Origin of the sequence: Acidovorax sp. sif0632, from assembly GCF_019218805.1 — a bacterium.
Taxonomy (GTDB): Bacteria; Pseudomonadota; Gammaproteobacteria; order Burkholderiales; family Burkholderiaceae_C; genus Acidovorax; species Acidovorax facilis.
This window is the reverse complement of sequence record NZ_JAHUWW010000008.1, coordinates 1-55968: the sequence shown is the minus strand read 5'-3', so window position 1 is coordinate 55968 and position 55968 is coordinate 1. Positions and strand designations below refer to the sequence as shown.

At 63.2% G+C, this 55968-nt stretch carries 58 protein-coding genes (1 of these 58 only partly in view); 34 read left to right on the top strand and 24 right to left on the bottom strand.

Translation table 11 applies throughout. The features are described from left to right. The 9 genes from flgJ to flgB form a co-directional block, all read right to left on the bottom strand. Positions 1 to 289, bottom strand: the beginning of a protein-coding gene (gene flgJ / locus KW832_RS21695) for a flagellar assembly peptidoglycan hydrolase FlgJ (protein WP_176887176.1). It extends 632 nt beyond the left edge of the window; the window shows 289 of its 921 coding nt (coding positions 1–289); the start codon lies at positions 287 to 289; its stop codon lies beyond the left edge, outside the window. Between the two features lie 15 nt (positions 290 to 304). Next, entirely contained in the window at positions 305 to 1456 is a 1152-nt protein-coding gene (locus KW832_RS21690) for a flagellar basal body P-ring protein FlgI (RefSeq protein WP_121421304.1), read from the bottom strand. A 382-nt stretch (positions 1457 to 1838) separates the two neighbouring features. After that, positions 1839 to 2531, bottom strand: coding sequence for a flagellar basal body L-ring protein FlgH (locus KW832_RS21685; protein WP_218301570.1), 693 nt, complete (start codon positions 2529 to 2531; stop codon positions 1839 to 1841). A 29-nt stretch (positions 2532 to 2560) separates the two neighbouring features. After that, entirely contained in the window at positions 2561 to 3343 is a 783-nt protein-coding gene (gene flgG, locus KW832_RS21680) for a flagellar basal-body rod protein FlgG (protein ID WP_121421302.1), read from the bottom strand. A gap of 37 nt (positions 3344 to 3380) precedes the next feature. Continuing rightward, a complete protein-coding gene (flgF, locus tag KW832_RS21675; protein WP_121421301.1) occupies positions 3381 to 4121 on the bottom strand; it encodes a flagellar basal-body rod protein FlgF in 741 nt (246 codons plus the stop codon). 58 nt (positions 4122 to 4179) lie between these two features. Next, positions 4180 to 5460 carry a flagellar hook protein FlgE gene (gene flgE / locus KW832_RS21670; RefSeq protein ID WP_121421300.1) on the bottom strand — a complete coding sequence of 427 codons (1281 nt, stop codon included), beginning with the start codon at positions 5458 to 5460 and terminating at the stop codon, positions 4180 to 4182. Positions 5461 to 5499: 39 nt separating this feature from the next. Beyond that, the gene (locus KW832_RS21665) at positions 5500 to 6156 is read right to left on the bottom strand and encodes a flagellar hook assembly protein FlgD (protein WP_121421299.1); all 657 of its coding nucleotides are present in this window, start codon (positions 6154 to 6156) and stop codon (positions 5500 to 5502) included. Positions 6157 to 6171: 15 nt separating this feature from the next. Then, complete coding sequence (gene flgC, locus KW832_RS21660; protein WP_121421298.1) at positions 6172 to 6576, bottom strand: flagellar basal body rod protein FlgC; 405 nt, start codon at positions 6574 to 6576, stop codon at positions 6172 to 6174. Between the two features lie 36 nt (positions 6577 to 6612). After that, positions 6613 to 7071: a flagellar basal body rod protein FlgB gene (gene flgB / locus KW832_RS21655; protein ID WP_121508441.1), complete on the bottom strand. Its 459-nt coding sequence runs from the start codon at positions 7069 to 7071 to the stop codon at positions 6613 to 6615. Between the two features lie 221 nt (positions 7072 to 7292). Here flgB and flgA point away from each other — a divergent pair, with 221 nt between their 5' ends. From flgA to KW832_RS21640, 3 genes are all read left to right on the top strand, one after another. After that, entirely contained in the window at positions 7293 to 8093 is an 801-nt protein-coding gene (gene flgA / locus KW832_RS21650; protein ID WP_255577897.1) for a flagellar basal body P-ring formation chaperone FlgA, read from the top strand. Positions 8094 to 8186: 93 nt separating this feature from the next. After that, the gene (gene flgM / locus KW832_RS21645) at positions 8187 to 8507 is read left to right on the top strand and encodes a flagellar biosynthesis anti-sigma factor FlgM (protein ID WP_121508442.1); all 321 of its coding nucleotides are present in this window, start codon (positions 8187 to 8189) and stop codon (positions 8505 to 8507) included. 71 nt (positions 8508 to 8578) lie between these two features. Continuing rightward, positions 8579 to 8953 carry a hypothetical protein gene (locus KW832_RS21640; RefSeq protein ID WP_121508443.1) on the top strand — a complete coding sequence of 125 codons (375 nt, stop codon included), beginning with the start codon at positions 8579 to 8581 and terminating at the stop codon, positions 8951 to 8953. 262 nt (positions 8954 to 9215) lie between these two features. On the opposite strand, the gene KW832_RS21635 is transcribed toward KW832_RS21640, so the two are convergent. From KW832_RS21635 to motA, 9 genes are all read right to left on the bottom strand, one after another. Next, positions 9216 to 9932: an RNA polymerase sigma factor FliA gene (locus tag KW832_RS21635; RefSeq protein ID WP_218301571.1), complete on the bottom strand. Its 717-nt coding sequence runs from the start codon at positions 9930 to 9932 to the stop codon at positions 9216 to 9218. A gap of 27 nt (positions 9933 to 9959) precedes the next feature. Then, positions 9960 to 10757 carry a hypothetical protein gene (locus KW832_RS21630; RefSeq protein ID WP_218301572.1) on the bottom strand — a complete coding sequence of 266 codons (798 nt, stop codon included), beginning with the start codon at positions 10755 to 10757 and terminating at the stop codon, positions 9960 to 9962. After that, positions 10750 to 12246, bottom strand: a complete 1497-nt coding sequence (gene flhF, locus KW832_RS21625) for a flagellar biosynthesis protein FlhF (protein WP_218301573.1) — start codon at positions 12244 to 12246, stop codon at positions 10750 to 10752. The genes KW832_RS21630 and flhF overlap by 8 nt, the downstream gene beginning before the upstream one ends. Then, complete coding sequence (gene flhA / locus KW832_RS21620; RefSeq protein WP_121421290.1) at positions 12243 to 14324, bottom strand: flagellar biosynthesis protein FlhA; 2082 nt, start codon at positions 14322 to 14324, stop codon at positions 12243 to 12245. The genes flhF and flhA overlap by 4 nt, the downstream gene beginning before the upstream one ends. Then, positions 14321 to 15475: a flagellar biosynthesis protein FlhB gene (locus tag KW832_RS21615; RefSeq protein WP_218301574.1), complete on the bottom strand. Its 1155-nt coding sequence runs from the start codon at positions 15473 to 15475 to the stop codon at positions 14321 to 14323. Before KW832_RS21615 ends, flhA begins: the two co-directional genes overlap by 4 nt. Before the next feature lie 231 nt (positions 15476 to 15706). Beyond that, on the bottom strand, positions 15707 to 16327 hold the full coding sequence (locus KW832_RS21610; protein ID WP_055398299.1) for a protein phosphatase CheZ: 621 nt from the start codon (positions 16325 to 16327) through the stop codon (positions 15707 to 15709). A 4-nt stretch (positions 16328 to 16331) separates the two neighbouring features. Beyond that, complete coding sequence (cheY, locus tag KW832_RS21605; protein WP_010466076.1) at positions 16332 to 16718, bottom strand: chemotaxis response regulator CheY; 387 nt, start codon at positions 16716 to 16718, stop codon at positions 16332 to 16334. Positions 16719 to 16790: 72 nt separating this feature from the next. Continuing rightward, entirely contained in the window at positions 16791 to 17723 is a 933-nt protein-coding gene (gene motB, locus KW832_RS21600) for a flagellar motor protein MotB (protein ID WP_055398298.1), read from the bottom strand. A gap of 30 nt (positions 17724 to 17753) precedes the next feature. After that, on the bottom strand, positions 17754 to 18614 hold the full coding sequence (motA, locus tag KW832_RS21595) for a flagellar motor stator protein MotA (RefSeq protein WP_055398297.1): 861 nt from the start codon (positions 18612 to 18614) through the stop codon (positions 17754 to 17756). Positions 18615 to 19008: 394 nt separating this feature from the next. On the opposite strand from motA, the gene rfbF reads away from it, so the two are divergent. Genes rfbF through KW832_RS21560 form a run of 7 tightly spaced genes read left to right on the top strand, consistent with a single transcriptional unit; the run spans position 19009 to position 24760 of the window. After that, positions 19009 to 19779 carry a glucose-1-phosphate cytidylyltransferase gene (gene rfbF / locus KW832_RS21590; RefSeq protein ID WP_218301575.1) on the top strand — a complete coding sequence of 257 codons (771 nt, stop codon included), beginning with the start codon at positions 19009 to 19011 and terminating at the stop codon, positions 19777 to 19779. A 5-nt stretch (positions 19780 to 19784) separates the two neighbouring features. Further along, complete coding sequence (rfbG, locus tag KW832_RS21585; protein ID WP_218301576.1) at positions 19785 to 20852, top strand: CDP-glucose 4,6-dehydratase; 1068 nt, start codon at positions 19785 to 19787, stop codon at positions 20850 to 20852. Then, on the top strand, positions 20849 to 21409 hold the full coding sequence (locus tag KW832_RS21580; protein ID WP_218301577.1) for a dTDP-4-dehydrorhamnose 3,5-epimerase family protein: 561 nt from the start codon (positions 20849 to 20851) through the stop codon (positions 21407 to 21409). Before rfbG ends, KW832_RS21580 begins: the two co-directional genes overlap by 4 nt. Continuing rightward, on the top strand, positions 21406 to 22647 hold the full coding sequence (locus KW832_RS21575) for a class I SAM-dependent methyltransferase (RefSeq protein ID WP_218301578.1): 1242 nt from the start codon (positions 21406 to 21408) through the stop codon (positions 22645 to 22647). Before KW832_RS21580 ends, KW832_RS21575 begins: the two co-directional genes overlap by 4 nt. Further along, positions 22648 to 23136 carry a DapH/DapD/GlmU-related protein gene (locus KW832_RS21570; protein WP_176887155.1) on the top strand — a complete coding sequence of 163 codons (489 nt, stop codon included), beginning with the start codon at positions 22648 to 22650 and terminating at the stop codon, positions 23134 to 23136. It abuts the gene before it with no gap. Beyond that, positions 23133 to 23984, top strand: a complete 852-nt coding sequence (locus tag KW832_RS21565) for an NAD(P)-dependent oxidoreductase (protein ID WP_218301579.1) — start codon at positions 23133 to 23135, stop codon at positions 23982 to 23984. Before KW832_RS21570 ends, KW832_RS21565 begins: the two co-directional genes overlap by 4 nt. Beyond that, on the top strand, positions 23981 to 24760 hold the full coding sequence (locus KW832_RS21560) for a cephalosporin hydroxylase family protein (RefSeq protein WP_218301580.1): 780 nt from the start codon (positions 23981 to 23983) through the stop codon (positions 24758 to 24760). Before KW832_RS21565 ends, KW832_RS21560 begins: the two co-directional genes overlap by 4 nt. A gap of 128 nt (positions 24761 to 24888) precedes the next feature. On the opposite strand, the gene KW832_RS21555 is transcribed toward KW832_RS21560, so the two are convergent. Both KW832_RS21555 and KW832_RS21550 read right to left on the bottom strand, forming a co-directional pair. After that, a complete protein-coding gene (locus KW832_RS21555) occupies positions 24889 to 27108 on the bottom strand; it encodes an acetylglucosamine transferase (protein ID WP_218301581.1) in 2220 nt (739 codons plus the stop codon). A gap of 118 nt (positions 27109 to 27226) precedes the next feature. Then, entirely contained in the window at positions 27227 to 28711 is a 1485-nt protein-coding gene (locus tag KW832_RS21550) for a flagellin (RefSeq protein WP_218301582.1), read from the bottom strand. A 321-nt stretch (positions 28712 to 29032) separates the two neighbouring features. Here KW832_RS21550 and KW832_RS21545 point away from each other — a divergent pair, with 321 nt between their 5' ends. From KW832_RS21545 to KW832_RS21530, 4 genes are all read left to right on the top strand, one after another. Further along, complete coding sequence (locus KW832_RS21545) at positions 29033 to 30520, top strand: flagellin (protein ID WP_218301583.1); 1488 nt, start codon at positions 29033 to 29035, stop codon at positions 30518 to 30520. 197 nt (positions 30521 to 30717) lie between these two features. Continuing rightward, positions 30718 to 32151 carry a flagellar filament capping protein FliD gene (fliD, locus tag KW832_RS21540; protein WP_218301584.1) on the top strand — a complete coding sequence of 478 codons (1434 nt, stop codon included), beginning with the start codon at positions 30718 to 30720 and terminating at the stop codon, positions 32149 to 32151. Between the two features lie 65 nt (positions 32152 to 32216). Continuing rightward, entirely contained in the window at positions 32217 to 32672 is a 456-nt protein-coding gene (gene fliS, locus KW832_RS21535; RefSeq protein ID WP_055398289.1) for a flagellar export chaperone FliS, read from the top strand. Positions 32673 to 32674: 2 nt separating this feature from the next. Beyond that, on the top strand, positions 32675 to 32974 hold the full coding sequence (locus KW832_RS21530; RefSeq protein ID WP_010466046.1) for a flagellar protein FliT: 300 nt from the start codon (positions 32675 to 32677) through the stop codon (positions 32972 to 32974). Between the two features lie 411 nt (positions 32975 to 33385). On the opposite strand, the gene fliE is transcribed toward KW832_RS21530, so the two are convergent. Further along, on the bottom strand, positions 33386 to 33697 hold the full coding sequence (gene fliE / locus KW832_RS21525; protein ID WP_055398288.1) for a flagellar hook-basal body complex protein FliE: 312 nt from the start codon (positions 33695 to 33697) through the stop codon (positions 33386 to 33388). 172 nt (positions 33698 to 33869) lie between these two features. On the opposite strand from fliE, the gene fliF reads away from it, so the two are divergent. The 13 genes from fliF to fliR all read left to right on the top strand — a co-directional run bounded on the left by fliF (position 33870) and on the right by fliR (position 45167). Further along, a complete protein-coding gene (gene fliF / locus KW832_RS21520; protein WP_055398287.1) occupies positions 33870 to 35564 on the top strand; it encodes a flagellar basal-body MS-ring/collar protein FliF in 1695 nt (564 codons plus the stop codon). A gap of 24 nt (positions 35565 to 35588) precedes the next feature. Continuing rightward, positions 35589 to 36584 (top strand): flagellar motor switch protein FliG, encoded by a 996-nt coding sequence (gene fliG / locus KW832_RS21515; protein WP_055398286.1) that lies wholly within the window; start codon positions 35589 to 35591, stop codon positions 36582 to 36584. Next, a complete protein-coding gene (locus tag KW832_RS21510; protein ID WP_218301585.1) occupies positions 36568 to 37299 on the top strand; it encodes a flagellar assembly protein FliH in 732 nt (243 codons plus the stop codon). The genes fliG and KW832_RS21510 overlap by 17 nt, the downstream gene beginning before the upstream one ends. Next, on the top strand, positions 37289 to 38683 hold the full coding sequence (fliI, locus tag KW832_RS21505) for a flagellar protein export ATPase FliI (protein WP_121508460.1): 1395 nt from the start codon (positions 37289 to 37291) through the stop codon (positions 38681 to 38683). The genes KW832_RS21510 and fliI overlap by 11 nt, the downstream gene beginning before the upstream one ends. Positions 38684 to 38702: 19 nt before the next feature. Further along, positions 38703 to 39167, top strand: a complete 465-nt coding sequence (fliJ, locus tag KW832_RS21500; protein WP_055398283.1) for a flagellar export protein FliJ — start codon at positions 38703 to 38705, stop codon at positions 39165 to 39167. A 2-nt stretch (positions 39168 to 39169) separates the two neighbouring features. After that, positions 39170 to 40516 carry a flagellar hook-length control protein FliK gene (locus KW832_RS25765; protein ID WP_255577896.1) on the top strand — a complete coding sequence of 449 codons (1347 nt, stop codon included), beginning with the start codon at positions 39170 to 39172 and terminating at the stop codon, positions 40514 to 40516. 369 nt (positions 40517 to 40885) lie between these two features. Beyond that, positions 40886 to 41458, top strand: coding sequence for a flagellar basal body-associated protein FliL (gene fliL / locus KW832_RS21490; RefSeq protein WP_055398282.1), 573 nt, complete (start codon positions 40886 to 40888; stop codon positions 41456 to 41458). An 18-nt stretch (positions 41459 to 41476) separates the two neighbouring features. After that, entirely contained in the window at positions 41477 to 42481 is a 1005-nt protein-coding gene (gene fliM / locus KW832_RS21485) for a flagellar motor switch protein FliM (protein WP_010466026.1), read from the top strand. Continuing rightward, positions 42471 to 42908 (top strand): flagellar motor switch protein FliN, encoded by a 438-nt coding sequence (gene fliN / locus KW832_RS21480; protein ID WP_055398281.1) that lies wholly within the window; start codon positions 42471 to 42473, stop codon positions 42906 to 42908. The genes fliM and fliN overlap by 11 nt, the downstream gene beginning before the upstream one ends. 7 nt (positions 42909 to 42915) lie before the next feature. Continuing rightward, a complete protein-coding gene (locus tag KW832_RS21475) occupies positions 42916 to 43272 on the top strand; it encodes a flagellar biosynthetic protein FliO (RefSeq protein ID WP_218301586.1) in 357 nt (118 codons plus the stop codon). 55 nt (positions 43273 to 43327) lie between these two features. Beyond that, entirely contained in the window at positions 43328 to 44035 is a 708-nt protein-coding gene (gene fliP / locus KW832_RS21470) for a flagellar type III secretion system pore protein FliP (protein ID WP_121422887.1), read from the top strand. An 11-nt stretch (positions 44036 to 44046) separates the two neighbouring features. Continuing rightward, complete coding sequence (fliQ, locus tag KW832_RS21465) at positions 44047 to 44316, top strand: flagellar biosynthesis protein FliQ (protein ID WP_015015801.1); 270 nt, start codon at positions 44047 to 44049, stop codon at positions 44314 to 44316. A gap of 80 nt (positions 44317 to 44396) precedes the next feature. Further along, a complete protein-coding gene (fliR, locus tag KW832_RS21460) occupies positions 44397 to 45167 on the top strand; it encodes a flagellar biosynthetic protein FliR (protein WP_055398277.1) in 771 nt (256 codons plus the stop codon). Positions 45168 to 45191: 24 nt separating this feature from the next. On the opposite strand, the gene KW832_RS21455 is transcribed toward fliR, so the two are convergent. Both KW832_RS21455 and KW832_RS21450 read right to left on the bottom strand, forming a co-directional pair. Continuing rightward, positions 45192 to 45821, bottom strand: a complete 630-nt coding sequence (locus KW832_RS21455) for a response regulator transcription factor (RefSeq protein ID WP_121421275.1) — start codon at positions 45819 to 45821, stop codon at positions 45192 to 45194. Next, positions 45818 to 46930, bottom strand: a complete 1113-nt coding sequence (locus tag KW832_RS21450) for an ATP-binding protein (protein ID WP_218301587.1) — start codon at positions 46928 to 46930, stop codon at positions 45818 to 45820. The genes KW832_RS21455 and KW832_RS21450 overlap by 4 nt, the downstream gene beginning before the upstream one ends. Before the next feature lie 182 nt (positions 46931 to 47112). Between KW832_RS21450 and KW832_RS21445 the strand changes: the two genes are divergently transcribed. From KW832_RS21445 to KW832_RS21415, 7 genes are all read left to right on the top strand, one after another. Then, positions 47113 to 47559 carry a hypothetical protein gene (locus KW832_RS21445; protein ID WP_010466010.1) on the top strand — a complete coding sequence of 149 codons (447 nt, stop codon included), beginning with the start codon at positions 47113 to 47115 and terminating at the stop codon, positions 47557 to 47559. A 49-nt stretch (positions 47560 to 47608) separates the two neighbouring features. Then, positions 47609 to 47971: a response regulator gene (locus KW832_RS21440; RefSeq protein WP_010466008.1), complete on the top strand. Its 363-nt coding sequence runs from the start codon at positions 47609 to 47611 to the stop codon at positions 47969 to 47971. 40 nt (positions 47972 to 48011) lie between these two features. Continuing rightward, entirely contained in the window at positions 48012 to 50165 is a 2154-nt protein-coding gene (locus KW832_RS21435) for a chemotaxis protein CheW (protein ID WP_218301588.1), read from the top strand. 52 nt (positions 50166 to 50217) lie between these two features. Next, a complete protein-coding gene (locus tag KW832_RS21430) occupies positions 50218 to 50706 on the top strand; it encodes a chemotaxis protein CheW (RefSeq protein WP_010466005.1) in 489 nt (162 codons plus the stop codon). Positions 50707 to 50807: 101 nt separating this feature from the next. Then, positions 50808 to 51713 (top strand): CheR family methyltransferase, encoded by a 906-nt coding sequence (locus KW832_RS21425; RefSeq protein ID WP_121421273.1) that lies wholly within the window; start codon positions 50808 to 50810, stop codon positions 51711 to 51713. A gap of 27 nt (positions 51714 to 51740) precedes the next feature. Further along, positions 51741 to 52490: a chemoreceptor glutamine deamidase CheD gene (cheD, locus tag KW832_RS21420; RefSeq protein ID WP_055398273.1), complete on the top strand. Its 750-nt coding sequence runs from the start codon at positions 51741 to 51743 to the stop codon at positions 52488 to 52490. A gap of 15 nt (positions 52491 to 52505) precedes the next feature. Beyond that, complete coding sequence (locus tag KW832_RS21415) at positions 52506 to 53603, top strand: chemotaxis response regulator protein-glutamate methylesterase (RefSeq protein ID WP_055398272.1); 1098 nt, start codon at positions 52506 to 52508, stop codon at positions 53601 to 53603. A gap of 77 nt (positions 53604 to 53680) precedes the next feature. Here KW832_RS21415 and KW832_RS21410 read toward each other — a convergent pair whose 3' ends face one another. Then, the gene (locus tag KW832_RS21410; protein ID WP_218301589.1) at positions 53681 to 55579 is read right to left on the bottom strand and encodes an ATP-binding cassette domain-containing protein; all 1899 of its coding nucleotides are present in this window, start codon (positions 55577 to 55579) and stop codon (positions 53681 to 53683) included. Positions 55580 to 55968 lie beyond the last annotated feature (389 nt).

Below are 55968 nucleotides of genomic sequence, written 5' to 3'. Positions count from 1 at the left end.
GCCCGCCCTGCTGGCCCGACATGCTGACCGACAGCTGCTGGTCCAGCATGTCCTGGCCCAGGTTGGCCTGCTCGCCTTCCATGAGGCCGGATTTCATCGTGGCGTCGCGCATGCTCTTGATCAGCTCGCGCATGAACAGCGACTCGAACTGCTTGGCGACCTCGCGCGTGGTCTGGGCGTTGTTGGCCGTGCCCGCGTCGTACTTGAGCGAATTGAGCGAGCGGATGTCCACCGCCAGCGCATTGGAGGTGCTGCTGGTGGTGCTGGACGAGGGCAGGGTGAGGGCCATGTTTGCTCCCCGGGGTCAGATCACTTCCAGCTCGGCGTTGAGGGCGCCGGCGGCCTTGATGGCCTGCAGGATGGCCAGCAGGTCGCCCGGTGTGGCCCCCAGCGTGTTGAGCGCCTTGACCACGTCTGCCAGCTGGGGTGAAGCCGGCATCTGGATGATGTTGCCCGGTTCCTGGTTGATGCGGATGTCGCTTTGCTGCGCCACCACGGTCTGCCCTTGCGAGAGTGGAGCGGGCTGGCTGATGACGGGCGTGGAGCTGATGGTGATCGACAGGTTGCCGTGTGCAATGGCGCAGGGGCCCAGCGTCACGGCCTGGTTCAGCACCACCGAGCCGGTGCGTGCATTGATGACGACCTTGGCCGAGGGAGTGGACGCCTCCAGGGGCAGTTCTTCCAGGTCGGCGATGAAGCCCACGCGGGCGCCGGGGTCCAGCGGTGCGCGCACTTGCACGGTGCGCCCGTCGAGCGCCGTGGCCAGGCCGCTACCCAGTTTGGTGTTGATGGCCTGCGCCACGCGGCGTGCGGTCTGGAAGTCCGAGGCATTGAGCCCCAGGTTGATGGTGTCGCCCTCGTTGAGGGGTGTGGGCACGGCGCGTTCGACCTGTGCGCCTTGCGGAACCCGGCCTGCACTCAGATGGTTGATCTGCACCTTGCTGCCGCCCGCCGAGGCGCCCGCGCCTCCCACCACCACATTGCCCTGGGCCAGGGCGTAGATCTCGCCGTCGGCGCCGCGCAGGGGCGTGACGATGAGCGTTCCGCCCTTGAGCGACTTGGCGTTGCCCATGGAGGACACGTTGATGTCGATCATCTGCCCGGGCTGGGCAAAGGCCGGTAGCTGTGCCGTGACGATCACCGCCGCCACGTTCTTGAGCTGCAACTGGTTCGCCGTGCCAGGCGGCAGGCTGATGCCCATCTGCTGCAGGTAGTTGGACATGGCCTGCGTGGTGTAAGGCATCTGCGTGGTCTGGTCGCCCGTGCCGTCCAGCCCCACCACCAGGCCATAGCCCGTCAGCTGGTTGCTGCGCACGCCCTGCACCGCCGCCACTTCCTTGATGCGCAAGGCATGGGCAGGCACCGCCACACCAGCAGCCACGAGGGCCAGCAACAGCCACAGCGCGCGCACGGGGCGTGACAAGAGGGAATGGGACAAGGCTTTCATGACACCGATTGTGGGCGGCCCCGCCAGGAACTAAAACCCAAAAAGAAGCGGGTTCACCGGCCTATTGCATGGGTTCCCGAGCGGGTGGAAACGGCGGTGGCGTACCGTGCGCCCGGGCGGTTGGTCCGGGTCAAGCTGCAAGGTGAAATATGAATAAAAATAGCCGCTGTCGCTTAATAGATAAGCGTAAATAGCTATAAATAAGATAGCGATTTTGAGATCAACTACACAATCGCAGCCATCCCACAGCCCAGTGCTCGTCAAAACTGGCGCGGCCAAAGCGCGGGCCGCCGCGCAAGGGCCGCCCCGCCGCGCTGGCGGCGTCCGCCTCCCCTAGCGCGCAGCGCGTAGAGAGAGGGGGAAGGCGCGCAGCGCCTCAGGGGGTGAAACCCTAAAACGGCGTGATCGTGTTGAAGACCCGGTTCATCCAGCCCAAGGCCTGGGCTTCGTTCTGTGCGCCACGGCCACGGGATTCCACCCGCACATTGGCCACCTGGGTCGAGTTGACAATGCTGCCCGGCTGCAGCGCGCGCGGATCGATGGTGCCCGAGAAGCGCAGCACATCCACGTTCTGGTTCACGCCGATCTGCTTCTCGCCCGTCACGACCAGGTGGCCGTTGGGCAGCACGTCCACCACGGTGGCGGTGATCGAGCCGGTGAAGGTGTTGGCGCTTTCGGTGCCGCCCTTGCCCGAGAAGGTGCTTTCCGAACCGGCGCCGAGCGTGGTGCGGTCGGCCAGCGACTTTTTCACGAAAGGCAAGTTGGTGATGCCGGCCGAGGCCTCCGAGGTACGGTCCACGGTGGACGAGGATTTCTGGCTGGCCGTCACGTTCTCGACGATCATGATCGTGACGTTGTCGCCCACCAGACGTGCGCGGCGGTCTTCGAACGCGGGGCGGTAGCTGGCGTTGTGGAACAGGCCCCCGGTCACGGGCGGTGGTGCACGGTGCGCTGCGGCCAGTGGTGGTGGGGTGGTCGGTAGGATGTCCACCGGCGGCGGCGGCGACAAGGTGGCGGCGCAGCCCGTGAGCAGCAGCGCGCCCACGGCGGTGGGCAGGGCAAAAAGGCGTGTGAACGGCAGCATGGCGAACGCTCCTGGTGTCGGCATCGGGATCACAGCTGGCTGAGCTTGGCCAGCATCTGGTCCGAAGTCTGGATGGCCTTGGAATTCATCTCATAGGCACGCTGTGCCTGGATCATGGTGACCAGCTCTTCCACCACGTTGACGTTGGAGGCTTCCAGAAACCCCTGCTTGAGAATACCCAGCCCGTTGGTGCCGGGCGTGCCCTGCTGGGGCTGGCCCGAGGCGGCCGATTCCTTGAACAGGTTCTGGCCAATGGGCTCGAGGCCGGCCGGGTTGATGAAGGCCGACATCGCCAGGTTGCCCAAGGGCTGGGGCTGGGTGTTGCCCTGTACGGTGGCCGACACCACGCCATCGGCGCTGATGGTCACGCTCGTGGCGTTGGCGGGCACCGTGATGCCGTTGGCCACGGGCAGGCCGCTGGAGTTGACCAGGCGGCCTTGCGAATCGACCTGGAACGAGCCGTCGCGCGTGTAGCCGATGGTCCCGTCGGGCATGGTCACTTCCAGAAAACCATTGCCGTTGATGGCCACGTCCAGGTTGTTCTTGGACTCCTGCAGGCTGCCCTGAACGAAGTTGCGGCTGGTGGCCACCGTGCGCACGCCCAGGCCCAGGTGCAGGCCGGTGGGCAGCTGGTTCTGCTCGGTGGTGTTGGCGCCCACCTGGCGCAGGTTCTGGTAGATCAGATCCTCGAACACCGCGTTGTTGCGCTTGTAGCCGGTGGTGGAGACGTTGGCCAGGTTGTGCGAGATGACGTCGAGCTGGGTCTGCTGGGCAGACATGCCGGTCTTGGCGATCCAGAGGGAGTTGATCATGGTGCTTCCTTTTGGCGTGGCGGCGCGGGGCGCGACCTCAGCCGTTCATGCTCAGCAACTGGCTGGCGGTCTTGTCGTTGGTTTCGGCGGACTGAAGCAGGCGCATCTGCTGTTCGAACTGGCGCGATGCGGCAATCATCCCGACCATGCTTTCGACCGGATTCACGTTCGAGCCTTCCACTGCGCCTGCCAGCATGCGGGCGTTGGCGTCATTGGCAATCGGGTCGCCGGACGTGGTGCGAAACAGCCCGTCGTCGCCGCGCTTGAGCGGGTCTTCCGGGGTGGGAGTGGCCAGCTTGAGGCGGCCAATGGCCTGCGCGGGCTGGCCCGCTGCCTTGGCAGTGACCGTTCCATCCGAGCCCAGCGTGACTTCGGCCCCCGGCGGGACATCAATGGGCGCGCCGCCATCGGACAGCACGGGCAGTCCGGTGGGGGTGAGCAGCTGGCCCGTGGCCGACACCTCAAAGGTGCCGGCGCGGGTGTAGGCCTCGGTACCGTCAAGTCCCTGCACGGCAAACCAGGCATTGCCCACGGCCATGGCGTCGAGGTTGCGGCCGGTACGCTGCACGGGGCCGGGCGTGCTCACGTGGCCCGAGGTGGCCTCCAGCGCAAACACACGGGTTTTGGAGCCATCGCCCTGGATCGGGACCGAGCGGAAGGTGGACATCTCCGCACGAAACCCCTGGGTGGAGGCGTTGGCGAGGTTGTTGGACAACACGGCCTGCCGGTGGGCGGCCGCGTTGGCGCCCGTCATCGCGGTGTAAATGATGCGGTCCATGGGGGCTCTCCGTTGTCCAGGGCTGTTTCAGTGCAGAGTTCTTACGAACCGTTCCCGATCAACGCAAGTTCACCAGGGTGGACATCACCTGGTCTTGCGTCTTGATGGTCTGGGCGTTGGCCTGGTAGGCGCGCTGTGCGGTCATCATGTTCACCAGCTCGGCGGTCAGGTCCACGTTGGAGTCTTCCAGCGCGCCCGAGCGCAGCGACCCAAAGTTGCCGTCGGTGGCCGTGCCAGCCACCGGCTGGCCGGATTCAAAGGTGGCGACCCAGTTGTTGCCGCCTACCGAAGCCAGGCCCTGCGTATTGCGGAAGCTCGACAGCGCCAGCTGGCCTTCTGCACGGGTCACGCCGTTCGAGTAACGGGTCATGATCATCCCGTTGTTCTCGATGTTGATGCCCGTGAGCTCGCCCGTGGTGTAGCCGTCCTGGCTCAGGTTGGAGACCGAGAACTTGTTGCCGCTCTGTGAGACTTTGTCCAGGCTCACCGCCACATCGAACGCGGGCAGGTTGTTGGGGTTGGGCGGGGTCGGGTTCACGTTCAGCGTGAGCGCGAAGCCCGTGGCGGGGGGCGTGGCCACGGGGGCCGTGATGGCGCCATTGTTGTCAAACGTGATCTGGCCTATAGGAGTTGCCACCACGGGAGGCACTGCCGTGGGGTCGTCCAGCTGGTCGTACACGTCCCAGGTGTTGTCGGTAGCGGTCTTCTGGAAGTACAGGCTCACTGGCTTGGCCACGCCCTGGCTGTCGAACACGTTGATCGACGTGCCGTAGGTGGCGCGCGGTGTGGCCGGGATGGGCGGCGTGGCGGCAGGGTCGCCGGCCGCATCGGTGGCCGTGGCCGGCAGGTTGAATGCTGCCGTGATCGTGGTGGTCTGCTTGGCAGGGATGGGCTCGGAGGTGGGGAACACCATCGGGATGGGGTCGGTGCCCGAACGCAGGCCGGTGACCGGGTCCACGGGGTAACCCATCACGTTGGCGTTGTCGTTGGTGATCATGTTGCCCTCCTTGTCCAGCTTGAAGTTGCCGGAGCGGGTGTAGGCGGGTGTGCCATCGGGCAGCGTGAGCGTGAAAAAGCCGTTGCCGTTGATGGCGACATCCAGGCTGTTGCCCGTGATCGTGAGATTGCCCTGTGTGAACTGCTGGGAGACCGCGCCCACTTCGACGCCGATGCCCGCATTGGTGCCGCCGGACGAGCCGATGGCGGACGCCACCATTTCGGCAAACTCGGCCCGCGAGGCCTTGAACCCGACGGTGTTGGAGTTGGCGATGTTGTGCCCGATGACGTCGAGGTTCTTGCTGGCGGCGTTCAAGCCAGAGAGGCCTTGCTGAAAACTCATGGTGTTCTCCTGATGGGGGCTATCACTGAATCGGCCGGGTTAGACCAGGGCCTTGATCTGGCTGTAGTTGATGGTTTTTCCGTTGGCCAGGGTCAGCACCAGCTGGCCGTCCTCGGCACCTGCGGCCGTGACCTTGGACAGGGCCAGCGACGTGCTGTCGATCTTGGTCGAGCCATTGACGGCACTGACGCGGAACTGCAGTCCCTCGGTGGAGCCGGTGTACTTGCTGGCATCCCACTCGAAGGTGTGGCGCCCTGCAGCTTTGGCACCCAGGTCCATGGTCTCGATCACCTGGCCGCCAGCGGTCATCACCTCGACCTTCACCTTGGTGGCGGCCGAGGCCAGCTCAAAGCCACCCTTGCCGGCCTTGTCAGCCACGGCCAGCGTCGAGCCTTCGGTCATCACGTTGCGGCCAATCAGGGCCGTGCCCTGCATCACCTGCAGCGAGTTGAACTGCGCCGACATGCTCTCCATCGTCTGGTTGAGCTGCTGGATGCCGGTCACCGTGTTGATCTGCGCAATCTGCGAGGTCATCTGGGCGTTGTCCAGCGGGTTCATCGGGTCCTGGTTGTTCAGCTGTGCAACCAGCAGTTTCAGGAAGCGGTCCTGCGCGGCCGCAGGGTCGGTGGCGGCGTTGGCCTTGGTGCCGGTCGCATCGGTGACCGTGGGCGCGCTGGTGGCGGAGTTGAGGATCATGGTGGCGTCCTAGAGTTACTGGCCCATCTGCAGGGTCTTGAGGAGCAGCGACTTGGCCGTGTTCATGACCTCGACGTTGTTCTGGTAAGAGCGGGAGGCGGAGATCATGTTGACCATTTCCTCCACGGCGTTGACGTTGGAGTGCGTCACATAGCCTTCCGCGTCTGCCGACGGGTGGCTGGGGTCGTGCACGCGGCGGCCGGGAACGTTGCTTTCGTTGATGGAGCTCACGCGCACACCGGCCGAGCTGTCCGCGCCCATGGGGGCGGTCTGGAACACCACCTGGCGCGCCTTGTAGGCCTGGCCGTCGGGGCCTGCCACGGCATCGACATTGGCCAGGTTGCTGGCCACCACGTTGAGCCGCTGCGACTGCGCGCTGACGGCGCTGCCCGAGACGCTGAAGATGGAGAACATGGACATGGGGAGACTCGCTTTCTGCGCTGCACTGCGGATGGCTTATTGGCCCTGGATCGCGCTGAGCATGGTTTTGGCGTTGCCGTTGATGAAACGCAGCGTGGCTTCATAGCGCACGGCGTTGTCGACAAAGTTGGCGCGCTCGCGGTCCAGGTCCACCGTGTTGTTGTCCAGGCTGGGCTGGGTCTGCACGGAATAACCCAGCGTACCGGGTGCGCCGGTGCCCGTGCTGGCCGCTGGCAGCGGAATGTGGCGGGGGTCTGTGGCGCCCTTGGCCCCCAAGTTGCCCGTGGTGCCCACCGAGCCACCCGTGGCCAGGCGGGTCACGCCCGAGCCCAAGCCCGTGGCTTCGCGCATCGCATCGCCAAAGCTGAAATCGCGTGCCACGTAGCCCGGGGTGTCAGCGTTGGCGATGTTGCTGGCGATGGCGCGCTGGCGCTCGGCACGCAGCACGAGCGCGTTGCCGAGAAAGTCCAGCCGGTTGGTCATCTTGTCAAGCATGGTTGCCTCACACCCTGGGTTGCAATAGGAGCCGGTTTGGGGGTTTCCGGCGTGGTTCGATTGTGAAAGCCGCCGCTTTTTTCTAAAGCGCGAAGAACGCGGAAATGGGTGCGCAGTTTCGGGTTTTGCGCAGGGCTCGCCTGCCTATAGTTCCAGTCGTGAAAGAGTCTTTGCCGCCCCGCGCGGTCAGACCTGTTGACCTGCGATGCCCAGGAGGCCCCATGCCATCGATCTTCGTTTTCCCCTTCGTGTCCCCTTTGGTTCGCGCGGGCGCTCTGGCGACCGCCGGGCGGCGTGCTGTGGCTCGGCACGCTCTGGCGGTGGTGCTGGGGTTGACTGCAGTGGCTGGCAGCAGCGGGGCCGCGCTGGCCCAGGCGGCAGCCGACCCCAGTGCCGACCTGGGCCCGCTGACCCAACGCTGGCTGGATGACGCGATGTCGCGCAACCAGGCTTCCGGCTTGCCGCTGCGTATGGAAGTGAGCGTTGGCTCACTCGACTCGCGGCTGCGGCTGGCGCCGTGTGCGCGGGTCGAACCCTACCTGCCAGTGGGCGCCCGGCTTTGGGGCCGCACCCGCCTGGGGCTGCGCTGTGTCGAGGGGCAAACCGCATGGAACGTTTACCTGCCGGTGACCGTCAAGGCATTTGGCCCGGCTTGGGTGCTGACCGGCCCGGTGGCTCCGGGGACGGTGCTGACCGCCAATGACGCCACCGAGGCGGAAGTGGACTGGGCCGAAGAGTCGGCAGCCGTGATGGCCAACCCGGAAATGTGGGTCGGGCAGGTCGCCGCGCGCCAGCTGGTGGCCGGCCAGGCATTGCGCCAGACCATGGTGCGGCCCCCCCAGCTCTTTCGCGCAGGCGCCCAGGTCAAGGTGATTGCCCAGGGCCCTGGCTATGCAGTCACCTCCGCAGGGCAGGCCATGTCGGCAGGCGCTGCGGGGCAGATTGTTCGCATACGTATGGATAATGGCAGGATAGTAAGTGGAACTGTGAATGAGGTTGGGACAGTGGTCGTCGCTCTTTGATGACGGGGCGGTGATAAATGGCTAAAGTCCGGGCCAAATGGGTCGAAAACATTGCTACTGTGCCCCACATCAAACGGGGTGGTGGAGAGAGCGATGAAGATTGGTCAAAAACCGGAACTCCCGGGCGCCTTGGCGCAGACGGGGCTTGCCAAGCAAGCCAAAAGTCCTGCCAGCGCTGCTGAAGGAGCCGCCAAAGACGCTGCGGCTGTGTCAACCGCCGGTGTGCCCGTCACCGTCTCCACCGCTGCCCGTGCGCTGGACCAGACATCCCGTTCCACAGGTGATTTTGATGCGAGCAAGGTCAAGGCGGTGCGGGCGGCCATCGAAAAAGGCACTTTCTCGGTGGACGCCGAAGCCATTGCCGACAAGATGCTCTCCAACGCCCAGGAAATCCTGGCCCGCTCGCGCGGTTGATTCCTCAGCGTCCCGCACGCACCTTTATTGACAGACTTGGCAGGCAGGCGCTATCCACCTCACAATGCGCCATGTCCCTGGAAGAATCCCTCTCGGCTGTTGAACAGCTGATCGAAAAAGTCTCCGCCGCCCTTCTCGCGGCAGACCCCCAATCCCTGGAAAAGAACAGTGTGGCCCTGCGGGATGCAGCGGCCCAGTTCGCGCGCGTTCTGGAGCAGACTGCAGCCAGGGGTCTGCCCGTGCCGGCACAGCTGCAAAAGCGAGCCCGGGCCATTGACGATATGCTTGCCGTGCACCGCGAAAGCTTGGCGCGCCTGGCCGTGAATGCCGATCGCCAGGTGGCAGGCTTGGTGCCGCAGGCGGGCACACCCTCCACCTACGGCGACGGTCGGGGCGCACAGGCCGGCAAGCCCGGCGTGGCCCGTATCTACAAATCGGCTGGTTGAGCCAAAAAAGATAGCTGCTGGCGCTTGTCCCTGTTGGCTTTGAGAGGAAAAACCTCTCAAAGCCACGGATTACAAGTGCAAGCATCTATTGTTTTGACCGTTACCAGTGAAGGCCGGAGGATTGAACTTCGATGTCTGCTCGGCGCGGTTACACCTGAAACGGTCGCAGCCCCCGACCAGTGCCACCGTGGAACTGGCTCCGCCAGGCCACTGGTGGCGTCCCCCTTCAGGGGGAAGGCGCCGAAGGCGACTCAGGGGGTAGTCAATGCGCCCGCATCTTGGCCCGCAGGCGTGCGATGGACTGGCTGTGCAGCTGGCACACCCGAGATTCGGTCACCCCCAGCACGGCCGCGATCTCCTTGAGATTCATGTCGTGCTCGTAGTACATGCCCATGATGTGCTGCTCGCGTTCGGGCAGGGTCTTGATGGCATTCACCAGCGACATCTTGAGCCGCTGGTCGCGCAGCAATTCCAGAGGGTCTGCGTCGGCGTCTGCCACATGGCGGTCCAGAAAGCCGTCATCGTCCTCGTTGCCATGCGTCATGTCCTCCAGATACACCAGTTGTGTACCCCGAACCTTGCCGAGCAGGCTTTGGTATTCGACCAAGCTCATGCCCATCTCGCTGGCAATTTCAGACTCCAGCGGGCTGCGGCCCAGCTTCTGCTCCAGCCGGTGCACGGCGTGTTCGATGTCTTTCTGGCTCTTGCGGGAGCTGCGGCTCATCCAGTCGCCCTCGCGCAGTTCGTCCAGCATGGCGCCCCGGATGCGCTGGGTGGCAAAGGTCTCGAACTGCACACCCTGGGCCACTTCGTAGCGCGACAGGGCTTCCGCCAAGCCCATCATGCCAACCTGGATCAGGTCGTCCAGCTCCACGTTGGGAGGCAGCTTGGCGATCATGTGGTGCGCGATTCTTCGCACCAGCGGGACGTGCTGGCGGATCAGCGCATCACGATCGAGCTGGCCTTTGGCGGTGTACATCAGATCAACGGCTCCGGACAAATCAGATCAATGGCTCCGGACAAAATGCGCAGGCATGGCTGTCAAGTTGCTGGGTGGCAGCGCTGTCAGCGACTCACTGATAGTGCCCGCATTTTCCAGCAGTTGCAAGGCCAGGCGCTGGAGGTCCTGAGGGTTCTGTGTGGCGATGGTGGTCGTGCGGACCGGGCCGCCCAGGTGGCGTTCCGCGCAGTCCTGCAAGGTCATCAGCGCATGCTGGGTCTTGCGCCGTTCTGCGGGCGTGGTGCCGCGCAGCAAAGCCGCCACCATACAGGGCAGTCCTGTGTGCACCGCGATCTGTTTGAGGCTCTTGTAACTGGTCAGCACACCAGCCGAGCCGTCGCCCATCACCACCAGCGGTACGGTGGCGGTGTGCGTCAGCAGCGGCCCCAGCGTGGCCGCAGGCGCGTGCAGCACGATCAGCCCGTAGGTTCGGAAATAGGGCAGCAGACAGGGCAGGGGTGCGGTCTCGTTGCGGCTGGCCTCGCGGCTGATGCGCTGCAGGCCTTTGGCTGCGGGAATCACTGCCAGCGATGAGGCCATGGCCCCCATGTTGAGGCTGACGCCCTCGTTCCACGGCGCTTGTTGCAGCAGGTGCAGCAAACCCGGGTACTCATCCGTCTCCTGCGCTGTGCCGTCGAGCACCACGACCGGGTAGCCCAGGCGCTGCAGGCTGGCGCAGATCTGCCAGAGCGTCTCCAGCCCGGTGCCCGCGTTGTCCTGGCTGGCAACAGCCACCACGCGCAGCTCTGACTGCGGAGTGAAGCTGTGCAGGCCGGCTGCCTGGTGAAAACCGATATCAAGCATCGACCAGCCCCCGTTCGTTCATGGTGTCGGGCGAATGCGAGAAGAAGAAATTCAGGTCGGTCGCCTTGGGGTCGAAGGCCGACTTGGCAGGCGCGCGCATGGAGGTGCTGATGAGCTTGTGCGCATCGGCACGTTCCCAGTCTTCCGGCACACGCTGGCCGTTGGTCACGCCGCGCAGCACCATCTGGTGGCGGATCAGTGCGTCGATGGCGGGGCCAAGCTTCACGGCCTCGTCCACCTTGGACAGGATGGCTTGCTGGGAACCTTCGGTCTTGAATGCAGTGAGCACGTCATCGAGCGTGTCGCCATGGCAGCCCGCGTTGAGCACCAGCAGGCGGTTGACGTGGGGCAGATCCAGCACGTCCAGCATGTCGCGCTTGCGCGGGTCGCGGGGGGCCACGCCGGTGGTGTCGATCAGCACCATTTTCTTGCCGCTGAGCAGGCCCAGCAGGTCTTGCAGCGCGGCGCGGTCGTGCGCCAGATGGGCCACGATGCCCAGCATGCGGCCGTAGCTGCGCAGCTGCTCGTGCGCGCCCACGCGGTAGGTGTCCAGCGTGATCAGGCCCACGCTCCCCGGGCCATGGATGCGCGCACACAGCGCGGCCAGCTTGGCCGTGGTCGTGGTCTTGCCCACGCCGGTGGAGCCCACCATCGCGAAGATGCCGCCTTGCTCATACAGCGGAGGCTCGGCCAGGTCGGTCTTGAGGTTGCGCTCCAGCACTTCCATCAGCCAGCGCACCGACTCGGCGGCCGACAGGTCTTCCGGCATGCGCTCGAGCACGGCGCGGGCCAAAGATGGAGAGTAGCCTGCACGGATCATCTTGAGCATGAGGTTGGACTGGATCGGGTTCTGGCGCGCCTGGCCCAGCCAGGCCATGGTGTTAAAGCGGTCTTCGATCAACTCCCTCATGGCATGGAGTTCATTCATCACGCTTTGCTGGTTGTTGTTCGACTGGGCCAGGTGGGCGCTGGCGGCTTCCTGCCGGCGGCGTGGAGGCTCCGGTGGAATGTCCATGGGGATGCTGCGCAGCGGGTTGTGGCGCACCACGGCGGGTGCTGGCATGCGTTCGCGCTCGGGCTCCTGGTCGCGGCTGCGCTCCGACAAGGTTTGTGGTTCGGCCGGGCCGTTGAGCGCCTCGTGGCGGCGGCGCAGCATGCGCTCGCGCACGTAGTCCTGGAACGACAGCGTGCTCATCGCCAGCTGCTCGGTGTCTTCCTCGACTGCGTTGCGGCCCAGGGTGCTGACTGCGGCGGCCTGGCTGGCGCGCTGGGGGGCGCTGCGCGCTGGTGTGGGGGCCAGCAAGGGCGGGTTGCTGGAAGCGCCTGCACTTCCATCCAGGGCCGACAGCGTGTCTTCGGCCGTGGCCACAACCTCGACGCCGTTGGCCGTGGGGCGGTTGGACAGGATGAGGGTGCCCTCTCCAAAGGCCATGCGCGCCTTGGCCAATGCCTCGCGGGAGGTGGGGGCGGTAAAGCGTTTGATGTTCATGCTGATGCACCTCTAAGGATCGGCCCAATGCGGATGGTGTGGGTCTCTGGAATTTCACTGTGCGCAAGCACCTGCAGCCGGGGCGCCACACGGCGCACCAGGCGGGAGATGGCGTTGCGGATCTGGTCGGGAACCAGCAGGCAGGCGGGCAGGCCCATCTCTTCCTGCTTGAGGGCCACCTCGGCGGCCTTTTGCGTGAGGATGTCGGCCACGCCGGGGTCCAGAGCCGGTCCTGCTGCGTTGCCCAGGGCTTGCACCAGCAGGCGTTCCAGGCCCGGCTCGATGGCAATGACGTTGAGTTCGCGGGTGGGGCCGTAGATCTGCTGGACGATGGCGGGCGACAGCGCAATGCGCACGCGGCGGGCCAGCTCGACCGGGTCTGTGATGCCACCAGCGTGCTCGGCCAGCGTTTCGATGATGGTCCGGATATCGCGGATGTGCACAGACTCTTCCAGCAGCAGCTGGAGGACCTTCTGGAACGTTGCGATGGAGACCATTTTGGGGACCACTTCTTCGATGAGCTTGGGGGCCAGCTTGGCCACGTGCTCCACCAGTTGCTGGGTTTCTGTGCGACTGAGAAGCTTGGCGGCTTGCACTTGCATCAAGTGTGACAAATGGGTGGCCATCACGGTTTCGGAATCAACGACGGTAAAACCCGCCATTTGTGCGGCTTCCTTCTGCCGTTCGTCGATCCAGTGGGCTGGCAGGCCAAAAGCGGGGTCGGTGGTGGGCGTGCCGATCAGGGGCGTGGTGATACCGCCGGGGTTGATGGCCAGGAACATGCCGGGGAAGGCTTCGCCTTCGCCCACCACCACGCCACGCAGCGTGATGCGGTAGCCGCTGGGCTTGAGTTCGAGGTTGTCGCGCACATGCACGGCGGGCGGCAAGAAGCCCACTTCTTGCGCAAACTTGCGGCGCACGCCCTTGATGCGGGTGAGCAGGTCGCCCTGGCGGCTCTTGTCCACCAGGCTGATCAGGCGGTAGCCCAGCTCCAGGCCCAGCAGGTCTATGGGTTGCAGGTCGTCCCAGGTGGCTTCGCCATCGCTGACCGGGGCGGGCGGTGCTTCGACTTCGGGCGGCACTTTCTGGCGTTCGTACAGCACCCAGGCGGCGTAGCCCAAGAGGCCGCCCATGGTCAGGAACACCATGTGGGGCATGCCGGGGATCACGCCCAGCAGCAGCAGGATGCCGGCGGTCACGCCCAGCACGCGGGGCGACATGAAGAGCTGCTGCACGATCTGGCGGCCCATGTCGTGGTCCTTGCCCACGCGCGAGATCACCATGGCCGCAGCCACCGAGATCAGCAGCCCGGGAATCTGTGCCACCAGCGCATCACCAATGGCCAGCAGGATGTAGCTATCAGCCGCCTGCTTGGCCGAGAGGTCGTGCTGCAAAACCCCGATGGCAAAGCCACCGATGATGTTGATGAGCAAAATCAGGATGCCTGCGACCGCATCGCCGCGCACGAACTTGGAGGCACCGTCCATGGAGCCAAAGAAGTTGGCTTCTTCCGCCACTTCGGCGCGGCGGCGCTTGGCTTCCTTTTCGTCGATCAGTCCGGCATTCAGGTCGGCGTCCACGGCCATCTGCTTGCCGGGCATGGCGTCCAGGGTAAAGCGTGCCGACACTTCGGCAATGCGCTCGGCGCCCTTGGTGATCACCACAAAGTTGATCACCACCAGGATGGCGAACACGATCAGGCCGACGGCGAAGTTGCCGCCGATCAAGAAGTGGCCGAAGGCCTCGATCACCGCACCGGCGGCGCCGGGGCCGGTGTGGCCTTCGAGCAGCACCACGCGCGTGGAGGCCACGTTCAGCGACAGGCGCATCAGGGTGGTCAGCAGCAGCACCGAGGGGAAGGCTGCGAAATCGAGCGGCCGCAGCATGTAGGCCGCCACCATCATCACCATCAGGGCCACGGCGATGTTGAGCGTGAAAAACGCGTCGAGCAGCCAGGGCGGGATGGGCAACACCATGAGCGCCAAGATCGCCACCACCAGCAGTGGTGCCGACAGGCCCTGCAGGGCGCCTGCATTGGTGCCCGCCCATTGTCGAAGAGACGTTACGGAGGTGTTCATACGGCGGCGCCTTGCACGGGAGTGCGGTTCAGCGGATCAAGTTCAGGCGGAACGAAGGGCTCCACCAGGCTGTCGGGCATGCGGCCTTCGCCACGCAGGGCGGCCTTGAGGCGGTAGACATAGGCCAGCACCTGGGCCACGGCGGTGTAGAGCGTGGCGGGAATGGCCTGGTCCAGTTCGGCATGCGCATACAACGCCCGGGCCAGCATGGGCGACTGCAGCACGGGCACGTCGTGCGCCTTGGCCACGTCGCGGATCTTGAGCGCGATGAGGTCGGTGCCGCGCGATATCACTTGGGGGGCACTCATGGTCTTTTCGTCGTACTTGAGTGCCACCGCATAGTGGGTGGGGTTCATCACCACGAAATCGGCCTTGGGAACTGCGCCCACGCTGGCGCGGTCGGCAATCTCGCGCTGCTTCTGGCGGATGCGGCCCTTGGTGTGGGGGTTGCCGTCGGATTCCTTGTGCTCTTGCTTGACTTCCTCGTGCGACATCTTCAGGCGCGACTTGAAGAAGTAGGCCTGCAGCGGCACGTCCACCAGCGCGGCCAGGAACACGACCAGCAGCAGCAGGCTCATGCCCGAAGTCAGCCAGTCAGCCAGCTGGCGAATGGCCATGGGGGAGGGCTGCAGCACCAGCATGGCCACGGTGTCGATGCTGTTGCCCATGAACTTCCAGGCCACATAGCTCAGGATCGCGGTCATCAGCACCATCTTGGCCACGTTGGCCATCTGCTGCTTAGAGAACAGGTTGGCCAGGCCCGAGATCGGGTTGAGCCGGTTGAACTGCGGCGTGATGGGCTTGAGGCTCAGGATCCAGCCGCCAGCGCCAATGGCGCTGATCAGGGCGGCGGCGCTGGTGAGGATGGCAAACACTGCACTGGCCACCAGGCCCACCACCACCATGTCCTGCAAACGCTTGAGCATGGTGCCTGGCGCCATGACGGTGGCGGCGTCAAACGCCAGTTGCTGGCTCATGGCCCGCTGCATTTGGTCCATCAGCTGGGGCGCCAGCACCAGCAGGCAGGCGGCCCCGGCACCCAGAATCGCCAGGTGGGAGAGATCGCGCGAGCGTGCTCCCTGGCCGTCTTCGCGCGTTTTCTGCAGCTTGCGCTCTGACGCGGGTAGGCTTTTTTCTTGGCTGGATTCCATGGTGGCATGACGGCTGGTGTCATGCCATTGTCGTGAGCAGCCCGGAAATCTAAAGCTGGATAAGGGGGCTGCAGCCCCCTCTTTTCCATGCGGGCCAAAGGGGCCTTGCCTGCGTGGCATCACCCAACAAAGGGTGGGTGGAGCCGGGATGGAATGCTAAAAAAGATAGCTGCTAGCGCTTTGTGGACAAGCGCCAGCAGCTATTTTGACCGCAAAAAGCCCCGGACGGGCTCAGAACCCGAGGCTGGCCAGCAGGTCGTCCACCTGGGACTGGTCGGTGACCACGTCGGGGGTGTGCTCGGGGTCCACCACGGGGCCCTGCAGATGCTGAGGGCGGGGTGGCTCGACGGGCACCTGCGCGTTGGGTGGGGCCGTTTGAATCAACAGCTGGACCAGCTGGTCTTCAATGGTGGCTGCCAGGTTAACCACGCGGGCAATCACCTGCCCCGTGAGGTCGTGAAAGTCCTGCGCCATCATGATTTCGGTGAGGTGCGTGTCGGCTTCCTTGGTCACGCGCTCCACATCGGTCAGGAAGTTGAAGATCTCGCCCTTGGCCACGGCCGCCACCGGGTCGGCCACCAGCGAGTTGACGACCCGGCGCGTCTCGGCCGCGATGTAGTCATGCTGGGCTTTGGCCTGTTCAACGCGGTTGAGCACCTTCTCGGCCGCTTCACCCGTCAACCGCGCGATGTAGGACAGGCGGCTTTGCGCGTCGGGCAGTTCGCCCATGGAGCCGCGCAGCTTGTCGGCATAGCCCAGTTCGTTGAGCGAATCGTGCAGCTGGCGCGTCAGCTGGCCAATCTTGTGGTGTACATCGGCAGGCGGCTGGCTGTTGTCCGGTGTGTCGTCCATGGTGTCATAGCCCCATCTTTTTCAGGATCAAGGTCACTTTTTCTTCCAGCGTGGCCTTGGTGAAGGGTTTGACGATGTAACCCGCTGCGCCACCCTGGGCGGCTGCCACGATGTCTTCCTTGCGGGCTTCGGCTGTGACCATGAGGACGGGCAAGTGCTTGAGCTTGTCGTCCTTCTTGATTTCAGCCAGCAGCTGAAAACCGTTCATGTTGGGCATGTTGATGTCCGTCACCACGAAGTCGAACTTGCTGTTGCGCAGCTTGTTCAGGGCGGCCACGCCATCTTCGGCCTCGTCGGCATCGGCAAAGCCGCTTTCCTTGAGCAGATTGCGCACGATGCGCCGCATGGTGGAGAAGTCGTCAACGATCAAAAAACGAAGGGCTGTGGTCACTTGGGACCCTTTCGGTCGAGAATTACTGTGGGCATTGTCATGGGTGGCAGGTTTGGTGACAAGTCGTAACTGTTACCTGCTTGGGGGGGGATTTTCCCGCTTTTCATTCAGCAGTTCTGTGGAAGTGATTTCGGGAATCCCTTTGCCCATGAGTCGTTCTTCGGCCTCGCGGGTCAGCACCGTGATGGTGATGCGCCGGTTGGCGGGTGCGCGCGGGTTGTTTGGCTCCAGCAGATCGCTGGCCGCCAAGCCCACCACACGTCCCAGTTTAGCGTCTGGCATGCCGGCCGACACCAACTCGCGGCGTGAGGCATTGGCGCGGTCGGCCGACAGCTCCCAGTTGCTGTAGCCACGGTCGCTGTTTCCGTAAGGCACGGCGTCGGTGTGCCCGGCCAGGCTGATGCGGTTTTCCACCCCGCCCAGCGCTGCCCCGATCTCGCGCAGGATGTCGCGCATGTAGGGTTTCACCAACGCGCTGCCGCTGTCGAACATCGGGCGGTTCTGGTCGTCAATGATCTGGATCTGCAGGCCGTCGGGGGTGATGTCGATGCGGATCTGCGACTTGTATTCGTTCAGGCGCGGGTTTTCAGTGATGAGCGCGTCGATCTTGGCCTCCAGGGCCTTGATGCGGTCTAGGTCCTGCTTGGCGCGCTCGGCGCGGGCGGCATCAATGCTCATGCGGCGCTGCTTGGCCTCTTCCACGTCAGAGCGCCGCACTTGTCCGTGCACCTTCGAGAGATCGTTGCCCCCGCCCGGAATCACACTGGAGCTGTTGCCCGCGCCGTCGCCGCCAGTCATTGCCACCTTGAGCGGCGACGCGAAATACGCGGCGATCCCCTGCAGTTCGCCCTTGGCCGTGGAGCCCAGCAGCCACATCAGCAGGAAGAACGCCATCATCGCCGTCACGAAGTCGGCATAAGCGATCTTCCAGGCGCCACCATGCACCGCATGGCCGCCTTTCTTGATGCGCTTGATGATGATGGGCTGGAGTTTTTTTTCTGCCATGGCGTTTGGGGTTTCGCGGCGCGGACGTCGCTACTTCTTGCCTTTCACATGCCCCTCCAGCTCGGTAAAGCTGGGGCGGACGCTGGAGAAAAGCACCTTGCGGCCAAATTCGATGGCCGTGGCGGGGTTGTAGCCCTGCATGCTGGCCAGCAGGGTGGACTTGATGCACTGCAATTCCTTGGCGGCATCCTCCGTCTTTTGCTCGACCAGGCCGCCCAGGGGCTCCACCACGCCATAAGCCAGCAAGATCCCGAGGAACGTGCCCACCAGCGCCGAGCCGATCATGCCGCCCAGCACCGAGGGCGGCTGGCCCACCGAGCCCATGGTGTTCACCACGCCCAGCACGGCGGCCACGATCCCGAAGGCAGGCAGGGCACCGGCCAGGCGGGCCAGCGCGGCCACGGGGGCGTGGGCTTCCTGGTGGTGGGTGTCGATCTCGCTGTCCATCAGCGCTTCGATCTCGTGGGAGTTGAGGTTGCCCGACACCATCATGCGCAGGTAGTCGGTGGTGAACTCGATCACATGGTGGTCGCTGCCCACGGTGGGGTATTTCTTGAAGATCTCGGACTCGTGGGGCGCTTCCACATCCTTTTCGATGGCCATCAGCCCTTCCTTGCGGGCCTTTTGCAGGATGTCATAGAGCATGGCCATCAGCTCCATGTAACGGGCCTTGGTGTACTTGGAGCCCTTGAGTGCCATCGGAATGGCCGCCAGGGTGGCCTTGATCACCTTGGGTTGGTTGTTCACCACGAAGGCGCCCAGTGCGCCGCCCAGAATGGTGACGATCTCGAAGGGCAGGGCCTTCAGGATCACACTGATGTTTCCCCCGTGCACGATGTACACGCCGAAGATGCAGCCTAGGCAGACAACGTAACCAATGATGACGAACATGCTGTAGACGTGTTGGGCGGCAGCCGGGGCTAAACAAGTGGGCGGGCGGAGCCGCTGGCAACGCGGCTTACCGAAGGTTACTGTAAATGTATCGGATTGATGAGTGTGGAATGCACTCAAGAGCGCCATCAACACAGGCCTTCTTCGGGAAATGGCGCCAGCGCCACACCTTTGCCTCTTTTGCCGGAGTTTTGACGGTTGTCCTGGGGCGCGGATTATGTAAAAAAGCCTCTGTCGCTTGGTGGTAGAAGGTTTGTTGCTATATAAAATATAGCGATATTCCAATTGTTTGCACCCCTCTCCATCGGCGCGCGGTGCCAATCCCTGCATTTGGCCCGTATTTCCACAGTGACAGGGCCTTTTGGCGGCGCAGGGGCTGCACTATGCTGCGGGCATGAAAGCCGTACTGCTCGCGGGGGGGCTGGGAACCCGCATCTCGGAAGAGTCGCACCTGCGTCCCAAGCCCATGATCGAGATCGGTGGGCGGCCCATCCTTTGGCACATCATGAAGATGTACGCCGCCCATGGCGTCAACGATTTCATCATCTGCCTGGGCTACCGAGGCTACGTGATCAAGGAATATTTCGCCAACTACTTCCTGCACATGTCGGACGTGACCTTTGACATGGCCAACAACCGCATGGAAGTGCACCACCGCCACGCCGAGCCTTGGCGCGTGACGCTGGTGGACACCGGCGAAAGCACCATGACGGGCGGGCGCCTGCGCAGGGTGCAGGAATACCTGCCCGAAGGCGAGCCCTTCTGCTTTACCTATGGCGACGGCGTGGCCGACCTGGACATGACCGCGCAGTTTGCCTTCCACCGCGCCCATGGCCGCCAGGCCACGGTGACGGCCGTGCAGCCCCCGGGGCGCTACGGCGCGCTGGTGCGTGACGGCGAGACCGTGGCCGGGTTCGAGGAAAAACCGCGTGGCGACGGCGGCTGGATCAACGGCGGCTTTTTTGTGCTGCAGCCCGAGGTCATCGACTACATCGACGGCGACGCCACCAGCTGGGAGCTGGAACCCATGGCCCGCCTGGCCACCAGCGGCCAGCTGCGCGCCTTTGAACACACGGGCTTTTGGCAGCCGATGGACACGCTGCGCGAGAAGAACCTGCTCGAAGACCTGTGGCAATCGGGCCGCGCACCCTGGAAGTGCTGGTAACCCCGATGCGCCCTGATCCCGACTTCTGGCGCGGCAAACGCGTGTTGATCACCGGCCACACCGGCTTCAAAGGTGCCTGGCTGGCCCTGTGGCTGCAGCGCCTGGGCGCGCAGGTGACCGGCGTGGCGCTGCCGCCCGCCACTGAGCCCAATCTCTTCACCCTGGCCCAGCTGGGGCAGGCGAGCCAGGCCATGGAGAGCCATTTCTGCGACATCCGCAGCCCCCAGGCCCTGGCCATGCGCGTGCGCGCCGCCCGGCCCGAGGTCGTGCTGCACTTGGCCGCGCAGGCGCTGGTGCGGCCCGGCTATGCAGCGCCGCTGGATACCTTTTCCACCAACGTGATGGGCACGGCGCATTTGCTCGATGCCCTGCGCGGGCTGGCTGGCGTGCGCGTGGCCGTGGTGGTCACCACCGACAAGGTCTACCGCAACCGCGAATGGGCCTACCCCTACCGCGAGGACGACCCCCTGGGCGGGCACGACCCCTACAGCGCCAGCAAGGCCGCCACCGAGCTGGTCACCGCCAGCTACCGCGATTCTTTCCTGGCCGCACAGGGCATCGCCGTGGCCACCGCCCGCGCGGGCAACGTGATCGGCGGCGGCGACTGGGCCCAAGACCGCCTGCTGCCCGACGCCGTGCGCGCCTGGGAAAAGGGTGCAACCTTGCACATACGCCGCCCCCAGGCCACGCGCCCCTGGCAGCATGTGCTGGAGCCGCTGGCCGCCTACCTGCGTCTGGCCCAGCGCCTGTGGGAATCTCCCGCCTTGGCCGGTGCCTACAACTTTGGCCCGCTGCCCCACGAGGCGGCCACGGTCAAAAATGTCATTGAATTGGCCTCCACCGCCTATCCAGCAAGCGCTACCAGCTATGAAAACGAGAGCGAAGGCCCGCACGAAGCCGGCTGGCTCGCGCTCGAAACCGCCCATGCCCGCCAGGTGCTGGGCGTGGCCCCGCACTGGTCGCTGAATACCGCTGTGGCCCGCACCATGAACTGGTACCGCCAGCAACACGGCGGCGCCGACGCCCGCGCGCTGTGCCTGGCCGACATCGACGCCTGGGAGGCGCGCCCATGAGCCGACTGGCCCTGGCGCCGCTGCCGCTGGCGGGGCTGTTTCGCGTGATGCGCCAGCCCCTGGTGGACGAGCGTGGCTTTTTTACCCGCATGTTTTGCGCCGACGAACTGGCAGGTGCTGGCTGGACAGCCCCCATCGCCCAAGTCAACCAGAGCTACACAGCCCTCCACGGCACCGTGCGCGGCATGCACTACCAAAAGCCGCCACACGCCGAGATGAAGCTGGTGACCTGCCTGCGCGGCGAGGTCTGGGACGTGGCCGTGGACCTGCGCCAGGGCTCTCCCACCTTTTTACAGTGGCATGCCGAGCATTTATCCGCAGACAACGGCAACGCGCTGCTCATCCCCCCTGGTTTTGCCCACGGCTTCCAGGCGCTGACCGACCATGCCGAGCTGCTGTATTGCCACTCTGCGGCCTATGCGCCTGCCGCCGAAGCGGGCCTGAACCCGCTGGACCCGCGCCTGGCCGTGGCTTGGCCCCTGCCGGTGGGGCAAATGTCGCCGCGCGACGCAGGCCAGCCCGGGATGACCGAAGAATTCGAAGGAGTGCGCCTGTGAAGTGCCGACACTGCGGCAGCCCGCTGCAACTGCCGTTCCTGGACCTGGGCAGCGCGCCCCCGTCCAATGCCTACCTGAGCGAGGCCGCGTTGCGCGCGCCCGAAACCTGGTTCCCCCTGCGCCTCTTGGTGTGCGAAACCTGCTGGCTGGTGCAGACCGAAGACCACGCCGGGCGCGAGGCGCTGTTCACCGACGACTACGCGTATTTCAGTTCGTTCTCCTCGTCGTGGCTGGCCCATGCCCAGGCCTATGTCGAGGCGATGCGCGAGCGCCTGGGCCTCACCGCCGCCAGCCGCGTGGTAGAGGTCGCGTCGAACGATGGCTATCTGCTGCAGTACGTGCAGGCGGCTTGCATTCCTTGCTACGGCGTGGAGCCCACGGCCAGCACGGCGGCCGCAGCCCGCGCCAAGGGCATTGAGGTGGTGGATCGGTTCTTTGGCGTGGCGCTGGCCGACGAGCTGGCCGCCGCCGACCGCCAGGCCGACCTGATCGCCGCCAACAACGTGCTGGCCCATGTGCCCGACATCAACGACTTTGTGGGCGGCTTCACGCGGCTGCTCAAGCCCCATGGCGTGGCGACGTTCGAGTTTCCGCACCTGCTGCGCATGGTGGAGGGGTGCCAGTTCGACACGGCGTACCACGAGCACTACTCGTATTTGTCGCTCACGGCGGTGCAGCGCATTTTTGCGGCCAACGGCCTGGTGGTGATCGATGTGCAGGAGCTGCCCACCCACGGTGGCAGCCTGCGGGTGTTTGCCGCCCGCGCCGACGCTCTCGGCCACCCTCAGGCCACGACCGAAGGCGCCGCCCGCGTACAGCAACTGCTGGCCAACGAGGCAGCGGCGGGCATGCTGGGCGCAGGTTTTTACAGCGATTTTCAGGCCCAGGCCATACGGGTCAAGCGCGAGCTGCTCATATTTTTGCTCCAATGCCAGGCCGACGGCATCACCGTGGGCGCCTACGGCGCGGCCGCCAAGGGCAACACCCTGCTCAATTTTGCGGGCGTGCGGCCCGACCTGCTGCCCTACGTGGTGGACAAGAACCCCGCCAAGCAGGGCCAGTACCTGCCGGGCAGCCACATCCCCGTGGTGAGCGAGGCGCACCTGCGCGCCCACAAGCCGCAGCGCATCCTGATCCTGCCCTGGAACCTGCGCAGCGAGGTGGCCGAGCAACTCGACTACACGCGCAGCTGGGGCGCGCAGATGGTGGTGGCCGTGCCGCGCCTGGAGGTGTTCTAGGTGATCGAGCTGCACCCCACTGCCAAGGTTTCGCACCTGGCCGACATCGAAGACTCGGTGCGCGGCACGCGCATCGTGGTGGGCGCACATTCGGTGATCGACAGCTTCGTCAAGGTCAAGCCTGCGGGCGGCAGCGGCGACCTGGTGGTGGGCGAACATGTGGTCATCAACGCGGGCTGCGTGCTCTACACCGGCAACGGCATCCACATCGGTAATTACGTGGCGATTGCCGCCAACTGCACCTTTGCGCCGGTCAACCATGCCTATGCCGAACGTGGCCGGTTGATCCGCGAGCAGGGCTTTCTGCCCAGCAAGGGTGGCATCGTGATTGAGGACGACGTATGGATCGGCGCCAACTGCGTGCTGCTCGACGGCGCCGTGCTGCGGCGCGGCTGCGTGGTGGGCGCAGGCTCCATCGTGCGCGGGGAGCTGCTGGCGTACACCGTGTATGCGGGCCAACCGCTGGCGGCCGTGGGGGAGCGCCGGTGACGGACCTGCCCCCTTCGACGTTTACGGTGCTGGGCGCCACGGGCTACATCGGCAGCCGCTTGGTGGCGCACCTGCGGGCCCAGGGCCACACCGTGTGGGCGCCACCGCGCGGCGATGCCGAGGTGTTCACCCGCGCGCTGGGCCATGTGATCTATTGCGTGGGGCTCACCGCCGACTTCCGCACGCGCCCGTTCGACACCGTGGACGCCCATGTGGGCCTGCTGGCCGAGGTGCTGCGGCGCGCGCAGTTCGACTCGCTGCTGTACCTGTCATCCACCCGCGTCTACATGGGGGCGGCCTCCACGCACGAGGACGCCCCGCTGTCCGTGCTGCCGGGTGACCCGTCATGCCTGTACAACCTGACCAAGCTCACCGGCGAATCGCTGTGCCATGCCTGCGGGCGCCCCGGGGTGCGCGTGGCGCGCCTGTCCAACGTGGTCGGGCCGGACATGGACGCTGCCTCCGGCAACCTAGTGGCCGATCTGGTGCGCCAGGCGCAGGGCGGCCACATCGTGCTGCGCTCTGATCCGCAGTCCGCCAAGGACTATGTGCATGTGGACGACCTGCTGGACTGGCTGCCGCGCATTGCGCTGGCGGGCCGCGCTGCCACCTACAACGTGGCCAGCGGCCGACAGACCCTGCACGCCCAGTGGCTGGCCTGGTTGCAGGCGCGCACGGGCTGCACCGTGGAGGTGGATGCCCAGGCCCCGCTGCAGGCGTTTCCCCCTATCAACGTGCAACGCCTGCGGGGTGAATGGGGTGTGGCACCCCGCGCCGTGCTGGCCGATGACCTTTTGCTGAACGACGCTTCCGTTGTGACCGATCCTGTTGGAGTAACCCCGCCATGAACCCCGTTGACCAATTTGCCCAGGAACGCCGCGACCGCCTTGCGGGCTATGCCCAGGACGCCGCGTTCCAGACCCTGTCGCGCGACTGGCTGCAGGCCTCGATGCAGCGGCAGTACGTCTACAACTTCGACTGGATGGGCCGGCCCATCATCCAGTACCCGCAGGACATGGTGGCGATGCAGGAGCTGGTGTGGCGCGTGCGGCCGGACCTCATCATCGAGACCGGCATCGCGCACGGTGGCTCACTGGTGCTCAGCGCCTCGCTGCTGGCGCTGCTGGACATGAGCGACGCCATCGAGGCGGGCACCACGATGGACCCGCGCGCCTCGCGCCGCAAGGTGCTGGGCGTGGACATCGACATCCGCGCGCACAACCGCGCCGCCATCGAAGCCCACCCCATGGCCAGCCGCATCGCCATGGTCCAGGGCTCGGCCGTGGCGCCCGACGTGGTGCAGCAGGTGCGCGACTTTGCGAAGGGCTACCAGCGCGTGCTGGTGTGCCTGGATTCCATGCACACCCACGACCATGTGCTGGGCGAGCTCAACGCTTACGCGCCCCTGGTGACGCCCGGCAGCTACTGCGTGGTGTTCGACACCTTTGTGGAAGACATGCCGCCCAAGTTCTTTGCCGACCGCCCCTGGGACGTGGGCAACAACCCCAAGACGGCCGTGCACCATTGGCTGGCCGGGCACGCCGAGTTCGAAGTGGATGCCGAGATGGAGCAGCGCCTGCAGGTCACGGTGGCACCGCACGGGTTTCTGCGACGCAAGGGGTGATGGGCGCAGAAAATATGGGGAAAAATGCCGCCTTGCGCTCGGTGGTTATGTGTTTGTTGCTATATTGTTTATAGCGTTTGATGCGGCGCAGCCCTGTCCCTGTAACTGAGCGCCAAGGCGTCAGGGCATCACGCAGCGGGGCTCGCCCCCATGTCCAGGCCCATCGCCTGCGTGGCGTGCCGTAGGTAGGTCACGGCAAATTCGGTGTGGCCGTGGGCGTGTTCCACCTCGGCCAGGCAGGCCAGGGCCACCGGGTCGTGGGGCATGGCGCTGAGCACGGTTTCGGCCAGCTCGGTCACGGCGATCCAGTGGCGGTCCTTGAGGGCCGGGCCCGCGCTGGTGTCTGCGCCGGTGGCGGGTGTGGGCGGCGGGGCGGCCTTGGCCTTGTCCACCAGATCCTGCAGGCGCTGGTGCGCCTCGTGCAGGCTCACACGCTGGCCTGGCTTCAGGCCCACGCCAGGCACGGGTGGCTGGGTCCAGGCCTTGGGCAGCTGGGGCAGCCAGTCCTGGATCGCCTGGGCCTGCGCGGCGGGATCGTCCGGGTGTTCGGCCCGGGCCAGCCACTGTAGCCACATCACGCGCAGGCCTTCGGCAAAGTGGTGGTTGAAGATGTCCTCGCGCATCAGTGCAGAGGCCTCCACCTCGGCGCGCAGCCCCTGCCGCAGGGTGTTCAGCGCCTGTGTGTCGGCCGCCAGGCTGGTGGCGATGCGCACATAGTCCTCGGGCGTTTCGGCCAGCCATTCGGTGCGGCCCAGGTAGGCCAGCAGGCCCACGCCCATGCGGCTCTTGAAGCTTTCGCCCACCATCGACACGATGGGCAGGCCCATCCACAGCACGTCAAATGTGGTGGTGCCGCCCGTTAGCGGGAAGGGGTCGAGCGCGATGTCGATGCGGTGGTAGGTCAGGTACTGGTTGTCGGTGCGCTGCGCCACCAGGTCTACCTGCGCCGGCGGCAGGCCCAGGCGCTCGCAGCGCTGGCGGTAGGCGTTGGCAAAGTCCGGCCGGTCCAGGTTCTTGCCCTCTATGAGCAGGCGCGAACCCGGCACCGCAGCCAGTACCTGGCCCCACAGGGCCAGCACCTCGTCGGTCAGCTTGCCCAGGTTGTTGCACGAGCCGAAGGTGATGAAACCGTTGGCGAGCCCGGGCGTGGGGCGCACCTGGTAGCGCGGCTGGTAGCGCCACAGCGGGTTGCGGCTCATGGGGCGGTAGCACGCGAACAGCGTGGGCAAGCGGTAGAGCTGCTCGGTGTACTGCGCCTCTGCGCCGGGCGGGTCGGTGATTTCGTCGGTGAACTTGTAGTCCACGGCCGTGAGCCCGGTGGTGGCCGGGAACCCCAGCCAGGACACCTGCACCGGGGCCGCCTTGTGGGCCAGCGTCAGCAGGCCGTTGTTGCCGGTGTGGCCCGCCAGGTCGATCAGGATGTCGATGCCCTGCGCGCGAATGGCCTCGGCCTGCTGCTGCGGGCTGAAACCGGCCAGGGGCACAAAATGGTCGGCATGGCGCTGTACGCGCTCGGTGACGTGATCGTCCCGCGGGAACAGATAGAAAGCGAAAACCTCAAACTGCCGCCGATCCAGTTGCGCCAGCAGACCCTCCACAAAGTACATCACCGAGTGCACCCGGAAGTCGGGGGAGAGGAAGCCGATCTTCAGGCGTCGCCATGGCGAGCCCCGATGCTCCTGGAAATCGGGCCACTCTGGGCGCAGCGGCGGCTCGAACACAGCGCCGTACTGCCGTGCGGCCGCCGACAGCTGCGCGGCGTCCACCTGGGGATCGGCCAGCATGAACAACAGCTTGTTGGTGTAGTTGCCAGGGTCGTTGTAGCGCAGGGCGATGGCTGTCTCGCAGTCCTTGACAGCCTCGCGCACCTGGCCCAGCTCGCGCCGGTGGATGGCGCTTTGCATGAGTGCGGCGACGCGGTCGTGCAGTGTCTCGGCCAGGGCGGCGGCCCTCTGGCTGGCGTCAAAACCTTTGTCGTGTTGCGTCAGCAGGTAGCAGCATTCGGCCAGCTTGATCCAGCCAATGGCCTGCTGGGGGCGCAGTTCGCACACTTTTTCCAGCAGGGGCAGGGCGTCGATATTGCGTGCTTGCTCAATGAGCACGTTGGCATAGTTGACGAGTAGCTCGGCGTCTTCAGGCCAGTACACATAGGCCTGTCGGTAAGCCTTGAGGGCGGCATCGAACTCGCGCTGCTTGTTCAGTGAGAAGCCCAGCAGCCGATGCGCGCTGAGGTGGCGACTGTTCTTGCGCAGGACCTGGCGGCACAAGCGGGTGAGAAGGGGCCAGTCGGAGGCAGCAAGTGCGGCCTGCAGGCGGGACGCGTCCTGGTCGGTGTGTTTGGTGTGCACGGTGGCGCCGATCTACGAGCAAAGGAGCGGGATGTGCAGGCAGTGTGCCATGTACAAAGGGGCCCGATGGGCCCCTTTGGTGTTGCTGTTTCACTGCGCAGCGTGTGGTTTGGTCAGGTTACTTGAGCAGAGACAGCACGCCCTGCGGGATCTGGTTGGCCTGGGCCACCATCGCCGTACCGGCCTGTTGCAGGATCTGGGCACGCGACAGGTTGGCTGTTTCGGCCGCGAAGTCTGCGTCCTGGATGCGCGAACGCGATGCGGACAGGTTCTCAGACGTGATCTGCAAGCTGGAGATGCTGGTTTCGAAGCGCGATTGCAGGGCGCCGAGCTTGGCGCGTTCACCGTTGATGAAGGCCAGGGCCGAATCTACGGTCTTGAGCGCGTCGGTGGCGTTGGTGAAGGTGGTCACGTCCAGGTTGGCCACGGTGTGCAGCGAGGAGCCACCGTTGTCCAACTGGTTGCTGGCCGAGGTCACGGCGAAGGACTTTTCGGAGTCCAGCGTGATGTAACCGCCCGTGTTGATGAACTCCACGTTGGCGTCGGCCGCGAGCGTCTGGGTCGCGCCGTTGCTGGCACCTGCCGCGTCATAGCCGGTGACGGTCACCGCACCCGCGTTGGCGTTCACCGTGTCGCCGATCACGATGTTGTTGCCGGTGGCGTTGGTCAGGATGATCTGCGTGCCGTCGGAGTTGAGCGAGGCATTGATGCCGGTTTTGGCCGCTTGTTCATTGATGGCCGACACGGCAGGGGAGAGGCGGTCGGTCCCCGTGCCTGCGACCAGCGTGAATGAAATGGTGCGGGGACTGCCGATGTTGTCACCTTCCAGCGTCAACGAATAGGACCCGGCCGCCGCCATGCCACCCAGGTGCACTTCGGTGCGGGCTGTGGCGGTCACGCCAGTGGTGGCCTGCAGGGCATTGATCTGGTCGGCGGTGGCTTTGGCGGTAGCACTTGCAGCCACCGTCAGGGTGCCGGTGCCCAGGTAGCCGCTGACGGCTACCGAGCCGGTGGTCACACCGTTGGTGCCTGCGGTGGCTTGGGTGGCCGATGCGCCAATGCCCGAGCCGTTGGAGGCGACGTTCTGGTTGTTGCCGTACACGCTGGTACGCAGGTTGGCTGTGGCCGCCACGATGGTCTGGTTGGCGTTGGCACCCACTTGGAACTGCTGCGTACCAAAGGTGCCGTCCAGCAACTTCTGACCGTTGAATTCGGTGGTTTGCGAAATCCGGTCCAGTTCAGCTACCAATTGGCCGACTTCCTGCTGCAGGGCCTGGCGGTCCCCAGCGCTGTTGGAGGCATTGGCCGACTGCACCGCCAGTTCACGGACCCGCTGCAAAATGTTGCCAGCCGACCCCATTGCACCTTCAGCCACCTGCGCCAGAGAAATCCCGTCGTTCGCATTGCGAACAGCCTGGTTCAGGCCGCGGATCTGGCTGGTGAAGCGCTCGGAAATCGCCAGGCCGGCGGCGTCGTCCTTGGCGCTATTGATACGCAAGCCGGACGACAGGCGCTGGATGGCTGTATTCAGCGACATCTGGCTGGTGCCCAGGTTGCGCTGGGCGGTCAGCGAGCTGATGTTGGTATTGATGGTTGCTGCCATGGCGAAACTCCTTAACGTCGCTAGACGGATCTGTTTGCCGGTTCAAGCGCACCCGTCCGGCTGTCAATGGGGGAACGATGGATGAATTGTGGAGACGCTGCTTTTGGGCGTTTAGGAGATAAGCGGCAAAAAAGTCGTACAACTTGTGCGTTTGCCCCTCAAGTTTTCCGGCGGCGACCCGAAAACAATTGCAACGGTCCGTAAGCGGCCCGCCGTTCACCAGATGGCCTGCAGCGCTGGGAACCCAGGAGGCCAGCGCGGTGCTGGCGCCCCGGCTGGCGGCAACGCCATATTCAGTCAGTTCTTTTCTGGAGATTTGCAATGGCTTCCACCATCAATACCAACATCGCCTCGCTCACCGCCCAACGCAACCTGGGCATGAGTCAGACTTCTCTCAATACGTCCATTCAGCGCCTGTCCTCTGGCTTGCGTATCAATAGCGCCAAGGATGACGCTGCTGGCTTGGCGATTTCCGAGCGCTTCACCAGCCAGATCCGCGGCCTGAACCAGGCTGTTCGCAATGCGAACGACGGGATCTCCCTGGCACAAACCGCTGAAGGCGCCCTGAAGGCTTCTGGCGACATCCTGCAGCGTGTGCGTGAACTGGCTGTGCAATCGGCCAACGCCTCCAACAGCGCTGGCGACCGCCAGGCCCTGCAACAGGAAGTGGGACAGCTGGTGTCCGAACTGGACCGTATCTCGCAAACCACGGAATTCAACGGCTCCAAGCTGCTCGATGGCAGTTTCGGCACACAGCAGTTCCAAGTGGGTGCCAACGCCAACCAGACCATCGTGGCTGCCACGGGCAATCTGCGCACCAGCGTCTACGGCAACAACCAGAACGTCGCCTCCAACGGCTCGGGCATTGGCGCATCGGCTACCCAAGCGACCGCAGGCACCAACGGTGTGACCACAGGTACCGTGGCCATCAGCGGTGCTCTGGGCACCGGCACGCTGACTGTGGCTGCTAGCGCCACGGCCAAGGCTACGGCCGACCAGATCAATGCCCTGAAGGCAGATACCGGTGTGACAGCCACGGCCCGTACCGAAGTGCGTCTGGGTGGTATGTCGGCTGTCGGCTCTTACTCGCTGACGCTGGAAGGTGACAACGTCGGCGCGGCACGTACAGTGTCTTTCACGCTGACCTCCGCCACAGGCACGGACCGCCTGTCGGCCGCTGTGTCCGCCATCAACGACCAGTCTGCCAAGACCGGTATCAATGCTTCTCTGAGCTCTGACGGCAGCCAGATCGTTCTGACCAATGCCACGGGTAACAACATCGTGGTGGGCGATACAGCCAACGCCAACGCGGCGAACGTGACGGTCACCGGTTACGACGCAGCTGGCGCGGCCAACGGCGGCACGACGACGCTGAGCTCTGCTGCCGCAACGGTGGAAAACGTGAACACCGGTGGCTACATTACGCTGGACTCGGAAAAGTCTTTCGCAATCACTTCAACCAGCAACCAGCTGGACAACGGTGGCTCTGCCCTGCAAACCGTGGCCAACCTGGATGTGACCACGTTCAGCAACGCGACCAACGCCCTGAAGACGGTGGACTCTGCGCTGGCCTTCATCAACGGTGAGCGTGCCAAGCTCGGTGCTCTGCAATCGCGCTTTGAAACGTCGATCAGCAACCTGCAAGTGACGTCGGAAAACCTTTCTTCCTCGCGTTCGCGTATTCTGGATGCCGACTTCGCCGCAGAAACGGCCAACCTGTCGCGTGCCCAGATCCTGCAACAGGCCGGTACGGCAATGGTGGCCCAGGCCAACCAGCTGCCCCAAGGTGTGTTGGCCCTGCTGCGTTAAGCGGCGGGCATGGCAGTCAGGGCGTTGCAGCGCCCTGGTGGACCCCAGGCGGCGGCAGATTTCTGTCGCCGCCCTTTGGCTTTTTGGAAGGCGGGTGCCAGGACCGCTGGATAAGACGGGTTTCCTGGCGTGTTTACGGACGTTCTTGATCGCCGTTCGGCGCCATAATTTCCGTTGGACCAGTTCAGGAGGTTTGTATGGCAACCATTTCATCCCCAGGCGTCGGCACGAACGGACTTGATGTCAAGAGCATCATTTCCCAGTTGGTCACCCTGGAAAAGAGGCCCCTGGACACGCTGAAATTACAAGCGGCCACGGTCAATACCAAGATTTCTGCCTTTGGACAGATCAAGTCGCTGGTGTCCACGCTGCAGGATGCAGCGGGCAAGCTCACCAGCGTGACCGGTTGGAATGGCGTGGCTACCACGTCGTCCGACTCCAAATTTGTTTCCGCCACCGCCGTAGGGGGCACGCTTCCCACCACGTTCAGTGTCGAGGTCCAGAGCCTTGCCAAGGCGCAGGCCACTGCGTCCGCCGCTTTGCTGCCCGTGGGTGGTGCGCTCGGATCCGGTACGCTGCGCCTCGAACTGGGCAAGTGGAGTGTTGCACCCGCGTCGTTCACACCTGGCAGCGGTCAGCCCGTAGATATCACTATCAGTGCGAGCGACAAGCTGTCGGACGTGGCCAGCAAGATCAATGGTGCCAATGCAGGGGTAACGGCGTCTGTACTCAGTGATGCGTCGGGCGAGCGCTTGCTGCTGCGCAGCAAGAGCACCGGCGAGGAGTTCGGGTTTCGCCTGAGTGTGATGGAGGACGGCGACACCGACCCGCAGAGCGCGGGCAACACCGACGCAACAGGCTTGTCCCGCCTCGTCAACGGTGCCACGGTCACGCAGGCTGCCGCCGATGCCAAGGCCACGGTCAACGGGATCGCGGTGTCTTCAGCCACCAATACGTTTGCCTCCACGATTTCGGGCGTGACTTTCAAGGCCGAGCAAGTGACGACGGCTCCCATTGATATCACTGTGAGCAAGGACAACTCCGCGATCCAGTCCAACATTGATGGATTCGTGAAGGCCTACAACGCCATCAACCAGTTGCTGCAGGACGCCACCAAGTACGACGCCGCTACCAAGTCGGCCGGTTTGCTGCAAGGTGACTCGACGGCCGTAGCGCTGCAAAACTCCCTGCGCAATGCCATCCAGTCGGTCACTACAGGGGGCGGTGCTTTCCAGCGGTTGGCGGACATTGGCATTACCCAGCAGCTGGGCGGAGACCTGGCGGTTGATTCCTCCAAGCTCACCAAGGCGCTGTCCGAGAACCCCGACGACGTGAAAAACCTGTTCCGCAATACCGGCGGCGGCGCTGCCGATGGCATTGCCGTCCAGCTGAAGGCGTTGACCACCAACCTGCTCTCCAACGACGGGTTCTTCAAATCCAAGGATGCCACCCTGCAGCTGAGCCTCAAGCGCAACAGCCAGGACCAGACGCGGGTGAATGAGAAGGTCGAGGCATTTGAAAAGCGCATCACACAGCGGTATAACGCACTCGATACCCAGCTGAGCAGCCTCAATGGCCTGAACGCGTATATCTCACAGCAGGTCACTGCCTGGAACAAATCGACTGGTTAATCAGGGGCTTCAGTTTTTCTGGCACATGCCGATAACTTAAGTAATACCTCGGAAGGATTGTCAGCATGTTCAGCGCCTACAGCCCCCGTGCAGCCAACGCTTACCAGCGTATCAATGTGGAAACCAGCATGCACACGATGGACCAGCACCAGCTGGTCAGCCTGCTGTATGAAGGTGTCCTCAATGCCATCGCCACGGCACGTGGCGCCCTGGCACGTGGTGATGTGCTGGCCAAAGTCAATGCCATCTCCAAGGCCGTGCGCATTCTGGAGGAGGGCCTGAGCACCTCGCTCGACAAAGTCGATGGGGGCGAACTGGCCGAAAACCTGGGTGCGCTGTACGACTACTGCATGCGCCGCCTGATCTTGGCCAACGCCCGCAACGACGACGCCATCATGCAAGAAGTCATGCGCCTGATCGAGCCCGTGGCCCAAGGCTGGAACGAAATCAAGAAAACCGGCACCGCGGCTTCGTCCGATGCGCCCGCCGCCACTGGCCAGCCTGTGCTGGTGGAGGCATAACCATGTCACACATGCTGATTGACTATTACAAGGCGATTGAAGACAGCAGCGCCAAGATGCTGGAGGCCGCCAAGCTCAAGGACTGGGATGGGGTGGTGCGCTACGAAGGCGCCTGCGCCGTGCTGATCGAGCAGCTGCGCTTCAAGTCGCAAGAGCACGAACTGCTGCCCGAGCACAAACGCGAGAAGACCCGCATCATGCAGCGCATCCTGCGCAACGATGCCCAGATTCGCTGCCTCGCTGAGCCCTGGCTGGCGCAGTTTGAACACCTGTTCGAGGGCCAGCCGCAGATGATGCACTGAGGCGTGCGCTGAGCCGCAAAAAAGCCGACCCCACGAGGTCGGCTTTTTCATGGGCGAATAGGGCTATGCCGCTTATCTATCAAGCGCAGGCAGCTATTAAATTGAGAGCGAACGGTTCCTGGCGCTTGGCATCCACCTCGCCGCGGCCAGCGATGCATCGCTCAGCCCCTGGTACCAAGAGCGTGGCGTGTCTTTGGGGATAAAAAGTGCCCATAGCGCTTGCCTACAAAGCGCAAATGCTACAAAAATAGGAGTGAAAGAAGGGCCCCTACCGACCGATACCGGCGCGCCCCACGCGAGGGATGCCCTGCAAGGGCCGCCCCGCAGCGAGGGCATCGTCTCCCTGCCCGAAACGCCCAGCGTTGCGAGAGCTGGGGGAAGGCGCGCAGCGCCTCAGGGGGGGCGTCTCTATCACACCTGCATGTTCATGATGTCGGTATAGGCTTGCACCATCCGGTTGCGCACATGCAGCGTGGCTTGAAAGCCGATCTGGGCCTTCTGGATGGCCACCATGGTTTCTTCGAGGCTGACAGAGGGGTTTTCCATCTGCACCTCGGTTTGCAGGTTCGAAGAGCGGTTTTGTGCGGCGCTGACCGACTGCAGTGCGCCTTTGAGCGCCCCCGAGAAACCCACGTCATTGGCGTCGTTTTGCGGCGCTGCAGCACGGCGCGCCACGCCAGCGCCCGTGAGCGGGGCGGTAGAGCTTGAGATGCGAAGGTCCATGGCTGTATCCGTGGGAATGGCGGTATGCTGCGTATCCTAGCCATCGCGCCGGGACCCATCGCTCTGAATTGATGGCCAAACGCGCGGCTTATCCAGCGAACATTTTGGAGGCGTGACCGAATAATCGACCCCACGCTTTGGTCCTTGCCGGGCCACCCTACTGGAAAGCAAGATGTCTGCAGTTGCTGAAATTCCTCTCACCCCCCCTGCCAGCCCGAACTGGCTGCAGCGGCTGTCTGCCCTCGACAGGGCGCAGCGCATGCGGCTGGGTGTGGGCGCGGCGCTGCTGGTGGCGGTGGCCATTGCGGCCATCGTGCTGGGGCGCCAGCCTGACTACCGCGTGCTGTTTGCCAATCTGAACGACAAAGATGGCGGTGCCATCGTGGCCCAGTTGTCGCAGATGAATGTGCCTTACAAGCACGCCGATGGCGGTGGTGCCATCCTGATCCCTGCAGACCGCGTGCACGATGTGCGCCTGCGCCTGGCCACCCAGGGCCTGCCCAAGGGTTCGGTGGCGGGTTTCGAACTGATGGAATCCAGCAAATTTGGGATGACCCAGTTCCAGGAGCGCCTGAACTTTCAGCGGGGCCTGGAGGGCGAACTTACGCGCTCCATCCAGGCGCTGTCGTCGGTGCAAGGTGCGCGGGTGCATCTGGCGCTTCCCAACCAGAACGGATTTTTCAGGGAGCAGCAAAAGCCTTCGGCGTCGGTGCTGGTGAGCCTGCACCCGGGCCGTATTCTGGACCGTGCGCAGCTGGCGGGCATCGTGCATCTGGTGGCTTCCAGCGTGCCAGAGCTGTCTCCGTCCGCCGTGAGCGTGCTGGACGATACAGGCAAACTGCTGTCCCAGTCGCCCGATACTGCCGCTGGAAACGGTGTGGATGCGCAGCAACTGCTGTATGTACAGCAGATCGAACAGCAGTACACCCGCCGCATTCTGGACATCCTGGAGCCCGTGGTGGGCCGAGACAACGTCAAGGCGCAGGTGACGGCCGAGGTGGATTTCACCCAGACCGAATCCACCTCCGAGCAGCACCGGCCCAACCTGGCCACCGATGCCAGCGCCATCCGCAGCCAGCAGGTGGTGGAAAGCACAGGTCCCCAAGGCAATCCGCTGCCCACTGGCGTGCCGGGCGCCACGACCAATCAGCCCCCTGCACCGTCTGCCGCGCCCATCAATGGCGCCAACCCGCCGCCCACCGCCGCCGGCCAGCAGGCTCAGGGCGCCCAGGCTGTGGGCAGCAAGCGCGAATCTATCACCAACTACGAGGTTGACAAGACGGTGCGCGTCACGCGCGGCGGCAGTGGTGCCCTCAAGCGGGTGAGCGCAGCGGTGGTGGTCAACTACCAGTCCACGGAAGACAAGGGCAAGACCGTGTCGAAGGCGCTCACACCCGAGCAACTGGAGCAGATGACGGCGCTGGTGCGCGAGACCATTGGCTTCAACCGGGATCGCGGCGACTCCGTCAACCTCATGAACACACCGTTCCAGGTGACCGCAACGCCAACCAGCGACATTCCGCTGTGGAAGCAGCCTGAAGTGATCGATCTGGCCAAGTCGTTTGCCTGGCCGGTGGGTGCGGTGCTGTTTGCGGCCCTGGTGCTGATGGGCTTGGTGCGTCCGGCCCTCAAGGGCACTGGCGCGGCGGCCAAGCCCCGTGCCATCCCGGTGGCCGGTGGCCAGTTGGATGCCGTGGAGTCCGAAACGCCCGAACGCCCGGCGCTGCCTGCGCCCGCCAAGAAAAACGAGGTGCTTCCTGCCACGCCGGAGCAATTGCGTCTGGAAGAGGCGCGCGTGCTGGCCAAGGAGAACCCGGTGGCTGTGGCCAATATCCTGAAGACCTGGCTGAACGGCGAGCCGGTCTAATTACCGACACCACGGACGACGACCATGGACGACCAAGGACTCAACGACGCCGCCATCATGCTGATGTCCCTCGGCGAGGAAGAGGCTGCGGAAGTGTTCAAGCACTTCTCGCCCAAGGAAGTGCAGAAACTCGGCGAAACCATTGCGCGCATGCGCTCGGTATCGCGCGAGAAAGTGGACGAGGTCATCAACAAGTTCTCCGGCGCCGCTGCTGCGCAGAGCCTGCTGGTGTCCGACACCGGTAATTACGTGCGCGCCGTGCTGCGCCGCGCGCTGGGCGACGACAAGGCGGGCCTGCTCATCGACCGCATCCTGCAGGGCGGCGACGTGTCGGGCATCGAGAGCCTCAAGTGGATGGATCCACTGTCGGTGGCTGAACTGCTGCGCAACGAACATCCCCAGATCGTCGCAGCCATCCTGGTGCACCTGGACAGCGACCAGGCGTCGGGCATCCTGATGCACCTCACTGACCGTCAGCGCAGTGAAATTTTGCTGCGCGTGGCCACGCTGGAAGGTATTCAGCCGACGGCGCTCAAGGACCTGAACGAGGTGCTGTTCAAGGTGTTGGCGGGTGGCGACAAGATCCGCAAGAGCTCTCTGGGTGGTGTCAAGGCTGCGGCCGAGATCATCAATCTGCTGGGTGGCAACATGGATGCCGTGGTGCTCGAATCCATCCGGGGTTACGACCCCGATCTGGCCCAGAAGATCATGGACAAGATGTTCGTGTTCGAAGACGTGCTCAAGCTCGACGACAAGGCGATCCAGACTGTGCTCAAGGAAGTGGCGTCCGAAACGCTCATCGTGGCACTCAAGGGAGCCGTGCCCGAGCTGCGCGAGAAGTTCCTGTCGAACATGTCCTCGCGTGCCTCCGAGGCATTGCGCGAAGACCTCGAATCGCGCGGCCCGATGCGGTTGTCCGAGGTCGAGGCTCAGCAGAAGGAAATCCTGAAGACCGTGCGTCGCTTGTCCGACGAGGGTCAAATCGTGATTGGATCCGGCGGTGATGATGCCTTCGTCTAGCCAGCGCTCTTATTCGCGCTTCATTCCCAGCGAGGAAGTGGGCGATTTCACGCAGTGGAAGTTTGGTGCGGTGGACGGCTCCGACCTGGTTGAACCAGTGGAGCCCGAGCCTGTGGCGGAGATTCCGGCTGAAATTGATGAGGCTGCGCAGCAGGCACTGATTCAGCAGGCATGTGATGACGCCTACGCTGAGGGCTTTGCCCAGGGGCAGGCCCAAACGGCGCTGGAATGGCAGCGGCGCATGGACGAATACATTGCCCAGCAAGGGCATGAAACGGCGCAGCGGCTGCAGAGCGTGGTGCAGACCCTCGATGCAAGCCTGATCGACATGCAGCAGCAGATGGCCCAGCAACTGCTGGAGCTGGCCTGTGACATTGCGCGCCAGGTGGTGCGCCAGGAACTGTCCGTCAACCCCAACGCCTTGCAGCCCGTGGTGAGGGAGGCGGTAGGCATGCTGGTGACCGAGGGGCGACCTGCCATGGTCCGCCTGAACCCTGCAGATATGGAGGCGATAGCCCAGCCTCTGCGCGAAGAAATCGATGCCCCCGGTGTGCAGTGGATGGCGGATGCTGCGGTGCCGCCGGGCGGCTGCCTGGTGGAATCAGCCGGTACGGCGGTGGACGGCAGCCTTGACAAACGCTGGCAGCGGGCCATTGCCGCACTGGGGCTCCAGTCGCCATGGCAAGAGGAAGAAGAGGGCAGTGATGGCCGTTGAATCTCCATCTGCCTGGACACGCCTGATGGACGACGCGCGTGCGCGCGTCGCTGAAGGCGCGCCGCTGGAGACGCGCGGCACGCTGACCCGGCTGACGGGCCTGGTGCTGGAGGCTGTGGGCATCCGCGTGCCCGTGGGCTCGCAGTGCATGGTCCAGATGCCGGGGCATGCCCCCGTGCTGGCAGAAGTGGTGGGTTTTTCTGCGGACCGCGCTTTTCTGATGCCTGCGGGAGATATCCACGGACTCTCCAGTGGTGCCAGTGTGGTGCCCGCTGCGCCCTACATCCCCATCCCCCGTCTCGGCGAGCCCGCGCGGGCCATCCAGCGTGCGGGTGTACTGCGCTTGCCGATGGGCGAAGGCCTGCTGGGCCGGGTGGTGGATGCGCAGGGACTGCCGCTGGACCATGGCGGGCCCGTGCAGGACGTGGTGTCTGAGCCCATGGGGCGCCGCCAGATCAATGCCATGGACCGGGACCCTGTGCGCGAATCGCTGGACACGGGCGTGCGCGCCATCAATGCCCTGCTTACCGTGGGGCGTGGGCAGCGCCTGGGTTTGTTTGCCGGTTCAGGGGTGGGCAAAAGCGTCTTGCTGGGCATGATGGCCCGCTACACACAGGCAGATGTGATCGTGGTGGGGCTTATTGGCGAGCGGGGGCGCGAGGTCAAGGAATTCGTGGAAGACATTTTGGGTGAGGATGGCCGTGCGCGATCGGTGGTGGTGGCGGCGCCTGCTGATGCGCCGCCGCTCTTGCGCATGCAGGGGGCTGCATATGCCACGGCGGTTGCCGAGCACTTTCGGGACAAGGGCAAGCATGTGCTGCTGCTCATGGATTCGCTCACCCGCTATGCCATGGCGCAGCGCGAAATTGCGCTGGCCATCGGTGAGCCTCCCGCCACCAAGGGCTATCCGCCCTCCTGCTTTGCCAAGCTACCGCAACTGGTGGAGCGCAGTGGCAATGGGCTGCACGGGGTTGGCTCGATCACGGCTTTCTACACGGTGCTGTCTGAGGGCGATGACCAGCAAGACCCGATCGCTGACGCGGCGCGTGCGATTCTGGATGGGCACATCGTGCTGTCGCGGGCTTTGGCCGAGACGGGGCATTTCCCCGCCATCGACATTGAGCAGTCTGCATCCCGCGTGATGCACAACGTGGTATCGCGCGGGCATTTTGATCTGGCGCGACGCTTTCGGGCGGTGTATTCGCGCTACCAGAAGAGCCGGGATCTGGTGCAGGTCGGTGCGTACATGAGCGGCTCCGATCCCGCCCTGGACGAAGCCATTCGCCTGCAGCCGCAGATGGCCGCCTTCTTGCAGCAGGACATGTTCGAGGCCGCCTCGATGGACCAGAGCGTGGCGGGCATGGCAGCGGTGTTGGACCATTGAACACCTGGGGTAGTCAGCCATGTCCAGCCTGAACTCGCTCGCCGTCGCTGTGGAAGTCGCCTCCCGCAAGCGGGACGACGCGCGCCAGGCGCTGCAGGACATGTTGGCTGCGCAGCAGGCGGCGCGTGCCCAGCTCGACCAGCTGGAAGATTACGCCCGAGAGACCCAGGCGCGTTGGGGCATGAAGGCCGATACCACGATGAAGCCCGAGGTGATGTACCACCACTACCAGTTCATGGACCGCCTGGGCCACGCGGCGGGTGTCCAGAATGGTGTGGTGGGAGACCACGCCCATCGGGTGGAGGCCGCCAGGCGCGCCTTGCTGGAGGCGGAATTGCGTCTGGCAAGCCTGCGCAAGGTCATGGAAAAGCGGCGCCACGACCTGGAGTTGGCCGAAATGCGAAGAGATCAGAAACAAACCGATGAGCGGGCTGCGTTGCAGTACCGCAGTGCGATTCAGGGCTCTGAGGGCCGGGAGTATTGACCATGGAACCCACCAAAATTTCTTCTCCCCAGGGCACCCAGTCCGCCCATGCCGCTCGGCACCGCTCCACAGCGCAGACCCCGGACGCTAACGAACCGGGCGCTGGCGGCTTTCTGGCGCTGCTGGCAGCTTTGGGCGATGGGGCGATGGGCGGAGGCGATGGCGCTCCGCTGGATCTGGCGGCCTCGGGTGCCGCTCCTTCCGATGTGGCTTTGTCGGACGCTGCAAAGGCGGCCATGGAGGCCTCCGCCATGGCTGCCTGGCAGGGTTTGCTGGTGCCCGGCGCCAATGTGCGGGTTGATGCTGCTGCGGCAGAGCGCGGGCAGGGCGGCAGCATTTTGAGTGCCGGAGCGCAGACCGGAGCGGTATTGGGGCTGGAAGCGCAGGGTGGTAGCGCCCAAGGGGGGCTGGCGTCCCTGGCGGGAATCCTTCCTGGAACGGACGGTCTTTCGCAAGGCATCGTGGCTGAAACAGCCAGGCTCGACACTTCGGCAGACTTGCAGGAAGGGCTCCCGCCGGTCGGCGGGATGGCGCAGGGTCGGATTTTCTCCCGCATGCAAAGTGCCTTGGCCCAGAAGGCAGATGCAGTGGAAATGTCTACAGGTCGCTCCCTCGGAGGAGGCGCTGCGCAGCAGTTGCCGGGCCATCAAGGCGTGGCCCTGGCTGCGGTGCAGATGGCCAGCGAGCGAATGGTGGGGATGCCAGTTGCTGGCGCATCGGATCGCAGTCCTGGGGGCATGGTGGACCCGGCGGGTGGCGCTGTGGTCGCCTCCGTTGCAGAGGGGTTGCTGTCTCCGGTAGCGTCCACGCGAGGTGCGGACGCTGGAGGCCGCTCTGGCGAGGGGCGTTCCAGCGCCGGGGCTTGGTTGGATAGCGGCAGCGGTTCTGCGCCGGTGGAGCCGGGCTCCCTGGATGGGGCCACGGTGTTTGCCGACCCCGCACAGGCAGGTGTTGAGGAGCAGGTCGCCGAGCAGGTGGCTTATTGGGTCAACCAGAAAACACAGAATGCGGAACTGACGCTCAACCGCGACGGGCAGCCGGTAGAGGTGTCGGTGTCACTGTCGGGCAATGAGGCCCACGTGACGTTCCGCAGCGACCAGCCGCAGACCCGTGAGCTGCTGGACCGCAGCATGGCGCAATTGAGTGAGCTGTTGCGCAGTGAGGGCCTCGTGCTGTCGGGTATGTCGGTTGGCACCTCGGCGGGGCAGCGTGACGATGCGGGTGGGGCTGAGCGGCAGGGCCAGCGCGATGGCGCTCGCCAGGCGAAGGTGGTCGCTGCAGCGCCCACTGGCACGGCTTCACTGCTGCGCGGTGGCGCCCCGGATCGCGCAGTAGACGTCTTTGTGTGAGCCCGGCGGGCAGACGGGGCTACCCGCCTGCCGCCCGCGACACCCCCCCGGTCAGGAACTCGCTCGCGCGGCGTCTTTACGCTGCTGGCGGTACGCGAGTACCGTGTTACTCCCTACCCCAGAGCATTTCTGATAGGTTGCTTTGCAGCGGTGGCTACTCCTGCATTCCATCAGGTCTTGCCGCTGCAGCGCGACCGAACGCCGTTCCGGTGCTTGCGTGCAGAGTCCATAGCGCAGTGAATGCCATGGTTTTGGGCTTTTATTCTGGCTATTATTGGTTGCAGCCCCGCCCAATAATGGGCCATCCGGTTTTGCTCGCCCATGGATTGCGCGGGCCCGGCCCGTCTCCCACCGCAAGGAATCCGCAACGTGTCAGCCAATACTCCCGCAGCGGCCCCGGCCAAAAGCAAGAAGATGCTCATCATCATCATCGGCGTTGTGGTGGCGGTGCTGGTGATTGGTGGCGGCGCGGCGGCTTGGTTCATTTCCAGCCGCTCCCATGCCGACGAAGAAGATGGGGCTGCACCAGTCCGCAAGGAGGCCCCCAAGGTGGCCCCCACGTTCCTGCCCATGGAGAACATGGTGGTGAACTTGGCAGACCCTGGCGGTGACCGGTTTGCCCAGATTGGTATCACCCTGGAGTTGGAGGATGCCAAGACAGCAGAGCAGGTGAAGCTGTATTTACCCTCCATACGCAGCGGCATCCTGATGCTGGTTTCCCAGCGGACTTCCACTGAACTGCTGCAGCGGGAAGGCAAGGAAAAGCTGGCTGCAGACATCCTGCGGGAAGTCTCCCGCCCCCTGGGTTACACGGTTCCGACGGAGCGTGCACGCGCTGCGGCGGCCGACAAGGAAGAGGATGCGGAGGACCGGCCTTCGCGTCGGCGCACAGAGCGCAACCCGGTGCACCGTGTGCTTTTTTCCAGCTTCATCATCCAATGACCCGGGCGAGGACCAGTCATGAGTGATTCATTTCTTTCCCAGGAAGAAGTTGATGCCCTTCTTGAAGGGGTTACTGGTGAGAGCCAGAAGTCGGTCGAGGAGGTCGCGGAGGCGGGCTCCGTACGCAACTACGACATTTCCAGCCAGGAGCGCATCGTCCGTGGGCGTATGCCTACGATGGAAATCGTCAACGAGCGGTTTGCACGCAACTTCCGCATCGGGCTCTTCAATTTCATCCGCCGCAGTCCTGAAATTTCGGTAGGCACGGTATCCGTGCAGCGTTACAGCGCCTTTCTGCGCGAGCTGGCGGTACCCACGAACTTCAACATTGTGGCCATCCGTCCGCTGCGCGGCAGCGGACTGATCGTGTGCGAGCCCTCGCTGGTTTTCGGCATCATCGACACACTGTACGGCGGCGTGGGCAAGTTCCAGACACGGATTGAAGGTCGGGATTTTTCGCCCACGGAGCAACGGGTCATCAACCGCCTGGTGGACGTGATCTGTGCTGAATACAAAAAGGCCTGGCAGGGCATTTACCCGCTGGAGCTGGAGTACCAGCGGTCTGAGATGCAGCCGCAGTTTGCCAACATTGCCACCCCCAGCGAAATCGTCGTATCCACGGCGTTTCAGCTGGAAATTGGGGACCTTTCGGGCGCAATCCATATCTGCATGCCCTACGCGACGCTGGAGCCGATCCGTGATGTGTTGTATTCGTCCACCCAGGGCGACTCCATTGAAGTGGATCGCCGCTGGGTTCGCGTGCTGACCCGGGAAATCCAGGCAGCCGAAGTGACCCTGGTGGCCGAATTGGCACGCGCCGACGCCACCGTGGAGCAGTTGCTGGCCATGAAGCCTGGCGATTTCATCGAGCTGGACCGAGAACCCCGCATTCGCGCATCGATTGGTGGGGTCCCCATTTTTGAGTGCCAGTACGGAACACACAATTCCAAGTACGCCATTCGTATCGAAGAATGCCTGCGCAATGCCGACATGAGCTGGCTGGGAGAAAAAGATGTCAACTGAAGAAGATAACAAGGATGCTGGCGCGGATGACCCGTTTGCGGGTTGGGCCGAGGCACTTGAAGAACAAAAGCGCACCGACGACAAGCCTGGCGACGGGGAGCAAGGTGGCCCGTTGTCTGGTGAGCCTGTACGCCCTTTCTCCGGTGGTGGCGATGGCACGGTCAACGACATCAACATGGTGCTGGACATACCCGTCCAGTTATCGGTGGAGCTTGGGCGCACCAAGGTACCCATCAAGTACATCCTCCAGCTCGCGCAAGGCTCGGTCGTGGAGCTCGATGCCCTCGCGGGTGAGCCGATGGACGTTCTGGTCAATGGCTATCTCATTGCCCAGGGCGAGGTGGTGGTTGTGAATGACAAGTTTGGTATTCGCCTCACGGACGTGGTGACGCCTTCCGAGCGTTTGCGGCGGGTCAGTCGTGGATAGTGGCAGCATGACCCAGACGCTGCTCGTGGTCGTCCTTTTTGTGGGCGCCATGGCTTTACTGCCCTGGCTTGTCCGCCGGTTGCAGCAGCGGCAGACGGCGGGCAGCGCTGGTGTGGGAGCCGCGTCCCGGGTACTGTCCGCAGTGGCTGTCGGCCCCCATCAGCGCGTGGTGACGGTGGAAGTCGGGCCCGAGCATGCGCGAACCTGGCTGGTGCTGGGCGTTACCGCTCAGCAAGTGAGCTGTCTGCATGTGTTCCCTGCTGGTCCGTCAGCCGCCCCCCATTCGGCACCCAGAGCGGAGCCTTCTTTCGCGCAGGCAGTCGCGTCCGCCGTGAACGCCCCAGGAAGCACCGCCAATGGCTGATGTATCGCTCACCCGTCGCGTGGCGCTGCTGGGAGCGGTCGCTTCTGTGGGGTTCATGGGGCATGACCTGGCCTTCGCGCAGGCGTCTGCCGGGTCCCTGCCGCTGGTGGTGGGAAGCGGTCCGTCTGGCAACAGCTACTCGGTGCCTATTCAGACACTGTTGTTCTTCACGGCGCTCTCCTTCTTGCCAGCGGTGCTGCTCATGATGACTGGCTTTACCCGGATCGTGATTGTTTTGTCGCTGTTGCGCCAGGCGCTGGGCACCCAGTCCGCGCCGCCCAACCAGGTCATCATCGGGCTGTCGCTGTTTCTCACTTTTTTTGTCATGGGGCCTACCCTGGACCGTGTGTACCAGGATGCCTATGTGCCTTACACCAATAACACCATCAGTTTTGAACAGGCTCTGGAAAAGGCCGAAGCGCCGATGCGCAGTTTCATGCTCAAGCAGACCCGGCAGTCTGACTTTGCCCTGTTTTCCCGCTTGGCGCGACTGGATTCCAGTGTGACAGCAGAAACTGCACCCCTCAGGGTGCTTGTGCCTGCATTTGTCACCAGTGAGCTGAAATCGGCGTTTCAGATCGGGTTCATGATCTTCATTCCGTTTCTGGTGATCGACATGGTGGTGTCGAGCATCCTCATGTCTTTGGGCATGATGATGTTGTCTCCGGTGCTAGTGGCGCTGCCGTTCAAGCTCATGCTGTTTGTGCTTGCGGACGGCTGGAACCTGCTGATCGGCTCGCTGGCTGCCAGTTTTGTACCCTGAAGGAGCTGCCAATGACTTCACAAATGGTGCTGACCATCGGGCGTGATGCGCTGACATTGCTTCTGATGATTTCGATGCCCGTGCTCGGGGTCGTCATGGCGGTGGGATTGCTCGTGAGCATTTTTCAGGCCGTAACCCAGATCCACGAAGCGACGCTTGCGTTTGTTCCCAAGCTCATTGCTGCGATGGTGGTTTTTGCCATTGCAGGCCCCTGGATGCTCAGCACCCTGGTGGACTTTATCCGCCGGACCATCGAATCGATTCCTTCGATGATTGGCTAGCCCGGTGAGAGGGCGAGCTATGGGTTTTTTCCTGAAGCCGGGTCCTCCAGACGCCCGCTTCGAAGCCCGTTGAGGATCGTGTGATCACTTTCACCGAGGCTCAGCTGATGGCTTGGCTTTCGCCCATTCTGTGGCCCTTTTTGCGCGTGCTGGCCGTGTTCTCGGTCGCGCCGGTGTTCTCCATGCGCACAGTTCCCATGCGCGTCAAAATTGGACTGGCGTTTCTGGTGGCACTGTGCGCGCAGGGTGTGCTGGGTGATCAGCCGGTCATCAGCGTCAATGGTCGTGAGGCGTTTGGTGCTGTTGCTCAGCAGGTGGCCGTGGGCCTTGCGATCGGTTTCTCTGTCAGGCTGGTGTTTGCGGCCGTGGAACTGGCGGGTGAAATCATCGGTTTGCAGATGGGCTTGAATTTCGCGTCGTTCTTTGACCCGTCGTCCAATGCGCAGATCAGCGCCGTTGCGCGGTTTTTTGGGCATATGGCCATGCTGCTGTTCGTGGTCATCAATGGCCACTTGCTGATCCTGATGGCCGTGGTGAAAAGCTTTGACCGCTTTCCTGTCGATGGAAATTTTTTGCAGGCGCTCGGGCAGATGCGCCTTTATGAACTGGGCTCGTCGCTGTTCGCCAGCGCGCTCTGGATTGCTCTGCCGATGATTGCGCTGTTGCTGTTTGTCAATTTGACGCTGGGCATCATTTCCCGCGTGGCACCGCAAATGAATATCTATGCGGTCGGCTTCCCCGTGACGTTGACGGTAGGCATGCTGGGTATTGTGGCCACACTGCCGCTACTGGAGCAACCCGTGCTCGCGCTCATGCAGCAGGCAGTCGATCTGTTTGCTGCTCAGCGGTAGACATAAGTGGCGCTGGGGACAGGTTCAGACCAGCTGGTTTCGGATGGCGTAGACGGTAAGCTCCGCATTGTTGGACAGCTTGAGCTTTTCCAGCACCCGTGAACGGTAGACACTCACTGTCTTTGGACTCAGCATCAGCTCTTCTGCAATGTCCGACAGCCTGCGTCCGGACGCGATTTTGACCAGCGTTTGCAGCTCCCGCTCCGACAAGGCCGTGTGTGGCGCTTCCGGCGTAGGCTGTGCCAGGCTGTCCGCGAGCATCTGCGCCACTTCTGCCGTGAGGTACTTGCGTCCCTGCATGACGGTCCGCACGGCAGCAATCAGCTCGACCGGGTCCCCTGCCTTGTTGGCATATCCTTGCGCGCCAGCTTTCAGGCAGCGCAGGGCGTACTGATCTTCTGGATACATCGAGACCACCAGCACCTTGATGGCGGAATGGGTTTCGCGCAAGCTGGTGAGCACCTCCAAGCCGCTGCGGCCCGGCATATTCAAGTCCAGCAGCAATACGTCGCAGGCGGCGGAGCGCAAGACCTCGCGCAACTCGGAATATCCTCCGGCCTCGCCAGTTACCTGGATGTCGGGCGCGTCGGCCAGCGTGTCGCGTATTCCACGCCGCAAGACGGCGTGGTCATCGCACAGGACCACATGAATCACTGCGCATCTCCTGGAGCTGGTGGTGTTGGGTGCGATGTTAGCGGTATGGACAGGATCACGGACGTGCCTTGGCCGGGCCGACTGCTGATGTCCAGCCATCCCCCCACGGTCCGGGCACGCTCATGCAGGCCTTTGAGCCCAAAGGCTTTTGGTTTTTCGAGCATGCAGGGGTCAATGCCTTGCCCATCGTCAGTCACTTCCAATGTCAGGACATCCTCTTTGTCGGAGAGGTCAATGTGCACTGTGCGGGGATGTGCGTGTTTGGAGATGTTGGTCAACGCCTCCTGCGCTGTGCGATAGGCAACCAGCTGAATATCTGCGGTGGCCCGGATAGATTCGCTGCTGCTGATAACCCGGGCGGGAATGCCCGAGCGACGCTCAAATCCGGCGGCAAGCCATTGCACCGCTGCCACCAGCCCCTGTTCAAGAATCGGGGGGCGCAGGTTCATCATGATGCGTTGGCTTGCTCCAATGGCATGCTGCAGCATCTCTGCCGCTGAGGCTGCATGCTCTTGCATCTCCGTATTGGTGCTATGGCGTCCGATCCATGCCACATCGAACCTGACGGCGGTCAGTGCGCCGCCGATATCGTCATGGATCTCGCGGGCAATGGACGCACGTTCCTGCTCGATCGAGGTTTGCAGATGTTCCGTCAGGTCAGCCAGTCGGCGCTCCGAGGCTTCCAGTTGCGCGACAGCCAGTTCGCGCGCGTGACGGGCTTCATGAACCTCCAGGGCGCGTGCAATGACATGCGGCAGTCGCTGAAGGTCGTCTTTAAGCAGGTAATCGGCAATGCCCAGGCGGATCGCATCTACAGCTGCTGCCTCGCCGATGGCTCCCGACAGAAGGATAAAGGGGGGGTGTTGCGGCTTTTGCACCACATGTGCCCACGCGTCCAATGCCGTGAAGCCGGGCAGCCGGTAATCTGCCAAGATGATGTCGAACGGCTGGATATCTGTGAGCCGCTGGAATTCGGAGAGCGAATCCACCCGATGGAGGTGGCAGTGGAGACCGGAGCGCCGCAGGGTCAATGCGGTCAACTCATGATCTGCCAGTGAATCTTCAAGATGCAGGATGTTGAGGGTCTGGTCTGATGCTATGGTGACCATAGGAGCGCTATCATAGGATACAAATTGGAACAAACAAGGGTGTTTGTCCGATTGGGATGGTTTCAGCGTCAGCGTCCAATGGGCGCTGACACCACGGTGCACACGGGCTTGGGGCCACTGTGCGGGTGTCGTAGTTCTGTGTTTTTGCGTGCTTTGCTGCTGCGTGCCGCGATGGAGAAACGATGCAATCTACGCTAACAACGTCTGGAGGACCTGCTGTCCAGGTTCCCGTCATGGTGGCGGCAGAACTGCAGGATTCGTTGCTGGTCGTTATGCATGACCTGCATCGCCTGGAAGGACTGCTCAACCATGCTACCGATAACCTGCTGGAACGCTTTGGGGAGGCAAACGCGGTGCTGACGGATGCTGCCGTTGCAGATTCCCCGGAGCTGGTAGCTGCCCGCGCTGCGCTGCGCAGTGCAGTGACTGAGTTGCAGTTCCAGGATATGGCGTCCCAGCTGATATGGCACACGACCAAGGTGCTTCAAGGATGCGCGTTCCGTTTGGCTTCCGAAGCCATGGGCAATGAAGATGGCGAAGAAGCGGCGCCCTTTGCGGAGATGGCGCCCGACCGGCCTAACCCTGTCACGCAGAGCGAGATGGATGCCGGTTCGGTGGACCTGTTCTGATCTTTACATCACTGGTTAACCTATATATTTAAGTCAGTTGGAGCCTTACATGCAATCGATCCTTGCCGTAGATGATTCACCGTCCATGCGGAAAATGGTGTCGTTCACTCTGACGGGTGCCGGCTATCACGTCGTGGAGGCGGTGGATGGGCAGGATGCCCTGGAAAAGGCCGAGAGCCACAATATTGATCTTGTGCTCGCTGACCAGAACATGCCCCGGCTTGACGGGATCGGGCTCACTCGGAAACTGCGTGAGAACCCTAAGTTCAAGACCATTCCCATTCTGATCCTCACCACCGAGTCCAGTGATCAGATGAAGCAGGCGGGACGTACTGCTGGCGCGACCGGCTGGTTGGTCAAGCCCTTCGATCCCAATCGCCTGATTGAAGTTATCCAGAAAGTGATCCGCTGAGTCGGGTTGTCCGGGATCACCAAGTACACAGGAGCCCATGATGGCGGAAACTTACCAAGAAGGATCGGGTGCAGGTGCTGACTTCGACCTGAGCCAGTTCTATCAGATCTTTTTCGAGGAAGCGGGCGAAAACCTGGACCAGATGGAGCAGATGCTTCTGGATCTGGATTTGAGTAGCGCCAATGACGAAGAACTCAATGGCATCTTCCGGTGCGCCCATTCCATCAAGGGTGGTTCAGCCACTTTTGGATTCTCGGATGTTGCGGAGTTGACCCACCAGATGGAGTCTCTCCTGGATCGCTTGCGCCGCCACGAGCTCCAGCCGATTCCGCAGATGGTGGATGTGCTTCTCGAATCTGCCGACGCCTCACGGAGCCTGCTGGCCCGCCACCAAGCAGGTGGGCAGGGCGAAGCTGTTTCCACCACCTCACTGGTGCGTCGCATTAGTGAACTTGCTGCAGGGTTGGTCCCCGGGGATGCCCCTGCTGTCGCTCCGCCCCCGCCGCCGGCCGCACCTGCTCCAACTCCAGCTCCACAGGCTGCAGCACCAGCGCCGGCACCGAAGGTAGTGACACCGGCGGTGGCCGGACAGGCGCGGACCCTGGAGATTCAGATTGGTCCCTTGGATCGACTGGAGCAGGCGGATGCCATCAAGGAGCTTTTTCGGGATATCCCGGGCCTCGGGGCGATCCGTGACATAGAAAGTCCACAGGCCAATACGCGGAGTTTCGCGGTGGAAACCACCTCCACCAACGACGATCTGCTCGACCTGTTTGCCTTTCATGTGGCCAAGGAACAGGTGCTGATCCGTGACGCTGCGGCGCCAGCGTCCGGCGCTGCCGCCGACGAGGATGAAGAAACGATCCTTGCTGCTGGCGCCGCAGGGGGTGAGGCCTACGGTTTCTTCAGCGAAGCGCCTGGCGCCCCACGTGCGGATGCACCTCACGCAGCGCAGGCCCCAACCCAAGCTGTGAAGGTTGCTGCAGCCCCCAAGGCCAGCGAGCCGAAGGTTGCCATGCAGGCGCAGATGGAGTCCACGACCATTCGGGTCGATGTGAAAAAGGTCGACCAGCTCATCAATCTGGTGGGCGAACTGGTGATCACCCAGGCGATGCTGGCGCAAAACAGCCGGGGCCTGGATGCTGGGGCGTACCAGCAGTTGCTGGCAGGGCTGGCTGACCTGGATCGCAATACCCGCGATCTTCAGGAGTCGGTCATGTCGATCCGCATGATTCCGATGTCCATTGTCTTTAGCCGTTTCCCCCGCATGCTCCGGGACCTGGCCAACAAGCTGGGCAAGAAGGTGGAACTGGTGACGCTGGGCGAAGCCACCGAACTGGACAAGGGGCTGGTGGAAAAGATCACCGATCCGCTGACTCACTTGGTGCGCAACAGTTGCGACCACGGTATTGAGATGCCCGCAGACCGATTGGCCAAAGGCAAATCCGAGCATGGGACCATCACGTTGTCTGCCTCTCACCAAGGCGGCTCGATCGTGATTGAGGTACGCGACGATGGCCGTGGGCTCTCGCGCGAGAAGATTCTCAGCAAGGCCCAAGAGCGTGGCATTGAAGTGTCCGAGCAGATGAGCGACGCGGAGGTCTGGCAATTGATTTTCGCGCCCGGCTTCTCCACAGCTGACGAGGTGACGGATGTGTCCGGGCGTGGCGTGGGAATGGATGTGGTCAAGCGCAACATCGCTGCACTCAATGGTTCGGTCGAAATCGATTCCGCTGAAGGCTACGGAATGAAGGTTTCTGTGCGCCTGCCACTGACGCTGGCCATCATGGATGGCATGTCCGTGGGGGTGAGTGATGAGGTCTACATTCTTCCGCTGTCTTCGGTGGTGGAGTCCTTCCAGGTCAATGCAGACGATGTGAGCACCGTGGCCCAAGGTTCGCAACTGGTGAAAGTGCGCGATGAATACATGCCGGTGATTGCGCTGGAGAAAATTTTCCAGGTGCCGCGTTTCGATCCCAACAAATCCAGCAACATCATGGTGGTGGTCGAGGCGGATGGCAGCCGTGTGGCGCTGTTGGTCGATGAGCTGCTGGGCCAACACCAGGTGGTGGTCAAGAACCTGGAGTCGAACTACCGCAAGGTTCCCAACGTATCGGGGGCCACCATCTTGGGTGACGGCACGGTCGCACTCATTCTGGACACAGGCGGCTTGGTGCGCAGGGCGCGCCACTAGATTCAAGCGGCCGTTCCCAGGGGCACGGCGCTGTCACGAAAGGAGAAGCACCATGAGTGTGATGGGTAAAACAGCAGAGGCGGTGCCAACGGGCACCCGTGAATATCTGACTTTCCGTCTCGACCAGGAAGAGTACGGTATCGACATCCTGAAGGTGCAGGAGATACGTGGCTATGAGCCACCTACACGGATCGCGAACGCCCCTAACTTCATCAAGGGTGTCGTCAATTTGCGCGGCACCATCGTGCCCATCGTTGACATGCGGCTCAAGTTCAACTGCGCGCAAGCCGACTACAACAGCTTCACGGTGGTCATCATTCTGAACCTTCGCAATCGGGTGGTCGGAATCGTGGTGGACTCCGTCAGCGATGTGATGGAGCTGACACCTGAGAGCATCCGTTCGGCGCCTGATATCGAAAGCGCCATCGACAACAGCTGCATCCTGGGGCTGGGGTCGGTGGGGGAGCGGATGCTGATTTTGCTGGACATCGAGAAACTCATGTCCGGCGTAGACATGGGGCTGGTGACTGCCAACGAGTAGGACTCCTCCGTCACCAACGTGGTGGACCCGGCACCTGCCAGATTTCAGGTGTGGCTTGCAGATCTCTAGGAGCGAACAGGATTTCCCGTCGGATGATCAATATGGCCCAACCCACCAGTGCCTCTTCAACAGCCCGGCCTCCCGTTGGCAGGGCGGATCCAGCGTTTGCCGCTGCTGCAGCGCCGTCGGGGCCGCTGGCTCAAGGGCGTGAATTCGTCTGGACCAATGCAGATTTTGCGCGGGTGCAGGCCTTGATCTATCAACGGGCCGGGATCAGCTTGCACGATGGCAAGCACGCCATGGTGTATAGCCGCCTTTCACGCCGCTTGCGGGACACGGGCCACAGCAGCTTCCACGACTATCTGGGATGGCTGGAGACGCACGACGGGCCGGAGTGGCAGGAGTTCATCAATGCCCTGACCACCAACCTCACTGCGTTCTTCCGCGAGCAGCACCACTTTGAGATTTTTGCTTCGCACCTGCGGAGCAAGCCGTCTGCCAGCTGGAAGGTTTGGTGCAACGCGGCATCCACCGGAGAAGAGCCTTATTCCATTGTCATGACCGCATTCGAGGCGCTGGGAGCCAACGCTTCTTTCAAGCTGACTGCCAGTGACATTGATTCCCGCGTGCTGGCGACGGCGGCGCAAGGGGTGTACCGCCTTGACAGTCTCAAGGGGCTGAGCCCGGAGCGCCTGCAAAAGTTTTTTCTGCGGGGAAAGGGTGGCAACCTGGGGATGGTGCGGGCCAAGCCGGAGTTGCGCCGCGCGATTGACTTTATGAGCGTGAACCTCATCCGGGATGACTGGCCGTTCAAAGAGCCCTTCGATGTGGTTTTCTGCCGCAATGTGATGATCTACTTTGACGCCGCCACGCAGCGACGCGTGCTGGAAAGGATTCACCGGGTCCTGAAACCCGGGGGCATGCTGTTTGTGGGGCATGCCGAAAACTTTAGCGAGTCCAGAGACCTGTTTACGCTGCGTGGCAAGACCGTGTACGAGCGTCGATGACCTGCCATGTTGCCTCGCACCTAGCCCATGACCAATATTCCATCAGGATCCTCTCTTTCTCCGGCCGCCGCCTCTTCTGGCGCGTCCGAGCGGCGCCGTGCCCCTCGCATTGCGCCGTTGAGTGCGGACATCTACTCTGCGGGGGCAGGTCCTGCAAGGGAATCATCGCTGCAAGATCTCAAAGCGCGCAGCCGCAAGCCTGGGGAAGCATCCTTTTTCTACCTGGACCATCATTTCCAGCACAACGCTGTGAAGGTACTTCCTGGTGAGTATTTCGTCGGTGACGAGAACATGATCATCATGACCGTGTTGGGGTCGTGTATTGCCGCCTGCTTGTGGGACAGCCGCGCGCATGTGGGAGGGATGAACCATTTCATGCTGCCCGATGGTGACGTGGCGGATGCGTCGGGCCGCTATGGTTCGTACGCGATGGAACTGCTGATCAACGAGATGCTCAAGCTGGGCGCCCGGCGCGAGACCATGCAGGCCAAGATATTTGGCGGGGCGCAGGTCATGCACAACTTCACGACCATGAACGTCGGTGAACGCAACACCAATTTTGTTTTGAACTACCTGCACACGGAGCGGATTCCCATCGTCTCCGAGGATGTATTGGATATTTATCCGCGCAAGGTGGTTTTTTTCCCCATCACGGGGAAGGCCATGGTCAAGCGATTGGCACACGCACATCCCGAAACCCTGGTGGCCCAGGAAGTGCGTGGCAATGCAGCTACTGTGGCAAAGACTACCTCGGGCGGTTCTGTCGATCTGTTTTGAGGAAGGCGTGAGTTAATGAGCAGGAAAATCCGGGTGATCGTGGTGGACGATTCGGCGCTGGTCCGTAGTCTGCTGTCCGAGATCATCAACCGGCAGCGGGACATGGAGTGCATTGGCACGGCCAACGATCCCTTGGTGGCGCGCGAGATGATCCGCGAGCTCAATCCTGATGTCATCACACTGGATGTTGAGATGCCACGGATGGATGGCATCGATTTTCTGGGGCGTCTGATGCGCTTGCGCCCGATGCCTGTGGTGATGATTTCCACGCTGACGGAGCGGGGCGCCGAGGTGACCATGAAAGCGCTCGAACTGGGTGCCGTCGATTTTGTGGCCAAGCCCCGGGTGGGGCTGGCCAGCGGCCTCAATGATCTCGCTGCGCAGATCGTGGACAAGATCCGTGTGGCTGCGGTCGCCCAGGTCCGCCGTGCACCCGTGCGTGACGCTGCACCAGCGGGGGGCGGCGCCGGGGCTGCTGTTGCGCCCCCAGCCTCGGCTCTCCTGGGCCGTCTATCCACCGAAAAGCTGATCTGTATTGGTGCTTCCACAGGGGGGACGGAGGCTATCAAGGAGGTGCTGGTGCAAATGCCGGCGGATTCGCCCGCGATTGTCATTACCCAGCACATGCCTCCAGGGTTCACCACCAGCTTTGCTGCCCGCTTGAATGGCTTGTGTCAGATTACGGTCAAAGAGGCGGTCAATGGCGAGCGCATCTTGCCTGGCCATGCCTACATCGCGCCGGGGGGCACCCAGTTCCATGTAGCACGCAGTGGTGCCAACTATGTGGCGGTGGTGGATGATGGTCCGCCCGTGAATCGTCACAAGCCCTCGGTGGAAGTGCTGTTCAAATCTGCCGCCGCAGTGGTTGGACGCAATGCCTTCGGCATCATGCTCACTGGAATGGGTAATGATGGAGCGGCTGCGATGCGCGAAATGAAGGACGCCGGCAGCTACAACTATGTGCAGGATGAGGCGACCTGTATTGTCTTTGGCATGCCGCGTGAGGCCATCGCCCATGGCGCTGCTGATGAGGTTCTGCCGCTGGGGCAGATCGCGCCTGCGCTGATCACCCGTCTGCGCGGCGCTACTGATCGGCTGCACCACCGCATCTGATGGAATAACGCGGCCCTTGAGCGCTGCAGGCTGGATGGTTTCCTGCGGGCCGCGCTATGTTCCCCGACCGGCTAACGCTATGCGGACAGGGCTGTCCAGCGCTCCAGTGCGGCCATCAACTCGTCTTCGATCGCGCCCGCCCTCGCGGTCATGACTGCTGCCCGCGCCGGATCGGTGCTGTAGAGGGTCCCATCTGCCAGTGCCTCTTGGAGCGCCTGCTGTTCGGATTCCAGGCTGGCGATCTGCGCCGGGAGCTGATCCAGTTCGCGCTGCTCCTTGTAGCTAAGCTTCTTTTTTGATAGCTGCTCGGGCTTGTTGGATAAGCGCTGATCGGCATTTTGACTCAAACTGTCCGCATCAACCTTTTTGGTGGCGGGTGCTGAAGCGTTGAGAGCCCTACTGCGCTTGGATTGCAGCAGCCAGTCCTGCACGCCGCCTTCGTACTCTCGCCACAGTCCATCGCCTTCAAATGCGATGGTGCTGGTGACGACGTTGTCGAGAAAGGTTCGGTCGTGGCTGACGAGGAAGACCGTACCTTCATAGTTCTCCAGCAACTCTTCCAAGAGATCCAGCGTGTCGATGTCCAGATCGTTGGTGGGCTCATCCAGCACCAGGACGCTGGCAGGACGCGCGAACAGCCGCGCCAACAGCAAGCGGTTACGTTCCCCACCCGATAGCGAGCGAACCGGAGAGTGCGCGCGGGCCGGAGAGAACAGGAAATCGCTCAGATAGCTTTTCACGTGTTTGCGCTGGTTGCCAATCTCGATCCATTCGCTGCCCGGGCTGATGAAGTCTTCCAGCGTGGCATCCAGATTGACCGCGTGGCGCATCTGGTCGAAATACGCAACTTGCAGGTTGGCTCCCTGGCGGATGGAGCCCTCGTCAGGCGCGAGCTCGCCAAGGATCATCTTGAGGAGCGTGGTCTTGCCTGCACCGTTGGGGCCAATCAGTCCCACCTTGTCGCCGCGCAGAATGGTCCCCGTGAAGTTGCGAACAATGGTCTTGTCGCCGAACGATTTGCCCACCCCGGTCAGTTCAGCGACGATCTTGCCCTGGTAGCCATTGGAACCCCCTGTTGCCACATCCATGCGAACGCTGCCGACCACCTCGCGACGTGCTTCGCGGCGCGCACGCAAATGCTCCAGGCGGCTGATGCGGCTCTGGCTGCGGGTACGGCGTGCTTCGACGCCACGGCGTATCCAGACCTCTTCCTGTGCCAAAAGCTTGTCGGCCTTGGCTGAGATGACAGCCTCTTGGGCCAGCTGCTCTTCTTTCTGTATCTGGTATTGCGCGAAGTTTCCGGGGTAAGACCGGAGCTGGCCTCGGTCGAGTTCCACAATGCGCGTGGCGACCCGGTCCAGAAACGATCGATCATGGGTGATGGTGACGACGCTGCCAGGAAAGTCGAGGAGAAGGTCCTCCAGCCATTCAATCGAATCAAGATCCAGATGGTTGGTCGGCTCATCCAGCAACAGTACGTCTGGGCGTGCCACCAAGGCTTGTGCCAAGGCCACGCGTTTTTTGGTTCCGCCCGACAGCGTGCCGACCACCGCGTCCGGATCAAGGTGCAGCCGCTGCAGGGTTTCCTCCACCCGTTGCTCCCAGTTCCAGGCGTCATACGCTTCAATCTCCGACTGCAATGCATCCAGGTCCAGTCCTTCCGCACCCGACAGGTACTGATCGCGGATCGCGATGACACGCTGCAATCCTTCGGATGCCGACTTGAAGATGGTGGCGGTAGCGTCCAGGGAAGGTTCCTGGGCCACAAATGCAATCCGCACTCCTTGCTGTACCTGGAGCGAGCCGTCGTCAGGTTTTGCCAGGCCTCCAAGAATTTTGAGAAGCGAGGACTTGCCCGCTCCATTGCGGCCGATCAGGCCGACACGTTCCGCAGTCTCCAGAGAAAAGCCAGCGTGGTCCAGCAATGCAACATGCCCAAATGCGAGTTGGGCGTCCAGTAAGGTGATAAGTGCCATAAGAGCAAGATTATCGGGGCGGGGCCGTATAAGCCCGTTGGGGATCTTCGGCGCCGCCTCGCTGGGCTCGTCTCTTCACATGGCTAGTGCTGTGCATGTGACATGCATTTGCAGCACTGTGTGTGCCCCTGTTGCTCTGGCCGCGTTCCGGTAGAACCCAAACATCTCATGAGTCGGACGCTCTTGCCGTCTAGAGGTTGCAGCGGGAGCACTTGCCTCGTGGTCTTGCGAATTTTCGTCTCCCACCTTTCCAAGCCTTCTAAATTAGTGCTATAGTCGAGGGCTTCGCTACTGAGGCGGTTCTGCAGAAATGCGGTGATGCTGAAGATGTGGGTGGTGATGGGGTCTAGGCTCTGTTGCTGCTGATGTCGAGAAGGTGGAAGAAGAAA

Bases quoted from the DNA above. Each gene is read 5' to 3' on its own strand.
- flgE (WP_121421300.1), bottom strand. From the start codon at position 5,460: ATGAGTTTTCAGCAAGGCCTCTCTGGCTTGAACGCCGCCAGCAAGAAC.
- fliS (WP_055398289.1), top strand. From the start codon at position 32,217: ATGTTCAGCGCCTACAGCCCCCGTGCAGCCAACGCTTACCAGCGTATC.
- flgG (WP_121421302.1), bottom strand. From the start codon at position 3,343: ATGATCAACTCCCTCTGGATCGCCAAGACCGGCATGTCTGCCCAGCAG.
- KW832_RS21450 (WP_218301587.1), bottom strand. From the start codon at position 46,930: ATGGTCACCATAGCATCAGACCAGACCCTCAACATCCTGCATCTTGAA.
- fliG (WP_055398286.1), top strand. From the start codon at position 35,589: ATGGACGACCAAGGACTCAACGACGCCGCCATCATGCTGATGTCCCTC.
- KW832_RS21530 (WP_010466046.1), top strand. From the start codon at position 32,675: ATGTCACACATGCTGATTGACTATTACAAGGCGATTGAAGACAGCAGC.
- KW832_RS21425 (WP_121421273.1), top strand. From the start codon at position 50,808: ATGGCCCAACCCACCAGTGCCTCTTCAACAGCCCGGCCTCCCGTTGGC.
- KW832_RS21430 (WP_010466005.1), top strand. From the start codon at position 50,218: ATGAGTGTGATGGGTAAAACAGCAGAGGCGGTGCCAACGGGCACCCGT.
- KW832_RS21640 (WP_121508443.1), top strand. From the start codon at position 8,579: ATGTCCCTGGAAGAATCCCTCTCGGCTGTTGAACAGCTGATCGAAAAA.
- flgB (WP_121508441.1), bottom strand. From the start codon at position 7,071: ATGCTTGACAAGATGACCAACCGGCTGGACTTTCTCGGCAACGCGCTC.
- flhA (WP_121421290.1), bottom strand. From the start codon at position 14,324: ATGAACACCTCCGTAACGTCTCTTCGACAATGGGCGGGCACCAATGCA.
- KW832_RS21440 (WP_010466008.1), top strand. From the start codon at position 47,609: ATGCAATCGATCCTTGCCGTAGATGATTCACCGTCCATGCGGAAAATG.
- KW832_RS21665 (WP_121421299.1), bottom strand. From the start codon at position 6,156: ATGATCCTCAACTCCGCCACCAGCGCGCCCACGGTCACCGATGCGACC.
- flgF (WP_121421301.1), bottom strand. From the start codon at position 4,121: ATGGACCGCATCATTTACACCGCGATGACGGGCGCCAACGCGGCCGCC.
- KW832_RS21610 (WP_055398299.1), bottom strand. From the start codon at position 16,327: ATGGACGACACACCGGACAACAGCCAGCCGCCTGCCGATGTACACCAC.
- KW832_RS21410 (WP_218301589.1), bottom strand. From the start codon at position 55,579: ATGGCACTTATCACCTTACTGGACGCCCAACTCGCATTTGGGCATGTT.
- flgA (WP_255577897.1), top strand. From the start codon at position 7,293: ATGCCATCGATCTTCGTTTTCCCCTTCGTGTCCCCTTTGGTTCGCGCG.
- KW832_RS21580 (WP_218301577.1), top strand. From the start codon at position 20,849: ATGAGCCGACTGGCCCTGGCGCCGCTGCCGCTGGCGGGGCTGTTTCGC.
- flgM (WP_121508442.1), top strand. From the start codon at position 8,187: ATGAAGATTGGTCAAAAACCGGAACTCCCGGGCGCCTTGGCGCAGACG.
- KW832_RS21445 (WP_010466010.1), top strand. From the start codon at position 47,113: ATGCAATCTACGCTAACAACGTCTGGAGGACCTGCTGTCCAGGTTCCC.
- flgC (WP_121421298.1), bottom strand. From the start codon at position 6,576: ATGTCCATGTTCTCCATCTTCAGCGTCTCGGGCAGCGCCGTCAGCGCG.
- rfbF (WP_218301575.1), top strand. From the start codon at position 19,009: ATGAAAGCCGTACTGCTCGCGGGGGGGCTGGGAACCCGCATCTCGGAA.
- KW832_RS21435 (WP_218301588.1), top strand. From the start codon at position 48,012: ATGGCGGAAACTTACCAAGAAGGATCGGGTGCAGGTGCTGACTTCGAC.
- fliM (WP_010466026.1), top strand. From the start codon at position 41,477: ATGAGTGATTCATTTCTTTCCCAGGAAGAAGTTGATGCCCTTCTTGAA.
- fliP (WP_121422887.1), top strand. From the start codon at position 43,328: ATGGGGCATGACCTGGCCTTCGCGCAGGCGTCTGCCGGGTCCCTGCCG.
- KW832_RS21510 (WP_218301585.1), top strand. From the start codon at position 36,568: ATGATGCCTTCGTCTAGCCAGCGCTCTTATTCGCGCTTCATTCCCAGC.
- KW832_RS21615 (WP_218301574.1), bottom strand. From the start codon at position 15,475: ATGGAATCCAGCCAAGAAAAAAGCCTACCCGCGTCAGAGCGCAAGCTG.
- rfbG (WP_218301576.1), top strand. From the start codon at position 19,785: ATGCGCCCTGATCCCGACTTCTGGCGCGGCAAACGCGTGTTGATCACC.
- fliQ (WP_015015801.1), top strand. From the start codon at position 44,047: ATGACTTCACAAATGGTGCTGACCATCGGGCGTGATGCGCTGACATTG.
- KW832_RS25765 (WP_255577896.1), top strand. From the start codon at position 39,170: ATGGAACCCACCAAAATTTCTTCTCCCCAGGGCACCCAGTCCGCCCAT.
- KW832_RS21475 (WP_218301586.1), top strand. From the start codon at position 42,916: ATGACCCAGACGCTGCTCGTGGTCGTCCTTTTTGTGGGCGCCATGGCT.
- fliJ (WP_055398283.1), top strand. From the start codon at position 38,703: ATGTCCAGCCTGAACTCGCTCGCCGTCGCTGTGGAAGTCGCCTCCCGC.
- KW832_RS21685 (WP_218301570.1), bottom strand. From the start codon at position 2,531: ATGCTGCCGTTCACACGCCTTTTTGCCCTGCCCACCGCCGTGGGCGCG.
- cheD (WP_055398273.1), top strand. From the start codon at position 51,741: ATGACCAATATTCCATCAGGATCCTCTCTTTCTCCGGCCGCCGCCTCT.
- fliD (WP_218301584.1), top strand. From the start codon at position 30,718: ATGGCAACCATTTCATCCCCAGGCGTCGGCACGAACGGACTTGATGTC.
- fliI (WP_121508460.1), top strand. From the start codon at position 37,289: ATGGCCGTTGAATCTCCATCTGCCTGGACACGCCTGATGGACGACGCG.
- motA (WP_055398297.1), bottom strand. From the start codon at position 18,614: ATGTTCGTCATCATTGGTTACGTTGTCTGCCTAGGCTGCATCTTCGGC.
- KW832_RS21415 (WP_055398272.1), top strand. From the start codon at position 52,506: ATGAGCAGGAAAATCCGGGTGATCGTGGTGGACGATTCGGCGCTGGTC.
- motB (WP_055398298.1), bottom strand. From the start codon at position 17,723: ATGGCAGAAAAAAAACTCCAGCCCATCATCATCAAGCGCATCAAGAAA.
- fliF (WP_055398287.1), top strand. From the start codon at position 33,870: ATGTCTGCAGTTGCTGAAATTCCTCTCACCCCCCCTGCCAGCCCGAAC.
- KW832_RS21545 (WP_218301583.1), top strand. From the start codon at position 29,033: ATGGCTTCCACCATCAATACCAACATCGCCTCGCTCACCGCCCAACGC.
- KW832_RS21635 (WP_218301571.1), bottom strand. From the start codon at position 9,932: ATGTACACCGCCAAAGGCCAGCTCGATCGTGATGCGCTGATCCGCCAG.
- fliN (WP_055398281.1), top strand. From the start codon at position 42,471: ATGTCAACTGAAGAAGATAACAAGGATGCTGGCGCGGATGACCCGTTT.
- KW832_RS21560 (WP_218301580.1), top strand. From the start codon at position 23,981: ATGAACCCCGTTGACCAATTTGCCCAGGAACGCCGCGACCGCCTTGCG.
- KW832_RS21630 (WP_218301572.1), bottom strand. From the start codon at position 10,757: ATGCTTGATATCGGTTTTCACCAGGCAGCCGGCCTGCACAGCTTCACT.
- flhF (WP_218301573.1), bottom strand. From the start codon at position 12,246: ATGAACATCAAACGCTTTACCGCCCCCACCTCCCGCGAGGCATTGGCC.
- fliE (WP_055398288.1), bottom strand. From the start codon at position 33,697: ATGGACCTTCGCATCTCAAGCTCTACCGCCCCGCTCACGGGCGCTGGC.
- KW832_RS21550 (WP_218301582.1), bottom strand. From the start codon at position 28,711: ATGGCAGCAACCATCAATACCAACATCAGCTCGCTGACCGCCCAGCGC.